61 protein-coding genes, 1 tRNA gene, 1 rRNA gene and 1 other annotated feature (1 of these 64 running past the window's edge) are annotated in these 57,671 nt (G+C 30.4%); of the genes, 8 read left to right on the top strand and 55 right to left on the bottom strand.

Annotated elements, in window-relative coordinates; genetic code table 11:
- From JK634_RS01395 to JK634_RS01310, 18 genes are all read right to left on the bottom strand, one after another.
- Positions 1-1,005: the 5' portion of a galactitol-1-phosphate 5-dehydrogenase gene (locus tag JK634_RS01395; protein ID WP_202765847.1), read on the bottom strand. 36 nt of this gene lie to the left of the window's left edge; 1,005 of the gene's 1,041 nt are visible here — the first part of the coding sequence; it begins with the start codon at positions 1,003-1,005; its stop codon lies beyond the left edge, outside the window.
- 44 nt (positions 1,006-1,049) lie between these two features.
- Positions 1,050-2,321 (bottom strand): PTS galactitol transporter subunit IIC, encoded by a 1,272-nt coding sequence (locus JK634_RS01390; RefSeq protein WP_202765846.1) that lies wholly within the window; start codon positions 2,319-2,321, stop codon positions 1,050-1,052.
- Between the two features lie 80 nt (positions 2,322-2,401).
- The gene (locus JK634_RS01385; RefSeq protein WP_207753567.1) at positions 2,402-2,680 is read right to left on the bottom strand and encodes a PTS sugar transporter subunit IIB; all 279 of its coding nucleotides are present in this window, start codon (positions 2,678-2,680) and stop codon (positions 2,402-2,404) included.
- 24 nt (positions 2,681-2,704) lie between these two features.
- Complete coding sequence (locus JK634_RS01380) at positions 2,705-3,178, bottom strand: PTS sugar transporter subunit IIA (RefSeq protein WP_202765845.1); 474 nt, start codon at positions 3,176-3,178, stop codon at positions 2,705-2,707.
- A gap of 74 nt (positions 3,179-3,252) precedes the next feature.
- Positions 3,253-6,183, bottom strand: a complete 2,931-nt coding sequence (locus JK634_RS01375; protein WP_202765844.1) for a sigma 54-interacting transcriptional regulator — start codon at positions 6,181-6,183, stop codon at positions 3,253-3,255.
- Positions 6,184-6,746: 563 nt separating this feature from the next.
- On the bottom strand, positions 6,747-8,543 hold the full coding sequence (locus JK634_RS01370; protein WP_202765855.1) for a helicase-related protein: 1,797 nt from the start codon (positions 8,541-8,543) through the stop codon (positions 6,747-6,749).
- A 493-nt stretch (positions 8,544-9,036) separates the two neighbouring features.
- On the bottom strand, positions 9,037-9,567 hold the full coding sequence (locus JK634_RS01365; RefSeq protein ID WP_202765843.1) for an ECF transporter S component: 531 nt from the start codon (positions 9,565-9,567) through the stop codon (positions 9,037-9,039).
- 120 nt (positions 9,568-9,687) lie between these two features.
- The gene (locus JK634_RS01360) at positions 9,688-10,032 is read right to left on the bottom strand and encodes a hypothetical protein (protein ID WP_202765842.1); all 345 of its coding nucleotides are present in this window, start codon (positions 10,030-10,032) and stop codon (positions 9,688-9,690) included.
- Between the two features lie 43 nt (positions 10,033-10,075).
- The gene (locus JK634_RS01355) at positions 10,076-10,870 is read right to left on the bottom strand and encodes an ElyC/SanA/YdcF family protein (RefSeq protein WP_202765841.1); all 795 of its coding nucleotides are present in this window, start codon (positions 10,868-10,870) and stop codon (positions 10,076-10,078) included.
- A 21-nt stretch (positions 10,871-10,891) separates the two neighbouring features.
- Positions 10,892-11,632 (bottom strand): MBL fold metallo-hydrolase, encoded by a 741-nt coding sequence (locus JK634_RS01350; protein WP_202765840.1) that lies wholly within the window; start codon positions 11,630-11,632, stop codon positions 10,892-10,894.
- Between the two features lie 20 nt (positions 11,633-11,652).
- Complete coding sequence (locus JK634_RS01345) at positions 11,653-12,450, bottom strand: M55 family metallopeptidase (RefSeq protein ID WP_202765839.1); 798 nt, start codon at positions 12,448-12,450, stop codon at positions 11,653-11,655.
- Between the two features lie 26 nt (positions 12,451-12,476).
- Entirely contained in the window at positions 12,477-13,031 is a 555-nt protein-coding gene (locus JK634_RS01340; RefSeq protein WP_202765838.1) for a GNAT family N-acetyltransferase, read from the bottom strand.
- A gap of 19 nt (positions 13,032-13,050) precedes the next feature.
- Positions 13,051-13,608, bottom strand: coding sequence for an NUDIX hydrolase (locus JK634_RS01335; protein ID WP_202765837.1), 558 nt, complete (start codon positions 13,606-13,608; stop codon positions 13,051-13,053).
- Positions 13,609-13,716: 108 nt separating this feature from the next.
- Positions 13,717-14,019, bottom strand: coding sequence for a Dabb family protein (locus JK634_RS01330; RefSeq protein ID WP_202765836.1), 303 nt, complete (start codon positions 14,017-14,019; stop codon positions 13,717-13,719).
- A 344-nt stretch (positions 14,020-14,363) separates the two neighbouring features.
- Positions 14,364-15,428 carry an acyltransferase family protein gene (locus tag JK634_RS01325; protein WP_202765835.1) on the bottom strand — a complete coding sequence of 355 codons (1,065 nt, stop codon included), beginning with the start codon at positions 15,426-15,428 and terminating at the stop codon, positions 14,364-14,366.
- A gap of 120 nt (positions 15,429-15,548) precedes the next feature.
- Positions 15,549-15,986 (bottom strand): hypothetical protein, encoded by a 438-nt coding sequence (locus JK634_RS01320; protein ID WP_202765834.1) that lies wholly within the window; start codon positions 15,984-15,986, stop codon positions 15,549-15,551.
- Positions 15,987-16,058: 72 nt separating this feature from the next.
- Positions 16,059-16,895, bottom strand: coding sequence for a polysaccharide deacetylase family protein (locus tag JK634_RS01315; RefSeq protein WP_202765833.1), 837 nt, complete (start codon positions 16,893-16,895; stop codon positions 16,059-16,061).
- Between the two features lie 44 nt (positions 16,896-16,939).
- The gene (locus JK634_RS01310; RefSeq protein ID WP_202765832.1) at positions 16,940-17,284 is read right to left on the bottom strand and encodes a winged helix-turn-helix transcriptional regulator; all 345 of its coding nucleotides are present in this window, start codon (positions 17,282-17,284) and stop codon (positions 16,940-16,942) included.
- 127 nt (positions 17,285-17,411) lie between these two features.
- Here JK634_RS01310 and JK634_RS01305 point away from each other — a divergent pair, with 127 nt between their 5' ends.
- On the top strand, positions 17,412-17,804 hold the full coding sequence (locus tag JK634_RS01305) for a pyridoxamine 5'-phosphate oxidase family protein (protein WP_202765831.1): 393 nt from the start codon (positions 17,412-17,414) through the stop codon (positions 17,802-17,804).
- A 76-nt stretch (positions 17,805-17,880) separates the two neighbouring features.
- Here the strand turns inward: JK634_RS01305 and JK634_RS01300 are convergent, their stop codons facing one another.
- The 3 genes from JK634_RS01300 to JK634_RS01290 form a co-directional block, all read right to left on the bottom strand.
- Entirely contained in the window at positions 17,881-18,723 is an 843-nt protein-coding gene (locus JK634_RS01300; RefSeq protein WP_202765830.1) for a nucleotidyltransferase domain-containing protein, read from the bottom strand.
- A gap of 45 nt (positions 18,724-18,768) precedes the next feature.
- Positions 18,769-19,590 (bottom strand): MerR family transcriptional regulator, encoded by an 822-nt coding sequence (locus JK634_RS01295; RefSeq protein ID WP_202765829.1) that lies wholly within the window; start codon positions 19,588-19,590, stop codon positions 18,769-18,771.
- Between the two features lie 151 nt (positions 19,591-19,741).
- Positions 19,742-20,389 (bottom strand): flavodoxin family protein, encoded by a 648-nt coding sequence (locus JK634_RS01290; protein WP_202765828.1) that lies wholly within the window; start codon positions 20,387-20,389, stop codon positions 19,742-19,744.
- A 175-nt stretch (positions 20,390-20,564) separates the two neighbouring features.
- Here JK634_RS01290 and JK634_RS01285 point away from each other — a divergent pair, with 175 nt between their 5' ends.
- Entirely contained in the window at positions 20,565-21,497 is a 933-nt protein-coding gene (locus tag JK634_RS01285; RefSeq protein WP_202765827.1) for a metallophosphoesterase, read from the top strand.
- 53 nt (positions 21,498-21,550) lie between these two features.
- Here JK634_RS01285 and JK634_RS01280 read toward each other — a convergent pair whose 3' ends face one another.
- The 17 genes from JK634_RS01280 to JK634_RS01200 all read right to left on the bottom strand — a co-directional run bounded on the left by JK634_RS01280 (position 21,551) and on the right by JK634_RS01200 (position 37,419).
- Positions 21,551-22,897: a B12-binding domain-containing radical SAM protein gene (locus JK634_RS01280; protein ID WP_202765826.1), complete on the bottom strand. Its 1,347-nt coding sequence runs from the start codon at positions 22,895-22,897 to the stop codon at positions 21,551-21,553.
- A gap of 89 nt (positions 22,898-22,986) precedes the next feature.
- Positions 22,987-23,841 (bottom strand): ABC transporter permease subunit, encoded by an 855-nt coding sequence (locus JK634_RS01275; protein WP_202765825.1) that lies wholly within the window; start codon positions 23,839-23,841, stop codon positions 22,987-22,989.
- Positions 23,838-24,746: an ABC transporter ATP-binding protein gene (locus JK634_RS01270; RefSeq protein WP_202765824.1), complete on the bottom strand. Its 909-nt coding sequence runs from the start codon at positions 24,744-24,746 to the stop codon at positions 23,838-23,840. Before JK634_RS01270 ends, JK634_RS01275 begins: the two co-directional genes overlap by 4 nt.
- A gap of 39 nt (positions 24,747-24,785) precedes the next feature.
- Positions 24,786-25,631, bottom strand: coding sequence for a DUF4367 domain-containing protein (locus tag JK634_RS01265; RefSeq protein WP_202765823.1), 846 nt, complete (start codon positions 25,629-25,631; stop codon positions 24,786-24,788).
- A 58-nt stretch (positions 25,632-25,689) separates the two neighbouring features.
- Positions 25,690-25,899 (bottom strand): helix-turn-helix domain-containing protein, encoded by a 210-nt coding sequence (locus tag JK634_RS01260; protein WP_202765822.1) that lies wholly within the window; start codon positions 25,897-25,899, stop codon positions 25,690-25,692.
- Between the two features lie 21 nt (positions 25,900-25,920).
- The gene (locus JK634_RS01255) at positions 25,921-26,373 is read right to left on the bottom strand and encodes a DUF2975 domain-containing protein (protein WP_202765821.1); all 453 of its coding nucleotides are present in this window, start codon (positions 26,371-26,373) and stop codon (positions 25,921-25,923) included.
- A gap of 277 nt (positions 26,374-26,650) precedes the next feature.
- Positions 26,651-26,983: a hypothetical protein gene (locus JK634_RS01250; protein ID WP_202765820.1), complete on the bottom strand. Its 333-nt coding sequence runs from the start codon at positions 26,981-26,983 to the stop codon at positions 26,651-26,653.
- A gap of 81 nt (positions 26,984-27,064) precedes the next feature.
- Positions 27,065-27,703, bottom strand: a complete 639-nt coding sequence (locus JK634_RS01245) for an NADPH-dependent FMN reductase family protein (RefSeq protein WP_202765819.1) — start codon at positions 27,701-27,703, stop codon at positions 27,065-27,067.
- Positions 27,700-28,203: a flavodoxin family protein gene (locus JK634_RS01240; protein ID WP_202765818.1), complete on the bottom strand. Its 504-nt coding sequence runs from the start codon at positions 28,201-28,203 to the stop codon at positions 27,700-27,702. Before JK634_RS01240 ends, JK634_RS01245 begins: the two co-directional genes overlap by 4 nt.
- Entirely contained in the window at positions 28,200-28,784 is a 585-nt protein-coding gene (locus tag JK634_RS01235) for a TetR/AcrR family transcriptional regulator (protein WP_202765817.1), read from the bottom strand. The genes JK634_RS01240 and JK634_RS01235 overlap by 4 nt, the downstream gene beginning before the upstream one ends.
- Before the next feature lie 164 nt (positions 28,785-28,948).
- On the bottom strand, positions 28,949-29,383 hold the full coding sequence (locus JK634_RS01230; protein WP_202765816.1) for a hypothetical protein: 435 nt from the start codon (positions 29,381-29,383) through the stop codon (positions 28,949-28,951).
- Positions 29,384-29,970: 587 nt separating this feature from the next.
- Complete coding sequence (locus JK634_RS01225) at positions 29,971-31,713, bottom strand: type II toxin-antitoxin system HicA family toxin (protein WP_202765815.1); 1,743 nt, start codon at positions 31,711-31,713, stop codon at positions 29,971-29,973.
- A gap of 94 nt (positions 31,714-31,807) precedes the next feature.
- Complete coding sequence (locus JK634_RS01220) at positions 31,808-32,479, bottom strand: tetratricopeptide repeat protein (RefSeq protein ID WP_202765814.1); 672 nt, start codon at positions 32,477-32,479, stop codon at positions 31,808-31,810.
- A gap of 69 nt (positions 32,480-32,548) precedes the next feature.
- Positions 32,549-33,727 carry a hypothetical protein gene (locus JK634_RS01215; protein ID WP_202765813.1) on the bottom strand — a complete coding sequence of 393 codons (1,179 nt, stop codon included), beginning with the start codon at positions 33,725-33,727 and terminating at the stop codon, positions 32,549-32,551.
- Between the two features lie 31 nt (positions 33,728-33,758).
- The gene (locus tag JK634_RS01210) at positions 33,759-34,724 is read right to left on the bottom strand and encodes a DNA-processing protein DprA (RefSeq protein ID WP_202765812.1); all 966 of its coding nucleotides are present in this window, start codon (positions 34,722-34,724) and stop codon (positions 33,759-33,761) included.
- 86 nt (positions 34,725-34,810) lie between these two features.
- Positions 34,811-36,601, bottom strand: a complete 1,791-nt coding sequence (locus tag JK634_RS01205) for a ComF family protein (protein WP_202765811.1) — start codon at positions 36,599-36,601, stop codon at positions 34,811-34,813.
- Positions 36,602-36,693: 92 nt separating this feature from the next.
- Positions 36,694-37,419: a hypothetical protein gene (locus tag JK634_RS01200; RefSeq protein ID WP_202765810.1), complete on the bottom strand. Its 726-nt coding sequence runs from the start codon at positions 37,417-37,419 to the stop codon at positions 36,694-36,696.
- 317 nt (positions 37,420-37,736) lie between these two features.
- Between JK634_RS01200 and JK634_RS01195 the strand changes: the two genes are divergently transcribed.
- Positions 37,737-38,195, top strand: a complete 459-nt coding sequence (locus tag JK634_RS01195) for a DUF3990 domain-containing protein (RefSeq protein ID WP_202765809.1) — start codon at positions 37,737-37,739, stop codon at positions 38,193-38,195.
- Between the two features lie 118 nt (positions 38,196-38,313).
- Here the strand turns inward: JK634_RS01195 and JK634_RS01190 are convergent, their stop codons facing one another.
- Entirely contained in the window at positions 38,314-39,870 is a 1,557-nt protein-coding gene (locus tag JK634_RS01190) for an ABC-F family ATP-binding cassette domain-containing protein (protein WP_202765808.1), read from the bottom strand.
- Positions 39,871-40,069: 199 nt separating this feature from the next.
- Between JK634_RS01190 and JK634_RS01185 the strand changes: the two genes are divergently transcribed.
- From JK634_RS01185 to JK634_RS01165, 5 genes are all read left to right on the top strand, one after another.
- A complete protein-coding gene (locus JK634_RS01185) occupies positions 40,070-40,219 on the top strand; it encodes a hypothetical protein (RefSeq protein ID WP_202765861.1) in 150 nt (49 codons plus the stop codon).
- Between the two features lie 148 nt (positions 40,220-40,367).
- Entirely contained in the window at positions 40,368-40,562 is a 195-nt protein-coding gene (locus JK634_RS01180; RefSeq protein WP_202765807.1) for a hypothetical protein, read from the top strand.
- 143 nt (positions 40,563-40,705) lie between these two features.
- On the top strand, positions 40,706-41,260 hold the full coding sequence (locus JK634_RS01175) for a biotin transporter BioY (RefSeq protein ID WP_202765806.1): 555 nt from the start codon (positions 40,706-40,708) through the stop codon (positions 41,258-41,260).
- Positions 41,247-41,621 (top strand): DUF1284 domain-containing protein, encoded by a 375-nt coding sequence (locus JK634_RS01170; RefSeq protein WP_202765805.1) that lies wholly within the window; start codon positions 41,247-41,249, stop codon positions 41,619-41,621. Before JK634_RS01175 ends, JK634_RS01170 begins: the two co-directional genes overlap by 14 nt.
- 78 nt (positions 41,622-41,699) lie before the next feature.
- Positions 41,700-42,887, top strand: a complete 1,188-nt coding sequence (locus JK634_RS01165) for a pyridoxal phosphate-dependent aminotransferase (RefSeq protein ID WP_202765804.1) — start codon at positions 41,700-41,702, stop codon at positions 42,885-42,887.
- 135 nt (positions 42,888-43,022) lie between these two features.
- On the opposite strand, the gene JK634_RS01160 is transcribed toward JK634_RS01165, so the two are convergent.
- The 16 genes from JK634_RS01160 to rrf all read right to left on the bottom strand — a co-directional run bounded on the left by JK634_RS01160 (position 43,023) and on the right by rrf (position 57,367).
- Positions 43,023-43,241 (bottom strand): hypothetical protein, encoded by a 219-nt coding sequence (locus tag JK634_RS01160; RefSeq protein ID WP_202765803.1) that lies wholly within the window; start codon positions 43,239-43,241, stop codon positions 43,023-43,025.
- A 161-nt stretch (positions 43,242-43,402) separates the two neighbouring features.
- Complete coding sequence (locus JK634_RS01155; protein ID WP_202765802.1) at positions 43,403-44,341, bottom strand: CPBP family intramembrane glutamic endopeptidase; 939 nt, start codon at positions 44,339-44,341, stop codon at positions 43,403-43,405.
- Between the two features lie 241 nt (positions 44,342-44,582).
- The gene (locus JK634_RS01150) at positions 44,583-45,821 is read right to left on the bottom strand and encodes a competence/damage-inducible protein A (RefSeq protein ID WP_202765801.1); all 1,239 of its coding nucleotides are present in this window, start codon (positions 45,819-45,821) and stop codon (positions 44,583-44,585) included.
- A 298-nt stretch (positions 45,822-46,119) separates the two neighbouring features.
- Positions 46,120-46,260: a hypothetical protein gene (locus JK634_RS01145; protein ID WP_202765860.1), complete on the bottom strand. Its 141-nt coding sequence runs from the start codon at positions 46,258-46,260 to the stop codon at positions 46,120-46,122.
- 89 nt (positions 46,261-46,349) lie between these two features.
- A complete protein-coding gene (locus JK634_RS01140; RefSeq protein WP_202765800.1) occupies positions 46,350-46,991 on the bottom strand; it encodes a histidine phosphatase family protein in 642 nt (213 codons plus the stop codon).
- A 203-nt stretch (positions 46,992-47,194) separates the two neighbouring features.
- On the bottom strand, positions 47,195-48,142 hold the full coding sequence (locus JK634_RS01135) for an ROK family protein (RefSeq protein ID WP_202765799.1): 948 nt from the start codon (positions 48,140-48,142) through the stop codon (positions 47,195-47,197).
- A gap of 201 nt (positions 48,143-48,343) precedes the next feature.
- Positions 48,344-48,580 (bottom strand): hypothetical protein, encoded by a 237-nt coding sequence (locus tag JK634_RS01130; protein ID WP_202765798.1) that lies wholly within the window; start codon positions 48,578-48,580, stop codon positions 48,344-48,346.
- Between the two features lie 203 nt (positions 48,581-48,783).
- Complete coding sequence (gene fusA, locus JK634_RS01125; protein ID WP_202765797.1) at positions 48,784-50,874, bottom strand: elongation factor G; 2,091 nt, start codon at positions 50,872-50,874, stop codon at positions 48,784-48,786.
- Between the two features lie 321 nt (positions 50,875-51,195).
- Positions 51,196-52,479: an aspartate--tRNA(Asn) ligase gene (gene aspS / locus JK634_RS01120; RefSeq protein ID WP_202765796.1), complete on the bottom strand. Its 1,284-nt coding sequence runs from the start codon at positions 52,477-52,479 to the stop codon at positions 51,196-51,198.
- Positions 52,480-52,675: 196 nt separating this feature from the next.
- Positions 52,676-52,893 (bottom strand) — a binding site (T-box leader).
- Positions 52,894-53,007: 114 nt separating this feature from the next.
- Positions 53,008-53,166: a zinc-ribbon domain-containing protein gene (locus JK634_RS01115; protein ID WP_202765795.1), complete on the bottom strand. Its 159-nt coding sequence runs from the start codon at positions 53,164-53,166 to the stop codon at positions 53,008-53,010.
- 175 nt (positions 53,167-53,341) lie between these two features.
- Complete coding sequence (locus JK634_RS01110) at positions 53,342-54,733, bottom strand: PTS fructose transporter subunit IIC (RefSeq protein ID WP_202765794.1); 1,392 nt, start codon at positions 54,731-54,733, stop codon at positions 53,342-53,344.
- A gap of 52 nt (positions 54,734-54,785) precedes the next feature.
- Positions 54,786-55,226 (bottom strand): PTS sugar transporter subunit IIA, encoded by a 441-nt coding sequence (locus tag JK634_RS01105; RefSeq protein WP_202765793.1) that lies wholly within the window; start codon positions 55,224-55,226, stop codon positions 54,786-54,788.
- Positions 55,216-56,163 carry a 1-phosphofructokinase gene (pfkB, locus tag JK634_RS01100; RefSeq protein ID WP_202765792.1) on the bottom strand — a complete coding sequence of 316 codons (948 nt, stop codon included), beginning with the start codon at positions 56,161-56,163 and terminating at the stop codon, positions 55,216-55,218. Before pfkB ends, JK634_RS01105 begins: the two co-directional genes overlap by 11 nt.
- Before the next feature lie 18 nt (positions 56,164-56,181).
- On the bottom strand, positions 56,182-56,949 hold the full coding sequence (locus tag JK634_RS01095) for a DeoR/GlpR family DNA-binding transcription regulator (RefSeq protein WP_338031202.1): 768 nt from the start codon (positions 56,947-56,949) through the stop codon (positions 56,182-56,184).
- A 221-nt stretch (positions 56,950-57,170) separates the two neighbouring features.
- Positions 57,171-57,245: transfer RNA gene (locus JK634_RS01090), tRNA-Asn, on the bottom strand.
- A gap of 5 nt (positions 57,246-57,250) precedes the next feature.
- Positions 57,251-57,367, bottom strand: a 5S ribosomal RNA gene (gene rrf, locus JK634_RS01085).
- Between the last annotated feature and the right edge of the window lie 304 nt (positions 57,368-57,671).

Genomic DNA, 57,671 nt, shown 5'->3' with positions numbered 1-57,671 from the left:
TTTTCTTTCTTTAATCATTTCGAAAGCTTTTGCTGTATCTTCTAAAGAGAATCTATGTGATATAAGCTCCTTAAGTTTTATTTTCTTTTGTTTTACATATTCTATACTCTTAACCCATTCTTGACCTGGGAATGGAGCTGAATATGAATTCCAGAAACCTTGTAATGTTAATTCTTTTCTAAATATTCCTTCAAAAGCCTTTTCTGATAATTCTATACCAGCATGTCCAATGCCTTGAAATCCTATTTTTCCTTTTTTCTTAGTTACTAGTAAACATTGTTCTTGAGTGATTTTGGAACCTGCACTCTCAATACAAATATCTACCCCTAAACCATTAGTTAATTCCAATATTTTATCTACAGGATTTTCTTTTAATGCATTTATTCCAATATCTGCACCTAGACTAATTGCTTCTGATATCTTTTTATCTGAAATATCTACTGCAATTATCTTTTCAACTCCTGTAACCTTAAGCCATTGTATTGTAAGTTGTCCTATTGTACCCGCCCCTAATACTGCAACTACATCACCTAGTTGAGGTTTAATATTAAGTACTCCATGTAGTGCTACTGCTAGTGGCTCTATCATAGCTGCTTCTTCATAATCAATGTCACCAATCTTTAGTACATTTGCTGCCTTAACATTTGCATATTCAGCAAAACCTCCAAAAGATTGAGCTCCTAACATACCATGATTTTCACAAAGTGAGAAGTGTCCTTTTTTACAATATTCACATTCATAACAAGGCTCGAATGGAATAGCGACTACTCTATCGCCAACTTCAACATTTGTAACATTTTTACCCTTTTCCACTACATATCCTGAGAACTCATGTCCTAAGATTGCAGGTAGAGGATATTTCCAACTCTTTAGTGCTCTTGGAGGATCTGACCCGCATATTCCTGCCGCCATAACCTTTATTTTAACTTCATCATCTCCATAAGGCTTTATGTCAATGTCTTCATACCTTATATCTCCTACTGAGTGCAATACTGCTGCCTTCATAATTTCCTCCTCCTAAATTTATATTATTTTATATATTTAAAATTCTAGAATATAGCTTTAGCTACTTCAGCAAATTTTAATATTAACCAGTTAAATAAGTTACCACCCATATCTAAACTTGATATTTGAGTTGCTCCATTTGGCATATGGAAGTTTGCATTTGCCATCATTGAAGTGTGAACATCTGCAAAGTTTGTTGCCATGAATAATGATATAGCTATCAATATAGTTCCTGTTATTACAGAGTGAACAATATTTCCTTTTCTAAATCCAACGATAAATGCCATATAGAAAGGTATAGTTGCTAAGTCTCCGAAAGGTAATACTTTATTTCCTGGTAATACTACTGCTAATAATAAAGTAATAGGAACTAGTATTAATGCTGTAGCCATAACTGATGGATGACCAACTGATACAGCTGCATCTATACCGATATATAATTCTCTACCAGCATATTTCTTTTGAAGCATATTTTTAACTGCTTCTGATATTGGAATTAAACCTTCCATTAATATCTTTACCATTCTTGGCATTAAAAGCATAACTGCTGCCATTGATATACCTGTTTTAAATATTGCTCCACCATCTTGACCTGCAAGTGCTCCAAGTATACATCCTAATATTAAACCCATCATCATAGGTTCTCCGAATATACCAAATCTCTTTTGAATTGATTCAGGATCTGCATGTAATTTGTTTATTCCAGGTATTTTTTCTACTACTTTTCCGATTAAGTATCCTAAAGGTGCAAAAGCTGCAGTAGATCCAGTTGGAAGTGATATACCTTCAAGTTCATAGAAATCTCTAACCATTGGTGCAGTTTTATCTGCTACTACTAAAACAATAACTTCATATAATACTGCACAAAGTATTGCAAACCACCAGCTACCAGTTACTATATATCCAGTTGCTCCTGCTGCAACAAAGTGCCAATAGTTCCAGATATCAATATCAAGAGTATTTGTAAGTTTAAAGAAAATCATTATTAAGTTTACTACTAAACATATTGGTATAAGAATAGCTGCAACTGGTGAAGCCCAAGCTGCCGCAGCTGCTGCTGGCCATCCAGCATCTATTACTGTTAGGTTCAAGCCAAATCTTGCAACCATGTCTTGTGCTACAGGTCCTAATGTTCCTGTTAAAAGTCCAGCTACTAAATTAATTCCTACGAAACCAATACCAATTATTATTCCTGATTTAAATGCTTTTTTGAAACCTGTTCCAAATATTAATCCGATAATTAAGATTGCGATTGGCAATATTGCCGTTGGTCCAATTCCTAAAATGTACTGAACAATTCCCATAAGTTTATCCATTATAATTTACCTCCTAAATTTTTTTATTTTTATTTAAACTGTCTTTCTACTTTTATATAAAAAGACAGATTTAAATCGTTTTACTTTAGTTGATCTAATATTTGTTGATCTAACTTTTCAGTACCAATACCAGTTATATATGCTGTTGCTTTAATAGCTGGTATTTTATAAGTTGTTGGTAAAATTGTAGTAGAAACTATTAAATCTGCCTCGTCTTGTAATGAAACTACTTCAGCTATTTTACATTGTCTTACTTCTGCATCAACTTTATTATCTTTTACCAATCTTTCTACTCTGTCACAAACTACTGTTGAAGTTGCAATACCTGCTCCACAAGCTACTAAAATACGTTTTTTCATAATTAATTCCTCCTAAAATTTTATTTATACGTTTTCTAAAGTGATGTTAGTTAATAACTCTTTTACTTGTTCCTCATCCTTTGCAGATATTATTTCCTTTACAACATCCTCCTTTTGAATTAAACTCATTAATTCTTTTAATACTTCTAGTTGACTATGCGGTTTATTTAAACCCAACATGAATATTAAACTTACTTCAGTTTCCAATGTCTCATCATCCATTTGCTTAAATCTTATTGGATTTTCTGGTACAACCACTGATATAAATTGATTTTTAACATACTCTGCTTCAGTATGAGGAATGGCTACACTGTAGTTAGATAATTTAATTCCTGTTGGGAAAACTTCTTCTCTTGACAATAATCCTTCTAAGAAATCTTCTTCAACGTATCCATACTTATAAGCTTCTTGATGCATCATCTGAAACATTTCATTTCTGCTTTTACATGGTAGATTTAGTTTTATCAATTCTTTCTTAATATAATTGCTTATTTCCATCTCTATTCTCCTTTCTAATCCAGTCACTATATTATTTAGCAATCTCCGTGCCAAGTTTTTGGCATCTTTTGATTTTATGAAAACATTTTCTTTATTTCTTTATTTGAATCCTTTGAAGCCAGCTCAATTAAAAGGTTTTCATCTCTAATCATAGAAAATAATTTTCTTATTTCATCTCTGTTATTTTCTTTAAGTGCCAACATAAAAACTAAATCTACCATTACATCCTTATCCCACTGTATTGGATTTTTTAGTTTTGCAATTGATATGGCAGGTTTTATAACATTCTCAGGCAATCCATGTGGAATAGCTACCTTATTATTAAATATTCCACTTCCCATGGCTTCTCTTTTGTAAATGCTTAATGCAAATTTCCCATTAACATATCCCTTGTTTTCTAGTGCTTGTGTCATTGTATCTATTACATCTTCCTTAGATAATGCATCTAAATCCAAGTAGATAAGTTCTTCATTAATTAACTCTCCTAAACTTTCTGCCTTCTCTTCTTCTTTTTCTTCTTCAATATATAGATCCATTAATTTTTCAATTCTACTGATTCCCTTACCACTTAATAAGCTTTCGTATGAAATAAATGGTACATTTGAAACTTTAGGATTAATGGTTCCGCAAACTGCTACTATTTCATATTCATCAGATAGTCTACTTACTTCCTCTTCTATATCGTGTTGATCTATAAAGCCTATTGGGAATATTTTTATTCCTGTATTTTTTCTATCAAGATGATTCTCAATAAACTTTTTAATATTCAATGCATTTCCTTGCCCAGTTAAGCAAACTGTCACCAATGCTTTTTTCTTATTCTTTAAGAACTCTTTATTTGCAATCTCATTTTTGAAGGTTCCTTTATATATTTTTGCTTCATTTAATTCTTTAACTATATTATCTAAATTGTCTCCTTCAATTGATGCCTTTCTTACTGCTTCTAATGCTATAAGTGTATCCACTCTTCCAATAGTTTTTGTTCTTATTCCTGTCACTTCTTGTACTACAGATGCAAACCCCCCAAGTGAACCCATATCAACAAGCAATAAACATCCTTTTCCTTCATCCACCTGCTTTACTACCTTTATAGTTCTTTCTAAAGCATCCTCTGGTGATTCATCTAGTTCAATCTCAATACCAATAGCATCATCTACACCTAGTAACTGGTTTGCAACTTCAGCCATACCTTCAGCCACATGTCCATGAGTAATTATTATGACCCTAACCTTAGGTTCTAAAATTAGTTCATCTGAGCAGAATTTCTTAATATATAATGCAATGTATCCGCATTCATCCTCTGGAATTTTAAGTTTTGTTGCTTTTTCTATCATTCTTCTAATTTTTTCTGCTATCTCAAATTCCTGAACCAATTCATTTCTACTTTTATTGATGTTTGATTTAATAATTTTTTTACCAGTTAGAATTCTTTCAATGGTGAAATTAATGTGTATTGCGAGTGCGATAAAGAAACTCTTGTTTATTACCTGATACTTTTCCCTTACTATCTTAAGTATCCCTTCAGTTATATCTATAACTTCTGGTCTAACAATTGTCTTTAACTCATTTATATTTAAAAGTTTTGCTATATTTTTATTATTCATTATCTTTCCAAGCTTATTTTCAACTTTCTCATGGAGTATCTCATCAATTTCCTCCACCTTAAGCCCCTGCTTTTCAAGTGTCTGATATTCATTTTCTATATATTGATAGATTTCATTTTCATTTATATATTGATTTATTTCATTTCTATAACCTTCCATGTTTTTTATATCAATATATAAATCATCTGTAACCAAATTCATTACTGTCTTATTCGCAGTTCCACCTTTTAAGAATGAGCTTTTAATGAAATTACTTAAATCCTCTAAATCTATAACTACCTCATCAGTATTTTTGGACATATACTTAACATAACTTTTAGCACATATTACTTGTACATCACTTTTTAATTGTCCAATATTTCCTTGACAGTTATATAACATAAGACTCATTAAAACATCTCTACAAACTAAAAGATTCTTATTAATTCTATTTGCCTCTCTTACTAAAAACATTATTAATATTTCTAATCTTTCTGATAAAGGCCTATCTATTAATTTAGGCAATTCTATAAGCATTGGAATTCTACGTCTAAATGTTAATAATAGATTTGATTCAGGGTTTTCTGTTGTTGCTCCTAATATAAGAACGTTTACTTTTCTTTCTGTATTAGTTTCTCCTAATCTTCTATACTTGCCCTTATCTATTAAATAGAATAGTATTTCCTGCCCTTCTGGTGGAAGTCTATGAATTTCATCTAAGAATAATATTCCACCGTTAGCCTTTTCAACCAATCCATCTCTATCAGCATTAGCACCTGTATACGCACCTTTAACTACACCAAACAATTGAGAAATTAATAGGTTAGGATTTTCAGCATAATCTGCACAGTTAAATATTATAAATGGTGCATCTTTTGACTTTACATTATTACTGACTGCAAACTCATACATACATTCAGCTAATTCACTCTTACCTACTCCTGTTCCTCCATAAATTAATGTATGAAGTCCATTTGGTGGATATAGTATAGCCGCCTTAGCTAAATCTATTTTGTTTTTTAAACTTCCATTAGATCCAATTAATTTATTGAAACCTGTATCTTGCGTATGCATTTTAGGTAGTAAACTTTCTTCAAGCTGATAAATTTCTTTTTCCTTTGGAAAAAAGTCTCCCTCAAATTCCTTTAATACTCTAGAAATAATATTCCTAGAAATTTTATATCCTCTATCTATCATTAATTCTGTTAATTTTCTTTCTGACACATTGGGATTTAATGATAGTATCTCTTTCAAGTCTTTTAGTAAGATATCTTTTCTTCTATCCCTTGAGTCTGGAATATTTAGTTTATTTCTTTCATTTATAACCTTTATCCTAGGCATTGATAACATATCAGCAAGTTCTTGATCTGTATAAGGATTTTTCTTGTCCTCGCTGCTAATGATCTCACTTATTTCCCTCATTTATTACCCCTCCTCTATTCTTAATCTATAGGGAACTTAAAATTAACCCTCCTCTAACTTATAATATTCGACCGATTACGACATTTTTCTGGCGTACTATAATTTTATCAGTTTTTACGATTTTTGCATTAACTTTTTGTTCATTTCTTGTTCATATTTTTACCATGTACTATGATTCGCATAACAATTTATGCCACACTAAAAAATCAAGCAACATTTATGCCAATGTTATACAAGTTATTAATTTATCAATAATTTCTTTTGAACACTTTATTCCACTATCGCTCTTTTATACTTATTTTAATATATCCATGGTTTGTTTTTCCAATATATTGAAAATATTCGAGGGGGGTTCTCATAATGTTAGTTATATTACTAACATAAGTGTTAAATCTTAAAGAATGCTCATATTAAAGGGGACATATCAATGAAGGTAACTATTAATATAGGTGCTTTGAAAGGAATAATTGGCTTATTAAGTTAATACTCTTTAAATAAAAGAACCAGCATAACAATTAAAAACTGTTATGCTGGTTCCCTGATTTATGAATGAATCTCTTAGTTTACAGACCCTCTTCAATCTTAATTATATAATTATCTTTATTTATATCACCTAAAAGTTTATTTATTCTATTACCTACTTTTATTCTTTCTTCTTTTATCCATTCATTATCAATTTCTATGTTGAAATTCTTACCAAAGGAATAATATATGCCAATTTTTTGATAATATATTTCCCAATCTGTTAGTTCATTTATAAAATTTCTAGGCTTACTTAGTTCTTTCTTTTTCCCTATAAATATTTCATCTATATAGTTTAAAAAGGTTACCATAAGCTCTCTTTCACTAACATCAAATGGAATCTTCATCAATTTCCACTCATCCATTTGAGATAACTTATAATATTTTATATTTTCTAGCTTAATAATATACTCGCTAATATCCATCTTTCTGTAGATCTTACCTTCTACATCTCTGATGCTCCAAAGTGCAAGTTTATCTTTAAGTGGAATATTTTTAATATTGATTATAGCTTCACTTGGACCTAAAACCACTTCCCAAATATCTTCATCTTTAGTTTCAATATTATATCTAATAAAATCTATGTTATCACCATATGCTGATACATACCCTTCATTATATATTCCCTTTCTTCCTGCTCTCCCTGCAATTTGCTTTATTTCCTGAGAAGTCAGATTTCTAACTTGATTACCATCAAATTTCCTTATATCCATAAATACAATTCTTTTTAACGGCAAGTTTACTCCCATTCCTATGGCATCAGTAGTTACAAGCACTTTATTATCTCCATCTATAAATGCCTTATATTGCTTTTTTCTAACTTCTGGAGGCAAATCTCCATAAATAACGCTAGCATTTACCCTATTATCTACTAAATACTTAGCTAACTCTAAAACCTTCTTCTTAGAAAATACTACTAAACCATCTCCAGCTTTAACGTTCTTAAGCTTAAATGATTTGTCTTCTACAATTAGTGGTATATCTCTTTTATATTCATAAAGTTCATATTCATCTCCACAGGATTTAATTATTTTTATTAATATATCTTTTGCATTTAATGCCCCACAAACATGAACCTCTCTGGCCTTTACTCCTAATATAGCTCTAGTCCAAGCAAATCCCCTAAAATCATCAGCAATCATTTGAATTTCATCTATCACTGCCAAATCATATTCTTCATCTATATTAAGTTTCTCAATAGTACAAGATAGATGGGTAGCTTCATCAATTATTTCTTCTTCCTCTCCAGTAACTAGATTAGTTTTGACTCCTTCAATATTTAATCTTGTGAAATTTTCCAAGGCTAAAATTCTAAGTGGCGAAAGATATACTCCTTTTGTAGAACTTTTCAACGATTGTAATGCATTATAGGTTTTACCAGTATTAGTTTCACCCAAATGCAAATAAAACTTTCTCTTTAATTTCCTAGTTTCTTTATATTCATCTTTAGGATCCTTAGGGAAAGCTTTATCAAATTCTCTTTCTAATATCCTCGGGATATGTTTAGTTAAAAGAACACTTAATATTCCTGACTTTATAAATCCATCATAATCTTCACTTACAGTCTTTTCAAAGCTAAAATCCGTTCCATTTTTCCTATTATAATCTTCTATTATCCTTTTTGACACATATTTATATATTTCCATGTAATCATAATATACATCTTTATAACCTCTAAAGCCGTTATCTTTCATTGATTTTAATTGCTTAATTTTTTTCCTTAAAGTAACTTCTTGTTCCATTAGACTATTATTATTTGAGTTTTTTACTAGTTCTTCTATATGAACAATTTGGTCTTTTAACCTTCTGAATTCCCTATCCTTACTTTTTTTCAAAATTAAGCCCCCTTTTACGCAAAATTAGTACTCTTCTTTAGTTATAGATGTACATCAAATTAATCAGATTCCTTTCAATAGTTTAGTTAGGTAGTTTACAATTGATGCTATACTCGTATTTCCTATAATATTACTATACACATTATAAGCCAATATAATTATGAATAGTGTTAAAAGAATATATATTATAATTAAGTATATTAACTCTCTCATGCTATTATATCTATTTTTAGCTTTATAGCTCCCCATAATAATCCCCCATAGATCTTTATTAATCATTACAATAAACCTATTATAAGTTTATTTATAACTCTTAACAAATTTGTATTTAATCTATTATGGGTTATCGTTAACCATTTATTGTCTGTTTGTACTTATTTCCTATAAAATCCTTTGTTTTTCTTTCATTATTAGTAATTATTAAGCAATAACAAAAAAGTCCAACTATAATATTGGACTTTTTTGTTATATTATTCTTAATATTAATTTGTGTACATTATAAATCATTTAATAAATTAATGCTACTTTTCTTTATTAATGGTCTTAGTACTATTGATACCGGTATAGTTATTATAATCGCAATTGATGTAGTAATTAATGAACTACCTAATCTCATAATTGCTCCGCCATATCCGTATAGAAATAGATTTAATATAAAATATCCACCTAATGATACCGCTCCTCCTAAAATAAATCCAACTACATTTATTAAATGATTGTTACCTTTTCTCCCCCCTGAAAAAGCAATAGCTCCTGCTAATAATCCTGTTAATCCTTTAATAATAAACGTAAATATTGATATGCTTGCATATGCTGGATCTAATAAATCAAAAAGTCCTGAGCCAATTCCTCCTGCGAGTCCCGCACCCTTCCCTAAAAAGATTGCTCCGATAAAAATAGCGGTGGTTCCTAAATGTATCATGGTCTTTCCACCTGGATAATAAATTGGAATATTAATATATGTGCCAACAAATACTAATGCTGCAAACATTCCTACTAAAACGATTCTTCTTGTTTTGCTTTTCATTAAAATACCCCCTTTTTATTAATATACATTATATTCCAATCAAGTATAAACGCAAATGTATGGATACAATTTTAGTAGTCTCTTATATTATAAAAAAAGATGAATCTTTCGATTCATCTTCTATCTTGTATGATCATATTCTGTATCAATACTTATGTCAAAGCTACCATCTTCATTGAAATTGTTAATCTTGACCAATATTTCTCTATTTTCCCCAGCGAATAATCTTTCATATATTTTGTATTCATGTTTATTTCCACTTTCATCTACGTGATACATTACTAAAGCAGTCTTCTCTTCTATACCTGAAGTATTTATACCTGTACTATTTCCAAACCCTGCAACAATTTTTTTAATTCTAGGATCTTTCCACTTATATCCCGCATATGTGAAATATAAATCCTTCACAACACTTTTTGTATTATTATCTACAAATACTCTGATTTCTCCAACCTTCAAAAACACTTTAACCCCTCCATCTTTACACCTTTGTATACTTAATTATATATCATCTAATATATTCTGCATATAAATCAGTTAACATTTCATATGCCCTATTAACTTCTTCTGGTATATCTACATGACCTATAAAGCCACTTCCTTTCGGGCCATATCCTTTTTCATCATCTCTTAACCTTGGTATTTCTCCCATAATAAGAGATATGAATCTCTCCATATCCCAAATCCCATAAATATTATTATCTACAAATTCAAGATTTCCTTGAGTTTCCCTTAATTGAGGTACAAAAGCTGCATAATTTATTAAAACTACCTCTTCACCTTTCCATGTTTCTTTAAAACATTCACAGGTTCTTAACTGCATTGTTGGGTCTTGCATTAGCAAAATAGTTTTAGGATTCAATCTCTTTCTTTTTAAAACTTCATAAGCTTCATCAGCATTAGCCCCGCAATTAGTTGATCTATTTTCAATAATTATCTTTTCTTCTTCAACTTCTTCATATTTAATAATTATATCCTTTAATATGTCTGCCTCTGCCCTATTTTCGCTGTGTATATCTTTATATTTTTCGCTGTTTTTTATATTGTTTACTAAATACTTAGTAGAATGCCCCACTCCCCCTACTATCATTATTTCATCTGCTAAATTATTTTTAAATGCTCTTGCACCCTCTTCTGCTATAAATGGAATCGCATTTCCTAAAATAATTAGTAAATCAACTTTTTTAATCCCATACTTTTTTATCAGTTCGTCAGCTGATAATTCCTCTATGTCTTTCGCAGCTAAAAACTTTATTATGGTATTAAATGCTTCGGCTATTTCTCTAACATCTTTACTGGACATACTTTCACCTTCCATTATTATTTAAGCTTCTAGAGATAATTCACTAATTCGTTCATTAACATTTTTTTCATAAAGCCCTCCATGATAGCATATCACTTTTTCAATATCATACTTTTTAAGTTTCTCCAATGATTTATCACTTAGATTTGTATCATAATTTATATTTGGAGATGCCTTAGATAAAACCCCATCATTCACAGTCAGCAAATCTCCTGCAATAAGAACCTTACTTTTTTTGATATATAAACAAATATGTCCTGGTGTATGACCTGGTGTATAGATTACTTCAGTACCTCCTGCAAATGTAAGTTCTTCTCCATCTTTTAACATTTCGTCTATCTTTACTTTACTTAATCCAAATCCTACCTTAAGTTTTTCATACATATCTTTCATCTCATTTGGTAATGAATTTAAATTTTTCTCTAATTTAGCTAATTTAACTGGAGTTTCATCTCCCTGAATATACTTTTTCTCTTCTTCATGGCATAAAACCTTTATTTCATTTTCCGAACTTTTAACAAAGCTTAAAGCATTTCCAACATGATCAATATCTTGGTGAGTAAGTATTATCGTATCTAATTTATTAACATCAATTCCTGCTGCTTCAATGGCTTCATTTATTTCCTTCATCTGACCTGGAAATCCAGTATCAACTAATATAACATTTTTTTCATCCCATAGTATTACTGGATTAATACTACTTTCTCTTCCCATAACATTTGCTTTTATTTCTAGCATCTCAATTCCATTTGCTATTTTCATTTAATTACCTCCATTTTCTCTTAAGCTACAAAGTGAAATAATCTTAATACTTCATAGTAATCATTTGTAGTAAATTCAATAGCCTTTGGGCTAATTAATTTTACTCCTGGGTAAAAAGAGTTTCTATATGCTGTTTCATGCTTCTGATATTCTATTTCGACCTTAAAGTCATTTGGTAAACTTACTTTACAAGAATTATAATCCTCTTTTAATGCTTTATTAACTAATGATTTAGTATCTTCTATTGACTTCTTCGGATGAATACTTATGGTACTTCCTCCTATACCTTCTTTAACAGCTAAAGTTTTAATATTTCCATTAGTTAAAATTACTTCTTCAATTAATCCTTTATCTCCACTGACAAAAACTACTGGAACATTATATAATGCAGCTGCATATGCATTAATTAAAAATTCACTTACATAATTATCATTTATTTTTATATGTGATATTGAAGTATTTAATGTATGTGCTAGGGGACTAGTCCCACTGCCTGCTTTTGAATGATATCCAATAAATAAAGCTGCATCGAAACTTCTATCTATTCCACTCACCATGCACATAGGATCCCCAGTCCAACCACTAGAAAGCTTTACATACTCGGGGAGTTCATTAATATCAATATTTCTAGCACTATCATGTGCATCCTTTACATATATTTCACTAGCTCCAGCTTCAAAAGCTCCTTCACATGCTGCCTTAACTTCTTTAGTCATTTGATTTGCAAATCTATCAAAATCACTATGATTTTTTTCTGTTTCACTCCAGCTTGTAACTCCTGTTATACCTTCGATATCTACACTTATATAAACTTTCATATTTTACCTTCCTTATGAAATCAAATTTATAATTCCTCTTTCAAAATAGAGTAGTATTTGCAGTCTACGAGTTCTCCCTTGCTGTTTTTATTTATCTTTCTTAAAACACCTTCATATTGCAAGCCGCATTTCTCCATAACTTTTCCCGATGCTATATTTTCTATTGCATGTCTTCCGGTTATTCTTTCAAAACCTACTTCATTAAATGCAAAATTAATTATTGCTTTAAAGGCTTCTGTCGCTATTCCCTGTCCCCATAATTTTCTACTTATACAATAACCAACTTCACAATTTTCATTGCGATTATCTATATTCATAAGACTCATAGATCCTATTACCTTACAAGTTTCCTTTAATTCTATTGCCCAGTTATAATTTTGATTATTACTATATTCATTTACCCAATTCTCTATAGTCCTTTTCGTAGTTTCTATAGTTTTATGAGTTGGCCAAGTTAAATACCTAGTAACCTCCTCATCAGATGCCCAATTATTATGCATATCTTCAGCATCCCATACCTTAAAAGGCCTAAGTCTCAACCTTTCAGTTTCTATTACCTTGGTCCCTACGTGATTTAACAAAACACACATCCCCCACTTTTTAAAGTAACTTAATCTTTGAAATTATTTTTGAATATACTTTTTTCATATGTGGTTCATTACTAGCATCCACTACCTCATCAAGTGGAATCCACTTAACGCCACTATTTTCATCTTCCTTAATTACTAGTTCCTCTTCTTCATCTGCTTCAAGTAGGAATGTTACTGATAAGTGCAGATGGGCAGACACATAATTACCATTTTTCACATGGCCTACTACAGGTAATATATCTATAGAAAATATTTCAGTAGTTATAGGATTAGCTATCCTTATTCCGGTTTCCTCTCTTGCTTCCCTTATAGCTACTGCTAATAGATCCTTCTCACCATCTGAATGTCCTCCTGTCCATCCCCAAGAATCATATATATTATGATAAATCATAAGAACCTTATCTCTTTCCTTATTTAATACAAAAGCTGAACTAGTCATATGGGCAATTTCATTCTCTCTTGTTAGGACATTTTCAAATGCATTTATATAATATAGCATCATTTCCTTGTCTTTTTTTTCTTGCTCATTATAAGGATTATATCTTTCGATATCATTTACCCAACTCATATTTTCCCCTTCTTTCTGGCTAGGTTAATAATTATTATAAATTCCTAAAGAGTAAAAAAACACTTATCGTTATATATTAAACGTAAGTGCTTTCTTGTAATATGTTTATTATACTTCGTAATCTGCCACAACTCTTTCACTTACAACACTTCTTACAAATCCAGCAACTTTTAAGTGTTCAGGATGATTTTGATAAACATCTAGTCCTTCTACTGTATCAAATTCTGAATAAAGCACTATATCAAAAGCTTGTGCAGTTTCATTTATGTTTATGCCTACTTCTATGGCTTTTAATGTATCTATTTTATTTATTAAGCTTTCTAATCCTTCTTTAATCACTTTAGCATTTTCTTCTTTACTTTTTCCTTCTGCAAACTCTTGTAGCTTCCACATTACTATATGTTTAATCATAAACTCACCTCTATATAAGATTATTTTATTGAATATTTTACCACACTTTAAACATTTTATATATATTCTTTATGTTAAATTAAAAGAGAAGGTAATAAAATATAACTATTCCCTTCTCTTTACTAACTTAAATATTATTTTACTTATAAAACTAATCTTTTTTATGTGTTTTCTTGCTATGTTTAGTACCCTTATTATTAGCCTTCTTTTCTTTTTGTTGTTGACTAGAGACAGATGCATCCTTTTTTTCTCCCATAACATTTTTTCCTCCTAGATAGTAAGTTTATATTATTATTTTCTTCAAAATAGGAATTATAATGTTATGAAATTTATAGTAAAATTTTTTATTTCTTTATTCCAAACAAAAATCTTGTAACAGATATTCTTTTTAAAATTTCATAAGCTAATATTGTTAGTAAAAAACTCCCTCCTATTATAGTAACCACTTGTACACTAATTGAAGATATATTCTTTAATGCATAATACCCTACTAATACTACAAATGATTGGTGGAAAACATAAAAAGGAAATGATGCCTTAGTGAAATAACTTGTAATTCCATTTGTAAAGTTTAAATAATGTTTTCCCATACCAAGAATTGCTAGAATGCCAATCCAAGATAAAAATCCTTCAAAAATATCGTATATAGTTCCATAAGAGCACTTTAATACATTATGAAATATCAAGTTCAAAGCTGTTAAGAGTATTAATGCTATAAATAACATCCATCTATTTTTTTCAAGTTTCTCTTGAACCCTATCTTCTGAAAGAATGAAATACCCGAGCATAAACAAAGCAAAATATTCACCTAAGCTCTTTCCACTTATATCTAAAACAAGTTTCATAATTAGAAAGATTATAAACATTGGAAGTATCTTTACTAAAGAAAACTTGTCTATCGGTATCTTTTTATTACTTTTTCGATATCTTATTATAATTGGTAGTGATATTAAAGAAATAACATACAAATACAAAATAAACCATAGATGTGCTGGTGTTAAACCTCCTGTATACCCGGTTAAATCATTTATTTTTGTTAAAAATAATATATATTGATGAAAATAGCCTCCACTATATCCGTTATGAAACTTTTCGGCATAAAAAGTTTGTATCGGAACTAATACTAAAATTCCGGATATTAATGGAATTAATAATTTTGATTTTCTTTCATCAATGTATTCCTTCGGAGATCTTTTGGTGAGTGCATAACAAGAACTCATTCCTGCTATAACGAATAATATAGGCATAAACCATGGAGATGTTATTTGTATAAATCCAGTAAGTAAAGGGATACCATCACTTTTCACATAGAAGTTCTCTCCAAAGTTATTATAAATCATACAAGTATGGAAAGGTATGAGAAGCAAGATGCTCATCCATCTAATATTATCTAAAAAATATTTTCTCATCGATTAATTCCTTTCATGCCATTATTATTTCAATTATATACCAAATTCCATTATTTTGAAACGTTCTTGAACCAAGCTATCTATATAAAAAGAAGATGCATTTACTTTGCATCTTCATAATTATTCCTTTAAGTTCCTTAATATTAATTCATCCTCATTTATATTATCAAGGCCCTTAGGTATCTTAGTATTAGGATCATCTGTAGTTCCTTCCATACTAGTGATTATTTTCTTTGCATCCTCTATATTTTTATCACTTACTTCTGCAACTACCTTGCAATTTATACTAGCTATCTCATCAAAGCCGCCCATTCCACTTGCCATAGGACTTGCTGCTGCAAGAGGAGAATTTGCCCCCTCCTCTCTATTACCTATTCCACCAGAAACAGCCTGTGATAAACTTGGTGTCTCATCTGAACCTACAAGACCACTTTGTGAATATGCATCATTCCTATGTTCATTTATATCTACGAATGCACCTTTAAACCCTGCATTTCTTAGCTTTTGAGCCGCTTCATTTGCTTTTTTTATGCTTTCAAAGTAACCTTCTATTTTCATTAGCCCACTTCCTTTATTAATTTATAAGCTTATCGCTTATTTTATTATCCCAAAGGAAGTAGAAATTTATCCTTAAATCTCTATAGTTGCGCCTGCTTCTATTTTAATAAATTTCTCTGAGTATTCAAACCAAACTGTTATACTTGATGGATTTTTTACTCTTTTACCATCAACGCTAAATTGTAATCTGTTATAAGCATCAATATAGTCATAAATCTCTATATTGGTTGCATACCAAATATCATTTCTATTTCCTACATACTTAGCAAAATCCTCGATTAAGTCCCAATTGTCATTAGCTTCAAATTCATAACTATGACCCCATAAATAAAATAAATATGGCCCTTGAGTTACTTTATCCTCAATAAACTTCTTTGTAATCACTTCAAAATCAGGTGCTGTATGATGACAGGTTGCAGATAACCTAAGCCAATCCCTAGGAATCTTGAAGTCTTTTGATGGAATTACAGTTCTTGCATATGCTAAACCACATAGTCTAAGTGCTTCTACCACATCATCACTAAAAGTACCATATGGATATGCCATTCCGCGTACAATTGTTCCAAATTGCTTTTCTAGATTCTCTCTATCTTTTATTATTTCATTTACAGCCATATGAACAGGTAATTGTTCAAGGAATGGATGTGTTAAAGAATGTACTGCAATCTCATGACCTGAATTCATAAAAGTTTCTTTAATTTGTTTTTCTGTCATCCTACGATGAACTTGTCCTTCTGGATAAACTGTTCCTTCTTCAGCATATATTCCGCTATTTAAGTTAAATGTTCCTTTTAACCCATACTTATTCATAATCTCAACTAGCTTTATATCTTGCTCAACTCCATCATCATAACTTAAGGTAAGTGCCTTTTTTCTACCTTCTGGAAACCTTAAAAAAATATTTGCCATAATACCTCTCCTTTACACACTCTTAATTAATTGCATAAGACATGTCACTCAATTTCTTTATTTTCAATGGATTTAATATACTTATCTCCCCAGATTCTAAACTGTTCTAGTACAGGCTTAAATTCATGTCCTAAATCTGTAAGTGAATACTCTACCTTCGGTGGTATTTCAGAATAAATATATCGGCTGACTAGTCCAAAGTCTTCAAGCATTCTCAATTGCTTTGTTAATGTAGCTTGTGTGATATCTCCAATTTTTCTTTGTAATTCTCCATAGCGAATGGCTCCTTCACTCAAATGATACATAATAAGAATCGACCATTTCCCTGAAAATACTTTCTGAGCTGTAGTATATGGGCACTTTCCAAAAAGACATTTTGAGTTTTCCATCTTCTCTCCCCTTCTAGTATCTTTTAGATACTAACATTATATAAAAATCGTACTTGTTATTTCGTTTGTACATGCTATTATTATTCCATAACTAATTTTAACACATATAAATAGGGGGAACAATAATATGGAAAAAGCATTAGAATTTTTAAAGGAATGTGGTACTTTTTACATCGCCACAACTGAAGGAGACCAACCAAGAGTTAGACCTTTTGGTGCTGTATTTGAACATGAAGGAAAGTTATACATTGTTACAAACAATACAAAAAAATGTTTTAATCAAATGTTAGAAAATCCTAAGGTTGAAATATCAGGTATGAGTAAAGGTAAATGGATTCGTTTGGCTGGAGAAGTTAAGCATGATGATAGACGTGAAGTTAAAGAGCTTGCGCTTGAAACTATCCCATCTTTAAAAAATATGTACAGCGTTGATGATGGAGTTTTTGCAGTTTTATACTTCACTAAAGGAACTGCTACTATTTACTCATTTAAAGGTGAACCTGAAACTTTTTCACTATAATATAGTTTTATTTTAGAATTTTTCTTATAGTAAAAAGGGATAGAAAAACCTATCCCTTTTCATATTTGAAAGAATGCTATATATTTTTCTTACATAGTTCTTCTACTTCTTTTATAATTCCTGATAATTGATCTATCAGGATTTCTATATCTTCTGGTTCAGATGTTAATGAGCAAAATATTTTTTCAACTCTACTCTCAAAGTTTTTAGGTATAATCTTAAAGGCACATACATTTGCTATTGCACCTTTTTCATTCATAATGTAAGTTTCATTTAGTGCATATATAACCTGAGTAAGGCATGAAATTGCACGATAAAAGCATCCAGAAGCATATACTATATCTTTTTTTGCTATACTTTTGCTAGCTATAGCACATGAAAAACCAGCTTCCCATAAAAACTTCTCCACTATTCCTCTTTTTATAGCTTGAGGGTATGGAGTAATCTTATCTTTTAGTTTAGCTATATTATTACTTTCATCTAAAAGTATTTTACAGTAGAAAACTTCTGCTACATAAATAGTGTTTACAAATCCATGAGGGTGACCAGCTTGATAATCAATTGTAATCTTACCATTTAAACATTCATCTATAACAGATGATACCTTGTTTAAATCTCTTAATAAAAAATCTACTGCTATTCCATCAACATTTAGCCATCCTCCACCATTTATCCACGGTCCCCATTCCCCAATTTTTGTTATGATATTTGAACGATTAGTATCATCTAATTCCGTAGCTATTCTACTTAAGCTCTCCAAATCTAATTTTGAGCTATCAGAATAATATATTCCAATATCTATATCTGATTTTTCTGAAAAACTCCCCTTTGCTCTTGATCCTCCAAGAACAATGCTCTCAATACCTCTCACGTTCTTTAGAGCATTCTTTATCTTATCAAGAATCATTTCATTTTCCAAAACAAAAACCTCCTGTTCATATTCATAGCTATTTAAATTTATAACTTATTTTTCAGCCACCCTATTCTTATAAAAAATTGTCATTACACTCTTAATATATTCTCTCTCTTCCTCAGATATCTTATAAACCTCTGGTTTTCTATCATCAGGTATAGAATTAAAGTTTTCCCATGACTTCTTCATTCCTTCTCGTATATCGGAATCATCTTGAATATAGCTATTATTTATGTCATATAATAATTGACCTACAGCTTGTGCTTCTTGACTTGCTGGATCTACTCCGCGTTCAACTATTCTTTTAAGCTCTGAACGAAAATGAGTATATTTGTCATTAAAGTTTTTCTGATTTTCTTCAGTCCATCCCCTCACTGCTAGTTTTTGTAATGCCTCTTTACTATAAGATTTCTTTGCTAAATCTCTCATATATTCACGTTGTTCAGTAGTTAAGTATTGGTTCATCCATATTGGTTTTAATTCCATTTGTACGGCTTCAATAACCTTTGTAATAGATTTATAGTCATACTTATTTACGTTAATTAATTTCTCTGTTTCTTCAATGGCACTAATCACTTTCTCTATCTGCATTTTTTTATCTTGCATCATCAGTTTCTGCTTTAAGAGTACTTTTTCAAACGCCTCTGGACTCTCTTTAATGAATAGTTTAACTTCTATTAATGAAAACCCTAGAAACTTCAATGCTAAAATATACTGTAGTCTTTCCAAATCTTTGTTTGTATACATTCGATAACCTAACTTATTATATTTCGATGGTTTTAATAATCCTATCTTGTCATAGTATCGCAATGTTCTAGTAGACACAGATGCCTCACTTGCAAATTCAGTAATACTATATTCACTCTGGTTCAAGCCATCCCCTCCTCTCTAACCACAATTATAACGGTTGACCTAATGTCAATCTGAATCTATAAATATTGTCATATTTAATCAATATATTAATATACATCCCAGATTTATTTATTTTCTATTTATTACTAAATAATTCTCCAGATTGCTACACTTAAGCATTTTCTGCAAGTCTTACTCCCATTTCAAAAGCTTCCTTACAATCAATAGGGAATTGTTCTGTTTTTTGCTTTGCCTTTGCTTCTTTTGAGAAAATTGAAGATTCATACTTATCATAATCAGTAAATTGATATGTGTCATAGCAGTATAAGAGTTCTAGTTGTCTTCCTAGCATTCTTTCAATATGCTTCTGGTGTGTCCTTAAGACTCCTTTAATTCCAGACTCATCACTTAGTTTTTCGTTTATATTCATAGTATAAATAAAACCTGCTTGAATTTTTCTTGGATAAACTGTTGGTATCTCAGCACTATATATACTATGAGAAAATAAAAAGCGTTCTAAAAGAGCTAGCATTGATGATGTAATATTCATATAGTAAATTGGAGAACCCAAAATAATAGCATCAGCTGTTTCTAACTTTTCAAGAACAGGTGTTAAATCATCTTTCATCGCGCATTTACCATGCACTCCATCTTTTCTTTTACATTCAAAACAACTAATACATCCCTTGTATTCTAAATCATATAAATTTATAAGTTCAGTTTCTGCTCCTTGAGACTCTGCTCCCTCAAGTGCTTTATTTAGCAAAGTCGCTGTATTCCAGTTTCTTCGTGGACTTCCGTTAATCGCAATAATTTTCATAATTATCCTACTCCTTTTCATTTTAGCCACAATGTACTAATATAATTATATAACTAACTATTATAAGTTTTAAAATATAACTTTAAATATATTATTATTTAAAAGGGTAGATTACTTATATAGTCAAATTGTTTTTATGTTAATACTAAATTATTAGTCATAAAAGAGGTGTGCTATGATATCAGAAAAGAAGCTTGCAAGAAAAAGGTTAACGGAAGCTTATAATAATGCTAAAATTGAATACTTTGATAACAGTTCTAAATATATATTTTTTAGTGACTGCCATAGAGGAGATTGTACACCATCTGATGAATTTGCAAAGAATCAAAATATCTTTCTATTCGCATTGGAATACTATTACAATAACGGATATACTTACGTAGAAGTTGGGGATGGAGATGAACTTTGGGAGCACTCTAATTTTAAACATATAAGACTTGCACATGATGAAGTATATAGCCAATTAAAAAAATTCTTTGATTCTGATAGATTTATTATGTTATATGGTAATCACAATATACAATTGCAATATAAAGATTTTGTGGAGAAGAATTTTTATAAATTCTACGACGATTATAATGAGGAAGATATAGAATTATTTCCTGGGATTACTCCACATGAAGCAGTAGTGTTTAAGCATAAAGATACTGGTCAAGAAATATTAACTGTTCATGGTCATCAAGGAGACAGAATGAATGATGAATTCTGGAAATTCACTTTGCTTACTGTTAGATATTTTTGGAGGTTTCTTCACTCCATTGGGTTTATAAATCCTGCGAGTCCTGTAAAAAGCGCTGAAAAGATTCATAAAATTGAACGTATTTATAGTAGTTGGATTGAAATGAACAAAATTATGATCATCTGTGGACATACTCATAGACCGCATTTCCCTAAAATTAATGAATTACCATATTTCAATGACGGGTCATGTGTTAGAGCAAGCGGAATACAGGGAATTGAAATATCTGATGGTAAAATAGCACTTATTGAATGGAGAATACGAACTGATTCATCAGGAGATCTCCATATTAAAAGAAGAATCTTAAGAGGTCCTGAACCAATCGAAACATTTGATTTAAGAGAAAATAAAACAAATGATTTAATATAAATGTAATCAAAAAACAGCAGTAATATTTATCCATATTACTGCTGTTTTTTAGCTTACTTTATTCTATAAGATAACCATCTAAAAAATCTTCCTATATTCCTAAATGAAACTACATCACAAATTAGTTCTGTAAACTTTCCAAACTTTCTATAAAATAAGTTAAATGCTAGAAAAGGAATCCATTGCTTTTTTGATTTTGGTAATCTTTTTATTATATTTTTAAAGGTGTACACCTCTTTATATATCCATAAATAGCCCTCATACAATTCTTCTGCAGTCATATTTTTAGGTTTGTACACTACATGTGCAGTATTATACTTAGATAAGTTAAAGTCTGTAATTCTATTCTGCTCTAACAATGTTGAGTATAACTTTGTACCAGGATATGGTGTAAGTATGTGTGAGGTCACTGTTTCAATCTTATTTTTAACTATCCATTCTAATGTATTCTTAAATACGGAAGTATCATCTTCATCTAATCCAAAAACAAAACTTGCATTTATCATTATTCCTCTTTTATGAATTTCATCCACAAGCTTCTCATATTTCTTCACACTATTTTGCACCTTGTGCACACTATCTATTGATTTACTATTTATACTTTCAAATCCTATAAATAAACTTTGACAACCAGATGCCTTCATTTCATCTAGCAGATCAGGCATGTCCACTATATTAGATGTAATAGCTGCATTCCACTTTAGTTTAAGTGGCTTTATTTTCACTAATAATTCTTTTGTCCATCTAGGATTTCCAATGAAATTATCATCAATAAACATTATGTGCCTTGTTTTTAATGCATTTATATCTCTAGTTACATCTTCTACTGGTCTATTAATATATGTTTTAAGAGACTTTGCGCAGCTATTATAACAGAAATCGCATTGAAATGGGCACCCTCTACTTGTACTGATTATATTAGTATATAAATATTTATTATTATCGATCATATCATATTTAGGTGATACTATTTCTTCTCCTGTGATATTCTCCATGTTGTAATATATCTTCTTAAGTGAATTATTTTCTTTATCCTTGAGGATTTTCTCCCAAACTCTCTCTGCCATTCCTACAGATATTGCATCAAAACTATTAATAGCACTCTCAGGATCTGCTGTAATATGTATACCTCCTGCAATTACAGTTACTCCACGCTTTCTAAACTCCTTTGATATCTCCACTGCTCTATTCATAACATCAACAGTTACAGTTATTGCTACCAAATCTACAGGTTCATCAAAGTTTATTCTTTCAACATTTTCATTTTCAATAATAACTTCATGCTCCTCAGGAGTTAGATTTGCTATTGTTAACAAAGCTAGTGAAGGTGACATTCTTGTTTTTAATTTTGTATCCATAGGTCTTGGTAACATTGCTGGTTGAATTAATTTAATCTTCATAACTTACCTCATAAAATAAATGCTGCTTATTCTTAACCCTTAGCAACAAACTCAAATTCGTCATTCACTACATTCATGTCCACTTCAAGTTAAGAAATATCTTTTAAGCTGAATTTTCTTATTGCCAGAAGAACTAATCCTGGAATGTATGCAAGTATATATATAATCATCCATATGCTTGGAGTTGTACTTGTCATTCCACCTACTGCCATAAAAGGATTCCTAATACTAATACCCTCAAACATTGATGAAAGCATTTGCCTGTATATTATATCAAATGGAGAAATCAAGCTTGAAATGATTCCTAAGTTCACAAGGCTTTGATTTTGTAACATCGATCCGATTACTTCCATGACTCCACCTATAAGTCCCAAGATATATATTGAAATAATAAATATTCCATTGCTTAACGTTTTAAATAAAGCGCTTCCAAGAATAGATAAGGATAGAATTGCTATTGGTTCAAGCGTAAAGAATAAAAGGCCCTTTATTATATTGAGAGGTTCTATTGTATTGACTATCGGAAGCTTAAACATTGTACTGATTAAAATTATGGCTACGAAGAGAAAAATCCCATATACTACTGCCAGAACTCCCAGCCCAATGTATTTTCCAAGTACATAACTAGAACGTTTAATTGGACGGGTTATTATGGAATGTATAACACCACTTTCAACTTCAGAAGAGATTGAACCTACAGAAACCATAATAGTGAGAAACGCTACAAGCATACTTGAAAAGTAGAAACCCAGGAAGGATATTATATTCGAAGCTACATCAATAGCATTTACTGTGTTTAATGTCCCAGATTTGGTAAGGTCTTCTACAGCAAAATGGGTGATTAGTCCGAATAAAGTAAGATAAACAAAAGTAAGGGCTGCTACAAGTATTAATATTTTTTTTCTTAAAGCTTCCTTGAAGGTCGCCGCTGCTATTGCAATCACTTCTTCTCACCGCCTTCTATTAAACTTATAAACACGTCTTCCAACGAGCCCTTCTTTGGTGAAAGCTCAAATAATTTTCCGCCGCCGTTAATGATTATTGATGCTATATGGGGTATGGCTGTATTGTCCTTAATCTCCATTTGTATTCTGTTATTTGAATAGTTAAGGCCACTGTCGAGATCTCTAAGTATATTTAAGACTTCTCTATTTAAGTCTTCCGCATGTATCTCAAGAATTAACTTACTTTGGAGTATATTATCCATTTTTCCATACTTAATTATAGAACCTTTTTTAATTATTGCTGCACTATCACAGACCGTCTCAACCTCACTGAGCAGATGGCTGTTAAGTAAAACTGTTTTACCGCTTGACTTTAAACTAGTCATTATTTCTCTTACTTCTTTCCTGCCTACAGGGTCAAGGGCAGAAGTAGGTTCATCTAAAAAAAGAAGATCAGGGTCTGGTAGAAGGGCACAAGCTAAGCCTATACGCTGTTGCATGCCCTTACTGTATGTGCCCACGCGATACTTCTCATGTCCTTTGAGCTTGACTAATTCTAGCACCTCTTCCATCCTCAATTCAGCATTCTTTTTGTCCAATTTATACAAGGAAGCATGAAAGGACAGTAGGTCTTTTCCTGTCATCCAATACTGGTATTTAAAGTTCTCTGGCAGATATCCTATTTTCTTTCTTACGTCTATATCTCCAACTGGCTTACCTAATACTAATGCCTTGCCACTGGTAGGGAACAAGAGCCCTACTAGCATTTTTATAAATGTGCTTTTACCTGCCCCATTAGGGCCGAGGAATCCAAAAATCTCACCTTGGTCTACAGATACTGTAATATCCTTGCAGCCAATTTTATCTCCATAATTCTTAGTCAGATTTTCAGTCTCTATTACCATTATTACACCTCATCTTTACAGTATTATTATTAATTGTCCTTACCTCATGGACCTTGCAATATTTAAAATTTCTCCATTTTCTATTTCTCCTGATACAACATAAATAACACCTTTACCATACCAGATGACTGCAGATTTATGAGCACCTTCTGAATTAGCAAAATCCTTAGTCATGTATCCCTTTGCACCATTTATATCAACCTGTGTCATTTTCGACTCTACTACAGGGATGTAAAGTGAATTTCTCCAGTCCTTTATGGACTTTAACTGCGACTGTAGATCCTGCGGAATTATAGGCATGTCTACAATAGCATTATATATCTCATCAACATTAACATCCTCAGGAACTGTTATCTCTGGTGACTTTGTCTGTGTAATATTTATGAGCTTATCATTTATTCTGTAGTTCATGGTTACCTGTGAAGTAAAACTTACCTTGAAGGTTTTACCGTCTATATTTTCTGGAAGAAGCTTTGTAGCTCCATATGACTTCATTATTTGATTTACATTCTTCACATTAAGTGTAAAATCGACGGATCTAGGTCCAACTATATTAATGCTTGGAATTACACTGCCAAGAGCAGATGGAAGCGCTACATCAATATCAGGAAGATTCTTTACCTCCTCCTGTGATGCATATCTATTATCGCCTCCCTGCATCTTTATGCTTCCTATTTTGTCAAGGCTTATATCCCCTTGGCCACTTGAAAGCTTCTGTTGTATCTGCTGTATATCTTCAAGCGTTACATTTATTCCTTTTACATTCTCAACTCTAAAAATAGACAACGTACTTGAAATTGCTGCTTTTACGGGTTGGACGGTTATACATGCTGTGACTAACAATGCTGCACAGACTGCAATCACAAGCTTTTTTGTTCTTAACATATTATTAAACACTCCTTTTTTCCATAATAAAATATCTCTATTATTTAACACTATTTGTTTATGTATCACTTCTATATTCTAAAATATCACCAGGTTGGCAGTCCAAAACCTTGCATATAGCTTCTAAAGTTGAAAATCTAATGGCTTTTGCTTTTCCGTTCTTTAGTATAGAGAGGTTCGCCATGGTTATTCCAACTTTCTCCGAAAGTTCAGTTACACTCATTTTTCTTTTAGCCAGCATTACATCAATATTAACTATAATCGCCATGTTATTTCCCTCCTGTATTCCTTACACTGTTAAATCATTTTCTTCTTTTAAGTCTATGGCCTCTTTTAAAAGTCTTTGAAGAACAGCTGCAAAGACCCCAATCACCGCCGAAGCAAAGATAATGATTAGTGGGAAGGCTACAAGTCCTGGTGCATCATCTGCATCTGCTATGGGATATAAGAATGGTACTATTATTGCAAATATAAGACTTATAGTAACTGCACAATATTTTATATTTTTTAAAGCATTTACTGATAGTTCCGAGAAGGCTTTGTTCTTATCAATATAGCTTAAAAGTTTTAAAGCTTGATATAGTGCAATGAAATAAGTTATTGCTGTTACATACACTCCCATTATAATTGCTAAGTTGATATAATTTATAAATCCAGGCACCCAAAATATACAAAGTGCAAGAACTGGAATTCCAATAAGGATAACTGCTATCTTTAAGAAAATTGTTGAATATCGTTTCATCAAAAAAAACCTCCTGTATTCCTTATACTGTACGTAAAAAGTATTAATCCTTGTATATATAATATCACTATATTTATCGTTTATCAATAAATTTTTATTGAATTTAGTTATATTTTTATTGCTTTAGGTTGATTTAAAGGCGAGAATGGGTTAATTGAAGCATGAGATGCCACTTTGTAAAATGAAAAGCTATATTTACTAATGAAGTTGAGACAATGAGCAAGCAAAAAAGACGCCAATGAAAACATATAGCGCCTTTTTATAGCATGAACACTTGTTATTTAATAAGCTTGCTTAATCTATCTCTTAAAGTTATATCCTTCTCTATAAGCCATCCTTCTTCTTCACAGATATTTCCCCATTGAACTATATTGTCTACCTCTTCTTTCGTAAGTTCAACGGATATTTTATCAATAACTTCTAAGTCTTCTTCATAATATCCATTGTACATTTTCAATGCATTAGTTTCACCTTTTAATCCTAAGGAATAAATAGGTTTATCATTTGCATCCTTGTGATGTGCCACTACATAGAGTCTTACACCATGATTCTTTTTGTCAGCTTGCTTTACCTTCACTAGAGTTCCTAACGATATATTATATTTGACCATAAAACCCACATCCTCTCAAATATATGAATTCTACTTAAAAACTTTATATCCTTCTATTTCCATAATATTTAGAATCATTCACTAAAGTTTTCGTAAAACATCTTTTTTCTTCAAACCATTTCTTTTCGCTGCTACATTCCAAAAGAAATGTGTCCCTACAAATTTCCATCCAGCTCTAGGAAAGTTAGGACTAAATAGTATTGTCTCTCCAACACTTTTGGAATTAATACTCATTGCAAGACTTTCCATTGCTTTGCCAAGATTTTTTAGTGGCCCATGCCCTAGTGGAACCTCTTCTATAAAATTCATCATTTCTCCAGCACCTTGTCCGATTCCCTGTCCAAATTTAAGCCCAGAACGCAAGCACCAATTCTTAAGAATTTCAAAGGCTATACGATTTTGCTTCCCCTCATAAAATCCATTATTTATTATTGCATAAACATATATTTCTTTTTCACGTTCTTTTTTCATGTATTCTTCAAGACTAATTAACATCTTAAATAAATGTGATGGTATTGCATCAATATATAATGGGAACGCCAATATCAATACATCCATATGACAAAGTTCTCTATATTGATCATTAGTAAGAGGTTTTTTATTTATATTGTAGTATGATATTTCATTTCCTTCACTTATTATTTTTTCAAACTTCTCTAAAAAGAATGCTGAATTGCTTCTTCCAAGCTTAGGACTTCCATTTATCATTGCAATTCTCATTGTACCCCCCCTTTAATAGCTTGTAGACTTTCATGAAAATACACCTTGCTTACTAGGCTATGAAAGTTTATCCCGTTCGCAGTCACTAAAGCCTTTGCAGTTTCCTGTTCATTCTTTGTTATGTCATTGCCATAAAAATGCACTATCATCTTAATTTTATTATTATATCGTTTTTGATGATTGGTCTCATTGTTTCTAACTTCGAAATATGGAAGCAAATATGAGATACTTCGATCAAATACATTTCGTATAAATGAACTGTAACTACCATAGACACATTTGCTGATTATTATAAGCTCATCACATTTAGAAAGTAATTCTCCCATATTATTATAAGCATCCTTTAAAACACACTTACCAGGTGTTTTAATCCAACATCCAAAACAACCTATACAATTATGAATTTCCCCATTATCTGATATAACAATAGTACTATCTTCCTGCTCCTGATATATTGAAGTAAAGTCCTGATGCATTAAGTCATGAATAATTATTTTCATGATTTTACCCCCTTATACTTAATACTGTTCTTAAAAATCGCCTGCCAATCCCCAGAATACTTAATGCTACTATTAGTAAGCAGCGATGCTATGCCGTGAACAATTGACCATAATGTAATCAAGTTATTTGCAAACTCTTCTTCTGGTATATTAATCTGTTGGAACATCTTATATGCTGTTGTTCGAAATAGAGCAAACGGAGGATAATCATTGGCGCTCTCTTTATTTAAATCAATAGTTATACCTGCGTGATAGAAAATAAACAAAAAATACTGTGGATTTTCAGTAAAAAAATAAATATATGACTGTCCAAGTAGAGAAACAGCTTCAATGTTACTTTCTTTTCCCTCAATAGATCTGCGTAGTTTATCCATAAACTGTTCAGTAACATGTTCTCCCATAGCATGAATCAATGCATCTATATCTTTAAAATGACCGTAGGGTGCTGTATGACTCACATTACATTTGGCTGCCACCTTGCGAAGGGAAAAGCCCTCAAGTCCAGCCTCATTAATAAGTTCAATACCTGCCTCAATAAGTTGATTTCTCAAATTGCCATGATGATATGGTTTTTCATTCAATTTTATACACCTCTTTCCAAAATATTTACACTGTAAAGATTTTAACATATAATCTTACCACTGTAAATATTTGGGTTGAATTTATTTCAAAAAAATAGCAATAATATTTTCTAAATATTATTGCTCTCTTACATCCTTTACTTGGCTTATGCTTAAATTATCTTTTATAAGACTGTTACTATAAACTTACAACATGGTGCACCAGAAAGTATTGATTGAACTAATTCAACCTTTACATTGCCTTCACCTAATATTGTCTCCCAATTATATAACAAACTATTTCGTGAGCATTCACAAATATAAGGTGTGTCTATATACTTTTTATTAACTAAATCGCAAGCACAGAATTTATATTTTATATGATATACTTTTTCTTTCTCTATTACATCAATAATAATTTCAGGAAATGCCTTCTTTAACTTTTCAATAAATTCTTCCTCATTATTTGAATTCTTTTTTGCATCGAAATAAATCTGCTTTGTATATGAATTTGAACAAGCTTTTCCACACTCTTTAAATATTCTATTTCTGCTGATCTCATCAATACCATTCAATGATTTTTGAAATCCGTTAAACCAATGCGTTAAAAAATCATCCATTTACTATACCTCAATTATTTAAATAATATTTCCTCACATTATATTCAAACTGTTAAATATTATCATACTGTAATTTTATTTCATATGTAAGCTCATTTAAACAACCTTCATAGTGACTTTTCCCTAACATATTATGTCTCTTTCGGTTAAGTTAACTAATAATGTATAAAGTTTGGTATCTATGCCTTCATTCAACTGGATTCTTTAAGTTCTTTCCGCCAGGCTGCACTCACGTGTGTAACTAAATTCTATTAATAAAAATAGACCCAGTTATACAGCCTTATAACTAACAATATTCTGTGCTTTTACGATTTCCTCTATGATATTGTTGAATATCGAATTAGAAAATTGAAAAATATCATAGCAATACTTTTTTGTTAATTATAGTCTTTTAGCCATTTTAACACCTCAAATAAAAAAGATTACAGGTATCGAACACAGAAGAATTTCTTCCGAATCGAACTTGTAATCTTAATATTCAAAATGTTATAAACCATTGATAACACTATACATTTGGTGGATGTGAAACTTGACCTTCAAAATTCACTATTTAGCAATTATCATCCTAATTTATATTCGTCATTCAACTATACATTCATTATATCCATTACCATAATTAATTGCTTTGCTTCAGCCTTATCAGAATATATTTGCAATGATTTATTACTATATTCACGAGCTAATTTATAATTCCTAACTTTAAAATAACTTTGTCCAATTTCCATAAAATCGTCTGCTGAAAGATTTGAAAAATCTTCATTTTCAAATTCCTCAATTAAAACATCTGCAGCATCAAATTCCTCTTTTTCTATTTTATCCTTAATATTTTCTAACATAGAAATTTTTCCAGAAAACTTTCCTGATCTTATTATTTCATAATGTTCTGATTCCTCATATTGTCCATTATTTTTAAGTAATTCAATAATTCTTGTATATGCATCATACATTTCTCCATTCCTATCAATGTACTTTTTATAATACTCTATAGCTTTTGTAGAATTACCACTTGCTTCATAAATTCCTGCAATCAACGCAAACACCTTAACAGCTCCTGGAAAATTATCACTAAACTTTAACAATATTTTCAGTGCTGACTCAAAATCTTCATTTTCAAAGTACGGATTAATATCAGATATTAGTTGCATTTCTCTTAACTCTAATACTTTTTTACTACTTTCACTATCTATAGTAAATAAATCTGATTGTTCATCTATAATATTTATTAAATCTTTAGCATTACTTCTACCTAATATCTGCTTCTGAATTACAATACTCAATCCCTTACCTATTGATCTGCCTTGTGGAATTACTACTGTATTTTTAGTTTTATTATTTGTAAAAATTGCATGTCTACCATTATCCCTAACGTGAATATATCCATACTTTTCTGCCATTTTTCTTAGTTCTTTATTGTTTTGATATTCAAGTAATTTATTTTTTCTCTCTAATTGATTATTTGTTCTTTCGTCAGGAGTCTTTTTAGCATTACTTCTACCTAATATCTGCTTCTGAATTGCAAAACTCAATCCCTTACCTATTGATCTTCCTTGTGGAATTACTACTATATTTTTAGTTTCATTATTTGTAAAAATTCCATGTCCACCATTATCCCTAACGTGAATATATCCATATTCTTCTGCCATTTTACTTAGTTCTTTATATTTATCTATATATATTAACTGGTTTACATTCCAATTATTAAATATCTTACTTTCATATTTATAATCCACACTTTTTTCTTTCAAACACTTTCTAATCGTGTTAGTTATAATATGACTCTTAGCTATTAATAGCTGTCTTGAAAAAGCATCAAATTCTTCAATGTAAATATCAGAATATCCTTGCATATTTATCCCAGTTTCTTCCATGACCTTTTTTAATGCTTCCCTTGCATAATCTTCATCACCACACTGGTAATATAAATCATAAAATACAGTTTCAACGCCTTCATTTAATGTCATTTTCACATAGCTTATTGTCTTAATTAGAAAACTCTCACCAAATCTATTTATTTCAGACAACCAAGTTTCAGCATGACCTTTAACCAAACGGTCTAACTCATCTTCGCTTATATCTATTAATTTATTAATTGACTCTATTAGTGAATTATTATGAGCATCAAAAGTATCATGAAAATATTCTTCTGATTTTAGTTGTACTTCCATATATACACTATCCATATACTCTAATGCTTTAGTTATGCTTTCTATTTTAAAATTATCTATAATTTCTTTTATGTTGCTGTTTGTATTAAAATTCATAATTCTTCTTGCTTTATCTGCTGTTCTTTTAGGTTTGCTCTTTTTTTTCCTCTTTTTAGATACTGCCATTCTTTCTAGCTCCTTAATAAATTTATTAACTGTGCATTATAAATTGTTATTTTTTCAATTAAAAATGAAGAATTATTTGATTAACTAAATTCATTTACTTAAATAGCTCTATAAAATCCGAAAATGATGATATCTTTTTTCTTAACTCAACTAATTTACCAAACTGAATTCCATCACCATTTTTAACTTGTTCTTCAACAGATTGATACAAATCAATGGATTCCTTAAGGCAAAGTTCTATATTTTTCATGTCATATTTATATCCATCCCCAAGAGCTTTACCATAAAAATCAAGAGCCATCAAAAGGTCCTTTTCTACACCAATTCCTTTAAAATAGCAATCCCCAAGATAGTATGTACCTATAGTTTCACCCATATCATGTACTTTTTTAAAACATTCATAAGCTTTATTATAATCTTTACTTTCCACACCTTTTCCATGCATATATGCAGTCCCCAAACATATACATGCGATAGGGTTTCCATTTTCAGTAGACATCTTAAACAACCTTACTGCCTTATCAAAATCTCGTTCTACCATATTTCCATTGTAATAATACATTCCTAATTCACTTTGAGCATCCATATCTCCATTTTCAGCTGACTTCTCAAGCCACTTTATACCTTTTTCTACATTAACTTCAATACCATCACCATTAAGATACATTTTTGCAATAAAGTATTGTGTTTCTGCATCCTCTTTTTCAATTGCTTCTTCATCATTTTCAAGATCTATTCTTCTTTTAAACTCTATAACATCTGCCATAACTTTTCCTCTCTAACTTCTCAGAATACATAATAAATAATTCTAATTTTATTTTTCTATAGATATCTATTAGGTTTTTTCATTTAGCATATAATCAATATTAGAAAGCGCTCTAATTAAACTTTCAAACTCAAATTCACTCTCAGAAGTTCTATCAATTCCATGTACCTTTGTATTATCATACATAAACCTAATGATTTTCTCATCATTTTCCACTAAATAATTAGCAATATTTAGCTGCATTATATATTCAGTTACCCCACTTATTATATTAAATATGTAATAGTTTGTATTATCCTCAATAACTCCTAACCCCTTGTCCTCATTTGTCATTACTAAAAATTCAGTAACCATTAATCTAATCCATGTTATTTTAAAAGCGGAGGATTCTTGCTTTGGATAGTTATTGACTTCATTTAACATCGTGTTATACATATATAATAAAAAGTTGTTACCTCTGTTGTAATTAGCATCATTGGCTAACTTCATTTTAAATGCTTCTAAATTTTCACCTGTACTCAAGTTATTATTTACATCAAAGTTAAAGTAGGATTTCTTCCAACTACTTAACTCCTGTTCTGAATACAGCGGAATATATGACTCCAATACTTCTTTAAGTTTACCTTCTGGCTCATCTCTAAACTCTCTAACTCCATTTCTAAATTTTTCTCTTTGAATGTCGCTAAAATATTCAATGAAATTCTTCTTATCTAACATCTCTAATCTATCTCTAGATATCCTATGAGTATATAACTTTGTATTTAAGTGTAAGGTTTCAAATTCAAGATGCACTAAATCTAAACCATAATTATCAGTCACTATATAATCACACTTTGTTTTTTCCTTTATATATTTTACAACATGATTAATTCTTAAATATATATCATTTCTACCTGTATCATACAATCCCAAAGCAATATTAGAAACTACTATAAAAAAACCATCAATTCCATTAAAATATATCCTAATATATTCTACTTTTACTTTAAATTCATTTGCTATAAAATCAACAACCCGTATTGTTTCTTCTTTAATATCTAAGAAATCAATAAAGAAATTATCAGTTTTTCCCTTTATTTCAAGAAAAAACTGCATCTTTAAAGTCTTATCCTCTTCTGTAAAACAATTAGTTGTGTATATATAATGATTAGCATACTTAAGCTTTAAAAACTTCTCATTAATTATATTAGTAGATACAAACTCATCGACCATTTTCTGTTCATTGTCATAAATTTTAAACTTTCTCATTTTATCACCTTTCTAAACCAATTAAAAAATTTCATAACCAACTTACTTGAATCATTCTTTCTTCATTTGCGCTTATACACTCTTTATTATCTAAAGCATTAAGCTCAATACGCTTCATCAAAGAACTAATATCATTAGTATCTGAGATAGAAATGGCAACTCCTTCCTCAATCAACTTAATATTACCACTCATACCTGCTTCATTACTAAAATTATCTTTAGGCTCATAGCAAGCTACAATCTTCCCCTGCTTGCATGCAAAATCAACTGTGTGCATTGTCCCACCAACAACCCCCGTAGAAACAACTAAAATTGCTGAACTTAATGCACTTTGTATTCTATCCCTTTCAACAAAGGTATTTTTAGATGGTTTAACCCCCACAGGATACTCACTAACCAAACATCCACCATTTTTAATAATGTCCCGAGCTAAATTCTTGTTGGATTCAGGATAAACATTATCGATTCCTCCTGGTAATACAGCAATACTTCTACCACAAACCTCAATACACCCCTTATGTGCAAATTCATCACAACCCTTTGCTAATCCACTTATAACAATAAAGTTTTCTTTACCAAATACACTACCTAATCTATTAGCGATTCTAATACTATGTGAAGTTACATTCCTAGTTCCAACTATTGCTATCGATTTATTTTCATAAATACATTTGATATCACCTTTGTAGTATAATATATTGGGTGAATGCTCTATTTCCTTAAGTTTTAATGGGAATCCTTTATCTAGCATTGTTATAATACCTATACCCTGCTCTTTTGATTCATTTAATATTTTATCTGCCTTCTTCAATGCAGTATTAATACTTTCTAAAGTTGGCACTATAATTCTCTTATTAACCTTTCTTACATTTACAAATGTTCGTAAAATTTCTTGTTCATCTAATGAATAAATCTTTGTTGTTTTTAATAGACTATTAACTGTTTTTCTACTTACCTTTGGGATATTTAATAATGTAATAATTAATTTATCATTCATCTATTTATCTCCATATCTTCTTACTCTGTTATTTTCTTATTTTTTATTACATAAATGTTTATTTATCCTTTAATCCCTCGGTTATATTAATGTTCCCAAAATTCTTCTTCTGACTCAAACCCTCCTAACCAATCTGGTTCACTTGGCTTGGTATAATAAATATCTTCGTCACCTATTTTACTTTCCAATTGATTCCATTCGTCAATTAAGTTCTTTTTAAATTTATATATATCTCTTCCCTTTTTATCTTTTAAACTACCAGAATGCATATATTGATAATTTTCTTCTGATTTGTTAACTAAATCTTGTTCTGTTTTACTTTTAAATAAATTATCACTTTTTGTACTTGCAAGATGTAAGTATTTTAATATCTCATTTTCAATAGCCGTAAGCTTAATATTATCTTTCTTATTATTTTTGTAATCAAATCTTTTCCTACGTTCAGACCAATATTCAATACCTGTTTCTAATGAATATTCATACATAAACATACCCAAATAATGATTAGTTTCTGCTGAGTTTACTAATTCATTAATTTCTTTTAGCCAACTTATAATTTTATCCTTTCCACCTTGAAACCATAAAGAATTCTCATGTTTTTTCACCATACATAAATTAGCATCTTTTATTGAACTCAATGCATTTTTTAATTCACCCATTTTGATATATATCAACGCTTTATTATAATGTAAAACCCCACAATCAGCTTTTTTTAATATAGCTATATTTATGTATTCTAACGCTTTCTTTAATGAACTTTCTGTGTTCACCACATAAAATGCATTTGCGATATCATTATATCCTCTACTATTGATACCTCTAGCGATTAGCTTATCAAAAGAATAACAGTCTATTGTATATGATCCTATTTCAAAAGATTGACTAAAATCATACTTGTACATTATTTCTGTATAATCATAACAAGTTCCCTTGTAAGTTCTTACATTTATCATTAATTTAAAGAAGTCCACAATATACTGCGTCTGATAGGTTTCAAAAATTAAACTCCTATATAACATTAATTTTAAAATATCTAACTCTTCAGAATCTTGATAATCACAAAAATACTCCAGTCTACTTAAAATATTAACTTGACTAAGTAAGTATCTATATACCTCCACCATTCTTTGTTCCATCAAATTTTTTCTTTCAATTATTCTCCAAAAATGAATAAAACCCCTTCTTGCCCTATTGTATTTAGAGATCAATCCTTCAATCACATTTTTTCCATCAAATTCCTCATTTATTATCACTTTAATACATTTATCAAGTTCAAAAAAATTCCTTGCATCTTCTAATGCCTTCTCATCATGTATCACATCTACCGTTTTACCTAATGAATAGCATTGAATAAGATTTACACCTGCGTTCTTTAAAATTTCTTTACATGCCTGCAGGGAATTACCAGTAGTAGTGACGTCGTCAAAAACAAGTATATTTTTTCCTTTTAAATAGTCTTCATTTTTCACACTTATTGAATCAAAATGAACACTTTTACTTCTATCTCCGCCATGTGCCAATTTTTTAATCTCTTGTGTTCTTGATAGACATTCAATAAATTCTATTTTATTATTAAAGTGCTTACATACAGTGTTTAATACGCTTTCCATCCCTTTACTTTGTGTATCTTTTTTACTTGATGGGACATATGTAATAACTTCTATTTTATCCTTATCATTTACATGTTCAATAAATTCTATAATTTTATCACTATAAAATTTAATGCCATCTATTCTATTGTTTTTTATATCAAGAACTTGTTTCCCTAGTCCTTTAGAAAAATCTGGATTTTCATATTTATTCCCTTGATCATCAAATATCCAATAATTATAATAATCTCCAAAATAGTATATATCTTTATATTTATAAAGTTCCATATTACCCCTCCGCTCTATATTTTATTAATGCCTTAATACATTTGTTTTCATAGAGCTTTTATTTCTCATAAGTTTTAATGTTAAAGTATGTCTTATTTAAAAGGATCTTCAATCTCAATATCATAGTTAGACTTCTCAGAAGTTGATTGCAATTTAGTTACTAGTTTACTTATTTCTTCTCTTACATAATTTAAAATTAAACTGTATTGATATTGATTTTTCAACCTTAATCCCTGGAAGAATTCAAAGTATTCGCTTTCCATTAGCACATCTTCAATTGATGATTCTAGTTTACTAGAATCATCAATGTTAATTTTAACTTTTTGACATATATCATTGATATTATTAATAGCAACTTCTATATCAATATTCTTAATATCACTACTCCAACTTGCCAAAAGCCCACTAATATACTCTAGATACTTATCTCCTTGATAATTCTTATCATCTATTTTTGACAAATGTACATCATATTGAATTTCTTTTAATTCATCTATTAAGCAATTTTTAAAGGATAACAATATTAAAGGTAAAACTTCATCCTTATAATTATCAGAATAAAACCTAGCTAATTCTTCATCGATTAGTTCATTTATATGAAACTCCTTATTTAGAATATTTATTGAATTTTTCCCTGTAGAAAGTGCTTCAATAGACAATTTCATAACATCGGTAACATTATAAAAATCTGTACTTCCTATAGCTTTAATTTTTTCATTAATTACAATTGTAATAATATCGATCATATTTAAGTACTCACTAGGCGCTCTAAACTGAATCATTTTTGCATTTTCTTTTCTCTCAGCTCCTTTAATCATATATACCTCCTTTTAACTTAATCCTCATGATAAATGTATTACATTTTTAATGATTTGTAAATATATTTTCTATTTTTGTAATACATAACTCAAGTCACCCTTGAACACAGTTATATCTTTATTCAAGAATTCATAACACATTCTACATAAATGATAGATAATACTCTAGTACATTCGAACATTAGTTATATTTACTTTTTCATTCAGCAAATATTTTACCAAAAACTTCATACTTTAACTTAACAGCCATTGCACAGTGATTATAATACTGTGTTAATTTTGATATAATGAGAGGAGAAATAATCATGGAGGTAATTATGAACAAAATAATATATTATGGTAGCTACATAGAAAAAGAATTTCCAGCGATTCGTAAGCATAAGTTTACTAAAGATTTTTCCTGGGGCTTCTATTGCACTGAAATTAAAGAACAAGCAGAAAAACGGGCTAGTAAATTTAAGACTCCGATAGTTAATGTTTATGAAATTAAAAATACTGAAACCTTAAATGTAAGAATCTTTGAAGATTATACAAGTGAATGGTTAGAATTTGTAGTCGGCTGTAGAAGTGGTAATACTCATAAATACGATGTAGTTATTGGCCCCATGGCTGATGACACTATATATGATTATATAGACGCATATACTCATGGACAAATGGAAGAACAACAATTTTTTGACTTAATGAAATTTGAATATCCTACCCACCAAATAAGCTTTCATACAATAGATGCATTAGATAACATTGATTTTATTGAAAGCTATGAATTAAAATAACAATTAAGGATTTAGTTAACACTAGGTTCTTTTATTTTTAGTGTATAAAAAGCTCAAGCCCCTGTAAATTAAAGGCTTGAGCTATCTTTGTTCCTAGTAATCTTATTTTGTGAGACTATTATACTATTTTAGTTGTCCAATCTTCACAATTCCATATTTCTGTTACCACATCTCTATAGAATTCTGGTTCATGGGATACTAGTAATATTGAACCTTTATATTCTTTTAAGGCTCTTTTTAATTCCTCTTTAGCTTCTACATCTAAATGGTTTGTAGGCTCGTCTAAGATTAATATATTTGTTTCTGTATTTAAAATCTTACATAGTCTTACTTTTGCAGCTTCTCCTCCAGATAAAACCATGATCTTTGATTCTAACTGTTTTGTTGTTAAGCCACATTTAGCTAAGGCTGCTCTAATTTCATATTGAGTCTTGCTTGGGAACTCCTGCCACACTTCTTCTATACAAGTGTTAGTATTTCCTGATCTATCTTCTTGCTCAAAGTAACCTATATATTGATAATCACCAAGTTCTACTTCTCCACTTAAAGGCTTAACTTTTCCAAGTAAGCTCTTTAGGAGTGTAGATTTACCTAATCCATTTGCTCCAACTAAAGCAATCTTTTGTCCTCTTTCCATATAAAGATTTAATGGTTTAGTTAATGGTGAATCATATCCTATTACTAAATCTCTAGTTTCAAATATTGCTTTTCCTGAAGCTCTAGCTGCTTTGAAGTTAAATTCTGGCTTTGGTTTTTCTTTTGAAAGTTCTATTACTTCCATTTTATCAAGCTTCTTTTGTCTTGATTTAGCCATATTAGCAGTAGCAACATTTGCTTTATTTCTTGCAACAAAGTCTTCTAATCTAGCTATTTCCTTTTGTTGCTTCTCATATGCTGCTTCTAATCTCTTTTTACTTTCTTCATATAATCTTCTAAACTCATCATAGTCTCCTACATATCTAGTTAACTTTCTTTCTTCTACATGATAAATAAGATTAACTACTGAATTTAAAAACGGAATATCATGGGATATTAATATAAACGCATTTTCGTAATTATTTAAATATCTCTTAAGCCACTCTATATGCTCTTCATCTAAGTAGTTAGTAGGCTCGTCTAGAAGTAATATTTCTGAATTTTGTAATAATAGCTTTCCAAGTAAAATTTTTGTCCTTTGTCCACCTGATAAATCATCTACATCTCTATCTAAGCCTAAATCTAAAAGTCCAAGACCTTTAGCAACTTCTTCTACCTTTGCATCTATTACATAAAATCCATTATGATCTAATAAATCTTGAATAGTTGCAGTTCTTTCAAGCATTTTTTCTAATTCTTCTGGTTCAACTTCTCCCATTTTTCCATAAAGAGAATTCATTTCTTCTTCTAAATCAAATAAATATTTAAATGCATCTCTAAGTGCATCTCTTATGGAAATTCCTTTTTCTAATACTGCATGCTGGTCCATGTATCCAACTCTAACATTATTTGACCAAATTACTTTACCTTCATCTGGCATAAGTTTATTGGTAACTATATTCATAAATGTAGATTTTCCTTCTCCATTAGCTCCAATTAAACCTACGTGTTCTCCTTTTAATAATCTAAAAGAAACATCTTCAAATATAGCTCTATCACCAAATCCATGGCTCATATCTTTAACTGTTAAAACACTCATTTTCTTCTCTCCTTAGTAATACTTCGCTAGGATAATTTTAATAGATGGTACGACTTATTACAAGAGTATTTATTCTTATAATTTTATCCAACACTTCAATTCTTTTTATAGAATTTTAAAATTTAATTAGTTAAAAATATAATAGTAGAGTTTTAAAATATTTAATTATATTTTTAGTGCTCTATAAAGAAGGGAGGTTTTGAAGATGAATAAAAAAGAAAAAACAGCTACAGATAACCAATGGGCTTCTACAGCTGGAGACCCTACTCAAAACAGCTGTACTTGCAATGGTGAAAAAAAACAAAAATCTGCAACTGACAATCAATGGACCTCTACCTTAAAAAAATAATTTAGTAAAAAGTGTGCTATCAATTTATTGATGGCACACTTTTTGTTTAATTAACCTACTTTTAATAATTCTTAACAGCTCAAGGCATTAACCTTAATCCTATTACTGCTATGATTTAAATATAAATATTTAGCTAGGAGGCTTTATTATGAAAAAAAATTATAGCATTAAAACTAAGATTGAAGTTGAAGTAGAAACCATATTAGGACATGACTTTATTCCTACTGAAAATATCCTTATGAATTTAATAAATTCCGATCTTTCAAACGCTGAATATGCAGTAAAGAATATAAAGATATTAAACTTCAATGTAGAAAATCATAAAGAAAGAATCTCTGATTAATATTTATTTAGGACTTCCTTTTGAGGTTCTTTTTTTTATTTTAATTGTAAACCAAATTATAAGCTTATAGGTTGACAATTGTATTTTATCTTATTATACTATGGTATATATTTACTATATACATATTTAAAAAGGAGATTAACATGAAAAATACTTTATCAATTAGAGATATAACATTTATAGGTATGGGAGCTGCCATTTTGGCTATTCTTTCTCAATTCTCTATTCCACTACCGTTTTCAGCTGTTCCACTAACTTTACAAGTACCTGCCGTTATATTAATTTCACTTATTTTTAAACCTAAGCAATCATTTTTATCTGTTTTAGTTTTTATTTTATTAGGAGCAGTAGGACTACCTGTTTTCGCAAGTTTCCATGGTGGTTTTAATGTTATTGTTGGTCCTACAGGAGGATACCTTCTTGGATTCCTAATAATGCCACTAATTATTTCTAATGCTTCCTCAAAATGTGGCACTGTTATTATATTTGTATTAACTTATGTAGCTCTTGCATTTGATTATCTAGTAGGAGTTCTTCAATTATCAATAGTTGCTCATTTATCTATTACAAGTGCATTAGCTGCTGGACTTTACCCATTTATATTTAAAGATATTATTGTTGTATTTATTACTATATTTTTAGGTTTAAATATAAAAAGAAGACTTAACATAGGTGCAAGTTCCAATGCTATATCTTAGGCCACATCATTTATTATGCCTAAAATGGTTTGTTGGAGAAGGCTATAGTTCTGATTTTACTAGGAATATGCATGAAATACTTTTTAAGCTTAATAATACTAATCAAGAATTTACACTTACCCTTGAAAATGATAATATTTGTTCAAAATGTCCTAACTTGAATTCATCCCATATCTGCACTAGTGCTGCTAAGGTTTCTATAATGGATGCAAAAGTAATTAAATATTTCTCATTAACTCCAAGTAAAACATATAATTATATTGATATTAAGAAAAAATTTGAAGATTCTATTCCAACAGAAGCAATTAATGATATTTGTGGGAATTGTGAATGGTTTTCCTTAAATCTATGTTGGAGATAGCTTTAGGAAAATTTAATTCTTTACTAAAGTGTGATAAAATAATTAGTATTACTTAGTAAATGAATGGGGGCATGTAGTATGATTTCAGATAAAATGCAGGAACTTGTTTCAACTAGCTCTTTAATACGTGCTATGTTTGAAGAAGGAAAAAGACTATCTGCAATCTATGGAGAAGATAATGTTTTTGATTTCAGCTTAGGAAATCCAAACCTTGAACCTCCTGAAAATATTAAAAATTCCATAATCGAAATATTAAATGATGAGTCGCCAAACTATGTTCACGGCTATATGAACAATTCTGGTTATGAAGATGTTAGAGAAGCTATTGCAAGCTTTCTTAATAAAAAGCACTCATTAAATTTATCTCATGATAATATAGTAATGACTTGTGGGGCAGCAGGCGGACTTAATATCATTTTTAAAACATTATTAAATCCTTGTGATGAAGTTATAGTCTTTGCTCCATACTTTGGGGAATATAATAACTATGTAGAAAACTTTCAAGGAAATCTGGTAGTTGTTTCACCTGACTTGACTACCTTTGAGCCTGATTTGACTGAATTAGAAAAGAAAATAACTCAAAAAACAAAAGCTATTATAATTAATACTCCTAATAATCCAACTGGAGTTGTTTATTCTGAAGACTTAATAAAAAGACTCTCTGATCTTCTAGAAAAAAAGCAGCAGGAATTTAATACAAGCATATACTTAATTTCAGATGAACCTTATAGAGAAATCGTATATGATGGAGTCAATGTACCGTGTATTCTAAATTATTATAAGAATTCTCTTATAGGCTATTCTTATAGTAAATCCCTATCCCTTCCTGGAGAGAGAATAGGATATATAGTAGCAAATAGTGATATGGATGATTTCTCTGATTTTATGGCAGCTCTAAATGTTGCTAACAGAATACTTGGGTTTGTAAATGCTCCTTCTCTTTTCCAAAGAGTTGTTGCTAAAGCACTAGATTCAGAGGTAGATATAAACTTATATAAGAAAAATAGAGACTTATTATACAATCATCTTGTTAAAATAGGTTTTGAATGTATAAAGCCTCAAGGAGCGTTCTATTTATTCCCTAAAGCTTTAATTGAAGATGATGTTAAATTTGCAGATGAAGCTAAAAAATTCAATTTGCTTATAGTACCTGGTTCTTCCTTTGGCTGTCCAGGATACTTTAGACTTTCATATTGTATTTCCTATGATAAAATTGAAAAATCTTTGGATGCATTTACTAAATTAGCTAATATGTATTTAAAATAAATCAAAGAGATCTTTTAAATTATAAAGAGTAACTTTTGAAAAATAATATTTGTAACATAGTATGTTAAGTTAAAAAGTCCAGCAAAATTTGCTGGACTTTATTTTGTATCATATTAAAGTTATGAAATATATATTCTATTTATACTTTTTCTCTATAAACATATTTATTAATCCTATAGAAAATATTAAAGCACCAATTATCTCTATTGATTGTATAAAACCATTTAATAAAGTAGTATACTCACCTACTAAATTTTTATTTGCGTAGATTGTGTTAATCATAAAATAACCCATAGGTGAACTAAATAATATTATTATAATCCCTAATAAAAAGTATTTAAGCTGATTTTTCATAAAATTCCCCCTAATAATTCATAGATTGATACAATTATAAGTTAGTTTCTATGTTCAATTATACCACCACATCCAATATTTTGTAATTCATTGTAAATTTGAGTATAATTGATTTTAATCGCTTTATCTACTTTTTCTTGAGCGATAATATTATATTTGCTTTATTTAATTATTACTATCATTGCAAATAAATAAAATACTATTATTCCAATCATCGGAAGATTTATTACTCTCTCTTTAATAAGCTCAGTCCTTAAAGCCATCTCTGTTTCCATAGAAAGACTTTCATAACAATCGTAAATACCTTTACTCTTGCAATTCTTCTCAATCTTTCTAATTATAATTATTGAAAGTGCACCAAATATTACTGCTAAAGTTCCATAAGATATAAGTGCAGTTATTTTAGCATCTATTCCTAAGGATGCAATGTCTGGAGTTGAGTTATTCTTCACAAATGGTGCAAGTATCTTTTGCAAAGAAACCTGTATTCCATTAATCATAAAATGTAATAGTGAAGAAGCAAATATGCTATTAGTTACTCTAACTAAATATGCTAATACCATTCCAAGTACGGCTGCATAAAGGAATTGCTGTGCATTTAAATGAAAAATTCCAAATAAAATTCCAGTAGTAATCGCTGCTATCCATTTATTTTTAAAATTATAACCTGAAAGTACCACTCCCCTTAATGTAACCTCTTCTGTTATAGCTGGTGTTACGGCTATTAATAGTAGCATTACTGGATATGGAGTGTCACTTATAGAGTTTATAAAATTTGAAATATCATTATTAAAAAAGAAACTTGTTATAAGAGAAAAAAGCATCATAACAGGTTGGATTGCAAAACCTAGACCAATGATTAATAAAACATTCTTAAAACTTATTGGGTTAAGCCTAAAAGTCTTTTTAAAAGATGATTTAGTTACAAATATATATATTGTTGCAGGTACTAAAAATAATAAAATATGATTTGTCTCTAATACAATCCTAACATCTCTAACTCCTATTGATACTAAAAATGGATTTATTACTTCAGGGCCAAAAACACTAAGAACTAATATGATTAAGAAATATAAATTTGCTCTAAAAACTTTTTTCATAAAATTCCCACTTTCTACATGTCATTAAAAAATTACCAATCTATTATTAAAATATTTTTCTTATCTCTAAATATTATGCTGTATAAAAATTTATAAATATGTCTACACTATTATTGAAGCAAAATTGCTTTATACAATTTAGCCTCTCCCCCATTTAAATATAACAATTAACTGCCCTCTAGATCTTGCTACTGCATTCTAGAGGGTATGTTATTTTAATCATAGACAATGTCTCTGTTATTTATTCTTCACTTATAGTTTTTCTAATTATATTTAATGCATTCATTGTAGTTCTTATTCTAACCTTATTTCTATCTCCTTGAAACTCAAATCTTTTTACTATTGTATTTCCCTTATAACTTATACCTACATAAACAAGCCCCACTGGTTTCTCCTTAGTTCCTCCTGTAGGTCCTGCAATACCAGTAGTAGAGACTCCAACATCAGTTCCAGAAGTTTTTGCTATACCTTCAGCCATTTCTTTTGCTGTTTCTTCACTAACTGCTCCATATTTATCTAAGGTTTCCTTTTTAACTCCTAATCTATTTGCTTTTGCATCATTTGAATAAGTTACAGCCCCTTCAAGAAAACATTCACTTATTCCTCCATAATTTATTAGCTTTGAAGCTATCATTCCACCAGTGCAGCTTTCTGCAGTAGAAATAGTTATCTTTTTATCCACCAGCATCTTCGCAACTACTTCTTCTAAAGTGGTCTCACCTTCCCCATAAATAAACTCTCCAAGTTTTTCTCTAACCTTTTTCTCCATAGGGATTATAAGTTTTCTTGCTTCCTCTTCATTTTTCCCTTTTGCTGTAATTCTTAATGTTACATCCACATCTTTTGCATATGGCGCAATAGTTGGATTGGTTTGAGTGTCTATAATATCTTTTATTTCTTCAGCCATATGACTTTCGCCTATTCCAAATAATCTTAGTGTTTTTGAAACTAAGACATTATCAGTTAATTTTTTTAAATATGGAACAACACGCTCATCAAACATAGGCTTCATTTCCTTAGGTGGTCCTGGCAAAATAATTATTTTCTTACCATTCTCACTTTCTAATATTGCTCCTGGAGCAGTTCCATGATTATTCTCTAGAATAATAGCTTCTTTGGGGAAATATGCCTGCTTCTTATTGCTCTCAGTAACACCTCTACCATTATTCTTAAAATAACTTTCTAATTTTTTATAAGATTCTTCATGAAGTACTAATTCTTGCTTAAAATATTTTGCTGCAACTTCCTTTGTTAAATCATCCGGAGTTGGTCCAAGCCCACCAGTTGTAACAATAATATCACTATTTTCAAAAGCTCTCTCAAAGCTTTCTAATATTCTTTCCTCATTATCTCCAACAACAGTCTGCCTATATACATTAATACCTAGACTAGCTAATTCTTTTGATAAGTACTGAGCGTTAGTATTGACTATATCTCCGAGCAATAGTTCTGTACCTACTGATATAATTTCTGCATTCATTTTCTTCACCTTCTTAGAAATAAATTAATTAACTATAATAATAACACTAAATTTTGGTATTTTCTATATGGACTTCATTTCTAAAAATTCAAACTTATAATTTGTCTATAATATTAAAATTTCATAAATCTCTAAAGAGTAAAAAAATCTGTACCAAAGCAAAATATTGCCTTGGACAGATTCTTTATTTAAAAAACTCCTTTACCTCAAAACCTGAACATCTAAAAATAAGTATTCATAAAATTTAGCTTTAAGGTGGGGTAAAAGCTAGATGTGGTTATGTATGAAGCAAAAGAATTTATTGCCCTGATCTCTCTATTGACTGTTTCTTTGCAGTTCTATTTTTATTTTTTTCTTCCTCTGAAGTAATCCTATGATCCCAGTTTGATTTTAATTCTCTAGAAAGCTTATTATCTACTTGGCTATCCTTTGTCATCATTAATTCACTCCCGTCCATTAATTCTTGTCCTTACATTATTTAATCTATGCAGAAACATAATTTTTATGTATGGAAATTTATTTTAATGATTACCAACCTTTTCTTTCATAATCCTCTTCATAATGTTCCGTATCATTCTTTAATTCTATTGAATATTCCCCATCTTCTATAACTATTTTAGTTAAGGATGTTTGCCCCATTATTATACCCTTAATAGCTTCTTCTGGTGATATTCCTTCAAAAAACCCCAAAACTAATTTTAATGTCATTCCATGAGTTAATATTAATATATCCTTACCAACGCTTTCATCAATTATCTCATTTATTGTTTCCATAGTTCTTTCACTAAATTCAGCAAATGATTCTCCACCAAAGGATTTGTATTTAAGGGGTTCATTATAAAGATTATATAATTCCTCAGAATATTCGTCTGACTTTTCTATATCCTCCCATATTAAACCTTCCCATTCACCAAATCCCATTTCTCTTAATCCATCCTTAGGAATAATAGGAATATCCTTATTGCCTCTTATTATTTCAGATGTTTTTATTGCTCTTTTGGATGAGCTTGAATATATCACATCTATATTTACATCTTTAATTCTTTTATTTAAATTTTTTGCATTTTTTATTCCATTCTCTGTTAATTCAGAGTCACCCCATCCTTGTAACCTTTTTTCTAAGTTCCAAATTGTCTCTCCATGCCTCGTTAGATATATTATGCTTTTCATTTTTCCTCCTAGTATAGGTTTTTTATAGAAAACTTAATTTATTCTTGTTTGAATAAGTTATTAGTTGAGCTTAAAACCCTTGTATTTTATTTACTAAACAATATTATAAAATATGAATAGTAAAAAATCATTATTCTTTATATTAATTTAAAATAAAAAGAGGCTACTCATTTAATTATGAGATAGCCTATAATATCTATATTTTATTCACTTTCCATTATTGCTAAAGCTAAAGCACCTATTACCCCTGCTTCTGTTCCTAAGCCTGCTGGTTCAATCTTACAGTTATCTGACATAACCTTAAAACATCTTTCATTAACTACTTCTTGAACCTTTTTAAATACTATGTCTCCACCTTTTGAAACTCCACCACCTATAATAACTTTTTCTGGATCGAAACTTGCTATTATATTTGCTACACCTATTCCTAAATAAGTTAAAGCTTCATCTAAGATCTTTTGAGACACTGCATCTCCTTTTTCAGCTTCCTTAAATACTTCATATGAAGTAACTTTTTCATAATTTCTTAATGAAGTTTCTACTTTAGAGTTTACTGCTTCATTTGCTCTTCTTCCAATTGCAGTTCCAGATGATACAGCCTCTAAACATCCTATATTTCCACAGCCACATCTTGGGCCTCCTGGGAATACTGTAGTATGTCCAACTTCTAAAGCATTGCAAGTGCTTCCTCTAAATATCTTACCATTTAGTATAGCTCCTCCACCAACTCCAGTACTTACAGTAATGTATATCATGTTTTCTGTGCCTTTTCCTGCACCAAACATAAACTCTCCAATTGCTGCAACATTTGCATCATTATCAAGATATACTGGTATTGAGAAATAATCTACTATAGGCTTAACTAAATCAAAATCTTTAAAAGGAAGATTTGGTGTTGTAATTATTATTCCTTTTTTAGAATCTAATGGTCCTGGAGACCCTATACCTATAGCTTTCACCTCATTTGTCTTAACCTTAGCTTCAGTTATTACAGTATCAATAGACTTAATTATTCTATCTAATACTGCATTTTCTCCTTCTTCAGCTAATGTTGGGATTGTAGACTGAGCTATAACTCTACCCTTTAAATCAGAAATAGCACAACTGATTTTTGTTCCTCCTAGGTCTACACCTACAACATAATCCTTCATTTTTTACCTCCTCATCAATAACTTGTCCAACTAAAATATTATAGATAACCATTACACTAATTTTATTCACACTTGTTGATTTTTTAACACTTAAACCCAAAATCAGCCAGTATAAATCCTTAGTGAAGTTGGTTATCTTCAGCTAGTTAATACTAGCTAAACGATATCATCTTTATTATATCATAGAACTACTTATTTTGTTTATTTCTTTTTAAGCGCATTTATATAATAATTTCCTAATGCATCTTGCCCTTGTTCATTTATCATAAAATTGCTTCCTTCAAGCATTGAACAAATTATATCTATATTTTCTTTGCTTGCAGCATTTAATGTTATAGTAAAATTATCTTTGGAATCAACGACTCCTATGTAATCATATATATTACTATAGTCACTCAATCCTATGCTTCCCCTTATTTCCATCTTATAATCTGACATATAAATCCTCCTATTAAGGTTTCTTTTATATATAATTAAGTAATTTTAATATTATTACTTCTAATTCCTAAAAAAATTTTGTAATTATAATCTTCCCTATAGAGCTTGTCTTTATACTCAAATGTACTTATGTAAAAGTTTTAAAATATTTAATTATAAAAAGAGATACTGAATCTTCAGTATCTCTTAAATAAACATATTTTTTATGCATGAACCAATTCATTTTTTAAGTTTTTAGTTTCTTCTATAATAGAATCCACTTCATTTGGAGGAACTTCCTCATATCTCTCAAACTTCATAGAGAAGTTTCCTCTCGCACTAGTTATGCTTCTTAAATCAGTAGCATACTTAAACATTTCTGCTAATGGAACTTCCGCTATAAGTTTTTGAATATTACCATCTGGTTCCATTCCTAAAACTCTACCTCTTCTTTTATTTAAATCTCCAATAACATCTCCCATATTTTCTTCAGGCACTAGAACTTCCACATGCATTATTGGTTCTAATAATATTGCTTTGGCTTGCTCTAATCCTTTTTTAAATGCTAAAGATGCTGCCACTTTAAATGCCATTTCTGATGAGTCTACTGAATGATATGAACCATCATGAAGTGTGGCTCTTAAGCCTATTACTGGATACCCTGCTAGAACTCCATGTTGAATACACTCTTTCAATCCCTTTTCTACAGCTGGGATAAAGTTTCTAGGTACTACACCACCTACAACCTTATCAACAAATTCTAATTCAGTCTCACCATCTGTTCTAGGTTCAAACTTAATCCATACATCTCCATATTGTCCATGTCCACCAGATTGCTTTTTATGCTTTCCTTGAACATCAGCTACCCCTTTTATAGTTTCTCTATATGGAATCTTTGGTGGTTGAAGTAATACATCTACTCCAAACTTATTTTTAATTTTAGATGCAATTACATCTAAATGTGTTTCTCCTATACCAGAAATAATTGTTTCAGCATTTTCTGTATCCCTGTTTATATTAAATGTAGGGTCTTCTTCTAATAATTTATTTAATGCTAATGATATCTTTTCTTCATCACCTTTGCTTTTAGGCACAACTGACATAGACATTATAGGTTCAGGGAAATTCATATTATCATACCTTATCTTAAAAGATTCCTCACATAAGGTATCTCCAGTGCCAGTATACTGTAATTTTGCTACTGCTCCAATATCCCCTGCTATTATCTCCTTAACTGGAGTTTGTTGCTTTCCTCTCATAAAATATAAATTACTTAACTTTTCTGTTTTATCTTTTGACGAATTATATATATTTAAATCGCCCCTAGCTTTACCAGTTATAACTCTAAACAACGATAGCTTTCCAACAAACGGATCAGCTATGCTTTTGAATACAAATGCTGAGAATGGTTTATCTTCATTATACTCCTCAAAAACTTCTTCTCCAGTATCTAATTTAACAGCCTTTTGTGGTACAGCATATTTAGGTGATGGGAAACAATCACATATATCATCTAATAATACTTCCATTCCTATATTTTTTAATGCACTTCCACACATTACAGGTGCTATATCCCCTGAGGTGCATCCAATAATTAATCCTGCATATATCTCCTCATCTGTTAGTTCCCCTTCTGCAAAATACTTATTTAATAATTCCTCATCTGTTTCAGCCACTGATTCCATAACCATGCTTCTACATTCTTCTATTCTCTCTTCCAATTCTGCTGGAACTCCTGTTTCTTGTAATTTACCTTTATCGTATATATACGCTTTTCTTGAAATAACGTTTACTACCCCTTTAAAATCAGCTTCTTTTCCAATTGGATATTGTATTGGAACTACAGGCATACCGAAGGATTCCTTTAATGAAGCAAGCACTTTATCATAATCTGAATTTTCCCTATCTAACTTGTTAATAAAGAAACTTCTGGGCAACTTAATTTTATTACAATAATCCCATGCTTTTTCTGTACCTACCTTAACCCCAGATACACCTGATACTACTATTAAAGCTACATCTGAGGCTCTCATTCCTTCTATTTGCTCACCTAAAAAGTCGAAGTAACCAGGGGTATCTAAAAAGTTAATTTTCTTTTCTTTATATTCTAATGGTAGTATGGATGTTGACAAGGAAATTTTTCTTTTCTTTTCCTCGGGATCATAATCACTAATAGTAGTTCCTTCTTCTATTTTCCCTAGTCTATCAGTTAACTTTGTAGTAAATAATAACGCCTCAACTAATGATGTTTTTCCTGAGGAACCATGACCGACAATTCCTACATTTCTTAAATTAGCTAATTTGTATTCTTTCATACTCTTCATCAAGGTACTTATTTTCCCTTGATTTCACCCACCTTTCCTATAGTTTAGGTATATATATAATGCTGATAATTCAGCTTTATCTATCTATATAAAAAATATTAAAAATTTATATATTTTATTCCTAACCTTATTAAAGTAAGCTATTATATAAATATATATTCTACTATTTAACTGTATTTCCTTTATCTTTTCTAAATATTCTGAATATTCTTTTTTATTATGGTTAGTTTTATCCTATACTACATATTTTTTCCTAAAATATTAAATAAATTCTACTCTTGTTAAATTATTTTTATATGTGATATATATTTTTTATGGCACTAATCTATGTCTATCTCTTGGAAATAAGGATGTTTTCCTTACATTTTCAATACCTAGTAATAACGCCATAAACCTTTCAAGTCCTATTGCAAAACCTCCATGTGGTGGCATACCATATTTAAAGGTTTCGATATAGCTACTAAAGTCTTCTGGGTTTAATCCCTTGTCTTTAAAATTCTGAACTAGCATATTATACTCATGAATTCTCTGGGCACCAGATGTTATCTCAACCCCTCTAAATATAAGGTCAAATGCTTTTGTTCCATTTTCACCTTTAGGCATTGTATACATTGGTCTACACTCTCTGCCATAATCAGTAATAAACACGAAATCAGAATTAAATTTTTCTCTAACATATTTACTAATTAGTCTTTCTCCTTCAGGATCAAGATCATTTTCGTCTATAACTTTTCCATAGTTATTTTTAAGAATTTCTTTTACTTCTCGTAATTCAAATCTAGGAATCTCTTCAACTATAGGAATTTCTATTTTTAGAGCTTCTATATACTTTTCTCCTTTTTCATTTAGTTCTTTCATCATAAATTTTAGTAATTCTTGCTCTAAATCCATTATTGTTGACTCATCTTCTATAAATGCCATCTCAACATCCATACTTGTAAATTGATTTAAATGTCTACTTGTATCATGCTCTTCTGCCCTGAAAAAATTTGCTATTTCAAATACCTTTTCATACCCTGCACCAATCATCATTTGTTTATAAAATTGAGGGCTCTGAGAAAGATATGCTTTTTCTCCAAAATAATCTACTTTAAATAATGCAGTCCCGCCTTCTGCTCCTTCAGCCACTATCTTAGGAGTGAATATTTCAGTAAATCCTTCACTAGATAGAAAACTTCTAAATGCTTGAACTAAAATATGCTGAACTCTAAAAATCGAGTTCTCCTTTTCATTTCTTAAACTAAGAACCCTGTTATTCAAAAGTGTATCTAATGAAACTTGAAGCTCACTTTTATTAATTTCAATAGGCAGCTCCCCTATTACCCCATTTAATACAGATATACTTTCTACAAAAATTTCATAAGGGTTTAATGAATTTTTTCCTTCTTTAACTATTCCTATGACTTCTACAACTGCTTCATTTGAAATTCCATCTAGTGATATTTCCTTTCCAGCTACACATTGTACTAGTCCGCTTTCATCTCTTAATACTATAAATGTTATATTTTTTAGTGTTCTAATTCTATGAATCCACCCTTTTAGCATTATCCTTTCTTCAATCTTCTCACTTAATTCTTTGGCCATTTCCCTTTTCATAATACTTCTCCTTTCTAATGTAAAGAATAATCAATACCATAAACCATGGCATTTTCCTAAAAAACAAAAAAAATCTTCACCCCTTTTAGGAGCGAAGATTAAATTTCACGATACCATCCTAATTAACCTTACTAATAAATCAATAAGTAATAATGCTACTCATAGTTTTGATAAATAAAAAAACCTCTCTCCCTTTGCAAGGAGTGAGGTTATACCCACGGTGCCATCCTTATTAATCTCATTAAATAAGATTATCTCTAAAGCCATATAACGGTGGCTCCCGATTTATCCTACTAAAATTAAAATAAACTTCTCTGAGATGTCTTTCATTAGTATAATCTTATGAAGCTTCCACCACCCTTCACTCGCTAAGAAAATTAATTACCAACTACTTTTTCTCTTCATAGAATTCTATATTTTTTAAAATTATATCTCTACTTTATATCTATGTCAATATAGAATTATAAATTTCTAAAGAGTAAAAAAAACAAAGCTATGAAAGTTTCCTTTCATAGCCTAACATTCAGATTAGTATCTTCTGTTATTTTGTTGTTTCTTTGCTCTTCTGCAATCTACGCATCTTGTTGGTTCGTTATCGAATCCTTTTTCTTTGTAGAACGCTTGTTCTCCTTCTGTGAATACGAATTCTTTACCACAATCTCTGCATACTAATGTTTTATCTGCCATTTCAATTCCTCCATTTTAAAGATCTTCACTGGATTAACAAATTCTCTAAACTGGAGAAAATCATTATCTCATTCAATCTTTATCTTATTTTATTTGTACTATCGTACTTTTTTATAATATCATACTAATATCAAATGTGCAACTCTTATTTTAATTATATCTTACTTTTATTTTGCTATGCCACAGGCTTTTTAATTATTGAAAGAATAATTGCAGTTACTACTGTTCCTGCAACAAGTGCTACAACATATGGTAATAGGTTAGAAACTACATTAGGAATAGCTAACACCCAGATACCACCATGCGGAACTGCTAATCCACAACCAAATGCCATTGACAATCCACCTGCTACTGCTCCTCCTGCCATTACTGAAGGTATAACTCTTAACGGATCAGCTGCTGCAAAAGGTATTGCTCCTTCAGATATGAATGATAATCCTAACGCCCAAGCTGCTTTTCCTGATTCTCTCTCAGCATCTGTAAACTTCTTCTTTGCAATTACAGTTGCTAATGCTATTCCTAATGGAGGAACCATTCCTGCAACCATAGTTGCTGCCATTATAGTTGAAAGTTTTCCTGCTACAAGAGTCGCTGTAGCAAATGTATAGGCTGCTTTGTTTACAGGTCCACCTAAGTCAAATGCCATCATTAATCCTAATATAATTCCTAGTAAAGCTGCATTTGTACCTTTTAATCCGTTTAACCACCATGCAAGTGAATCATTTACATATGCTACCGGCCCACCAACTATAAATAACATTATAAGTCCTACTATAAGGGTTGATAATAAAGGTAAAACAAGTATTGGTATTAGACCTTCCATTGACTTTGGAAGTTTAATGTATTTCTTTAAAAATAACACTATATACCCTGCAATGAATCCTGCTATAATAGCTCCTAAGAAGCTTGAAACTTTTGTGTTTAAGAACTCATAACCAGCAACATTCTGTGCTAAGAATCCACCGACCATACCTGGAACTAATCCTGGTCTGTCTGCTATAGAATATGCTATATACCCAGCTAATGCTGGAATCATTAGTGCAAAAGATGCTTTGCCTGTCCAAAATATAGCTCCTCCGATGCTATTTGGAGAATTATAAACATAAATTCCTCCAAAAGCGAAACCTAATGCAATAAGAAGACCCCCTGCTACAACGAATGGAAGCATAAATGATACACCAGTCATTAAATGTTTATATATTCCTGTTCTTGATTCCTTCTCTTCAGCTTTTATTTTATTAACTTTGCTTGATAAGTTTTCGCTAACCTTTGTATCTAGTGCTCTTTTTATTAAAGCCTTTGAATCTTTAATGGCATCCTTTACAGGAACCTCGATTAATGGGAGACCTACAAATCTACTTTTATCAACATTTGTATCTGCTGCAATAATTACAGCTCTTGCTTCTCTTAAGTCATCATTAGTAATTACATTTTCAGCCCCTACTGACCCTTGAGTTTCAACCTTTATTTCATATCCTAACTCTTTTGCTGCCATTTGAAGTGCTTCTGCTGCCATATAAGTATGGGCAATCCCAGTTGGACATGAAGTGATTGCTACTAGTTTCATTATAATTCCTCCTTTTTTTATTCAATAGTTTACATATAAGTTCGTTATATAGTTAGAAGACCTCTAGAAAATCTTCAAAGCTACCACAATTCATTAGTTGTTCTCTAACTTCTGAATGCATTAATTTTCTTGATATTTCACTTAATACTTTTAAATGAATATTATTAGCTTCTTCTGGTACAGCTATTAAGAAAAATAAATGTGCTGGTTTTCCATCCATTGAATCATACTCAACCCCATCTACACTCTTCCCGAATACAATTGAAGCTTCTATAACAGAGTTACTCTTTCCATGAGGAATTGCTATTCCCATTCCAATCCCAGTTGAATATTCTTCTTCTCTATCTAATACTGCTTTTTTAAATACTGCAGCGTCTTTTACCTTATTATCTTTTATTAACAACTCAATAAGCTCATCTAATGCTTCAGTCTTTGTCTTTGATTTCATGTCAAAACTTACTCTTTCCTTTGAAAACATATCTCTAATTTCCATAATCTACACGCCTCACATTTCTTTCAGATATTTCTAAAAAGCTCTTTACTTCATCTAATGTACAAGCTTCTGTCCCTTCAAGCTGTACAGTCGAAGCTCCACAAGCTTGTGCAAAAGTTAAGGTATCTTTATTGCTTAAATTATTTAAAAGAGAATACACTATTGCTGCTACCATAGAATCACCTGCTCCTACAGTACTATTTACTTCTACCTTCAAGCCTTTTGCTGAATAAATTTCATCATCTGTAACATATATTGCTCCTTTAGAGCCTAATGAAACTAAAATCTTTGATACGCCATTTTTTTGGATTCCAATAGCTTTTTCAATTATTTTACTTTCATCTTCTAGTGTTTCATTAAACAGTAATGATAATTCATGATTATTGGGCTTTATCGCATAAGGTTTTTCCATTATCGCTTTCCTAAACAGTTCTCCTTCTGCATCTAATATTGTATAAGCCCCTCTCTCCTTAGCTATCTTTATTAGTCTTGCATATATGTCATCTGAAATACCCTTAGGTATCCCACCTGATATGACTATAATATTTTCTTTTTTGCAATTTTCTTTATATATCTCTATAAATTTTTGTAACTCTTCTTCTTTTATTGCTGGACCCGCCTCATTAATATCAGTATTAGTAGAATTTTTATTGTCTACTACTTTTATATTAGTTCTTGTTTGAGCCCCTATTTCAACAAATTGATGCTCTATCCCTCTATTATCTAACTCTTCTAGAAAAACACTTTTAACCATACCACCTAAAAAACCAATAGCTTTTGATTCTATCCCTAAGTTTTTTAGCACTTTTGATACATTAATTCCTTTTCCTCCAATATCAAATCTCTCTTTAGATGCCCTATTTACAGTACCTAAAGTAAAATTTTCAATAATCAGTGTTCTATCTAGGGCTGGATTTAAGGTTACGGTAATTACCATAATATCATCCCCTTCGTTCTAAGTAGTTATAACTTCAACGCCTACTTCGTTATATTCTTGCACTTCTTGTTCAGTTATTTCATCACTAGTTATAATCATACTTACAGCTTTTACCGGACAAATTACTGAAAATGATACATTTCTAAATTTACTTCCATCAGCTACTACTATAACTTCTCTAGCATTATTCATCATTACTTTTTTTGTTTGCGCTTCGGTTACATTTGGAGTTGTAACACCATCATCTATGGATATACCATTTGCGCCTATAAATGCTTTATCAACTCTAAAATTTTTTAACATTCTTTCAGTTATAGTTCCAACCATTGCTCTTGTACTAACTCTAATAGATCCTCCCGTAACTATGACTTCTATCTGATCATTTGATGATAATTCACCTGCTATATCTATTGAATTAGTTACTATTGTTACATCTTTAGCTGTTATTCTTTTTGCAATTTCTAGCGTAGTTGTTCCAGAATCTAATATTACAGTGTCTCCATCATTTATCATTTTACTTGCATATTCTGCAATCTTTATTTTTTTATCTTTTCTTTCATCTTTTTTATCTAAAAATGATGGTTCATAGTTGGTTCTATTATCTACTCCTACAGCTCCTCCATGAGTTCTCATCAAAAGACTTTTCTCTTCCATCTCTTGAAGATCTCTTCTAATAGTAGATTCTGAAACCTCTAATGCTTCTGCAATTTCTATAACTTTAATACTACTTTTCTCTTTTAACATATTTGATATTATTTGTTGTCTCTCTTGCGCAAACATGATCATTCAAACTCCTTCATTGAATTTATTTGATTAATTATGATTGTTTTTGATTGCTTAATTGTATTTTAAATGATTACATTTCAATTGTCAATAACATTTCACTCAAAAATAAGAAGTCTTAATCACAAACGTTCAAAAACCTTCAAAAGCATCCACTCTTAATCATAATTTTTATTGAAAAACAAAAAAACTCAGCTTCTGCTGAGTTACTTGTCATAATAAAATGGCTCCGCGAAGAGGGCTCGAACCTCCAACCTATCGGTTAACAGCCGAGTGCTCCACCATTGAGCTATCGCGGAACAACAATTGGCGATTCCCTACTCTCCCACACAGTCTCCCGTGCAGTACCATCGGCATCTCAAAGCTTAACCGTCCTGTTCGAAATGGGAAGGGGTGTTACCTTTGTATCATCATCACCAATTTTTCTCTAAATTTGCTATCTCCTTCGCATTGCGTTGTCGTCTGCATCGCTTTGGTGCTCACGTAACTTGAAGTACGTTCCGCTCCGCGCTCTTTGACTCCTAGCACTGCTCGAATCTATCAAATTTAATGTGAATTTACTATTATGTAAATAAATTCTTTTTTGAAAAAACATATTTTATTAATACTGTTCTTTCAAAATTGCACACAATATCCAGTTGTTTTTATTTGGTCAAGCCCTCGATCTATTAGTATGAGTCAGCTAAATATGTTACCACACTTACACCCCTCACCTATCAACCTTG

It is taken from the genome of Clostridium paridis (assembly GCF_016765615.1).
GTDB classification, from domain to species: domain Bacteria; phylum Bacillota; class Clostridia; order Clostridiales; family Clostridiaceae; genus Clostridium_T; species Clostridium_T paridis.
The sequence above is the reverse complement of the archived record's forward strand: the minus strand, read 5'-3'. Positions and strand labels throughout refer to the sequence as shown.

Bases quoted from the DNA above. Each gene is read 5' to 3' on its own strand.
- JK634_RS01175 (WP_202765806.1), top strand. From the start codon at position 40,706: ATGAAAAATACTTTATCAATTAGAGATATAACATTTATAGGTATGGGA.
- JK634_RS01190 (WP_202765808.1), bottom strand. From the start codon at position 39,870: ATGAGTGTTTTAACAGTTAAAGATATGAGCCATGGATTTGGTGATAGA.
- JK634_RS01335 (WP_202765837.1), bottom strand. From the start codon at position 13,608: ATGAGTTGGGTAAATGATATCGAAAGATATAATCCTTATAATGAGCAA.
- JK634_RS01310 (WP_202765832.1), bottom strand. From the start codon at position 17,284: ATGGAAAACTCAAAATGTCTTTTTGGAAAGTGCCCATATACTACAGCT.
- JK634_RS01210 (WP_202765812.1), bottom strand. From the start codon at position 34,724: ATGAATGATAAATTAATTATTACATTATTAAATATCCCAAAGGTAAGT.
- JK634_RS01150 (WP_202765801.1), bottom strand. From the start codon at position 45,821: ATGAATGCAGAAATTATATCAGTAGGTACAGAACTATTGCTCGGAGAT.
- aspS (WP_202765796.1), bottom strand. From the start codon at position 52,479: ATGAAAAGGGAAATGGCCAAAGAATTAAGTGAGAAGATTGAAGAAAGG.
- JK634_RS01205 (WP_202765811.1), bottom strand. From the start codon at position 36,601: ATGGAACTTTATAAATATAAAGATATATACTATTTTGGAGATTATTAT.
- JK634_RS01315 (WP_202765833.1), bottom strand. From the start codon at position 16,895: ATGGCAAATATTTTTTTAAGGTTTCCAGAAGGTAGAAAAAAGGCACTT.
- JK634_RS01160 (WP_202765803.1), bottom strand. From the start codon at position 43,241: ATGAAAAATCAGCTTAAATACTTTTTATTAGGGATTATAATAATATTA.
- JK634_RS01290 (WP_202765828.1), bottom strand. From the start codon at position 20,389: ATGAAAATTATTGCGATTAACGGAAGTCCACGAAGAAACTGGAATACA.
- JK634_RS01255 (WP_202765821.1), bottom strand. From the start codon at position 26,373: ATGAAACGATATTCAACAATTTTCTTAAAGATAGCAGTTATCCTTATT.
- JK634_RS01130 (WP_202765798.1), bottom strand. From the start codon at position 48,580: ATGTCAGATTATAAGATGGAAATAAGGGGAAGCATAGGATTGAGTGAC.
- fusA (WP_202765797.1), bottom strand. From the start codon at position 50,874: ATGAAAGAATACAAATTAGCTAATTTAAGAAATGTAGGAATTGTCGGT.
- JK634_RS01285 (WP_202765827.1), top strand. From the start codon at position 20,565: ATGATATCAGAAAAGAAGCTTGCAAGAAAAAGGTTAACGGAAGCTTAT.
- JK634_RS01380 (WP_202765845.1), bottom strand. From the start codon at position 3,178: ATGGAAATAAGCAATTATATTAAGAAAGAATTGATAAAACTAAATCTA.
- JK634_RS01345 (WP_202765839.1), bottom strand. From the start codon at position 12,450: ATGAAAGTTTATATAAGTGTAGATATCGAAGGTATAACAGGAGTTACA.
- JK634_RS01305 (WP_202765831.1), top strand. From the start codon at position 17,412: ATGGAAAAAGCATTAGAATTTTTAAAGGAATGTGGTACTTTTTACATC.
- JK634_RS01280 (WP_202765826.1), bottom strand. From the start codon at position 22,897: ATGAAGATTAAATTAATTCAACCAGCAATGTTACCAAGACCTATGGAT.
- JK634_RS01390 (WP_202765846.1), bottom strand. From the start codon at position 2,321: ATGGATAAACTTATGGGAATTGTTCAGTACATTTTAGGAATTGGACCA.
- JK634_RS01225 (WP_202765815.1), bottom strand. From the start codon at position 31,713: ATGGCAGTATCTAAAAAGAGGAAAAAAAAGAGCAAACCTAAAAGAACA.
- JK634_RS01245 (WP_202765819.1), bottom strand. From the start codon at position 27,703: ATGAGAATTGCAATGATAAATGGAAGTCCTAAGCTTGGAAGAAGCAAT.
- JK634_RS01140 (WP_202765800.1), bottom strand. From the start codon at position 46,991: ATGAAAAGCATAATATATCTAACGAGGCATGGAGAGACAATTTGGAAC.
- JK634_RS01170 (WP_202765805.1), top strand. From the start codon at position 41,247: ATGCTATATCTTAGGCCACATCATTTATTATGCCTAAAATGGTTTGTT.
- JK634_RS01200 (WP_202765810.1), bottom strand. From the start codon at position 37,419: ATGATTAAAGGAGCTGAGAGAAAAGAAAATGCAAAAATGATTCAGTTT.
- JK634_RS01265 (WP_202765823.1), bottom strand. From the start codon at position 25,631: ATGTTAAGAACAAAAAAGCTTGTGATTGCAGTCTGTGCAGCATTGTTA.
- JK634_RS01355 (WP_202765841.1), bottom strand. From the start codon at position 10,870: ATGTCCAGTAAAGATGTTAGAGAAATAGCCGAAGCATTTAATACCATA.
- JK634_RS01220 (WP_202765814.1), bottom strand. From the start codon at position 32,479: ATGGCAGATGTTATAGAGTTTAAAAGAAGAATAGATCTTGAAAATGAT.
- JK634_RS01165 (WP_202765804.1), top strand. From the start codon at position 41,700: ATGATTTCAGATAAAATGCAGGAACTTGTTTCAACTAGCTCTTTAATA.
- JK634_RS01095 (WP_338031202.1), bottom strand. From the start codon at position 56,949: ATGATCATGTTTGCGCAAGAGAGACAACAAATAATATCAAATATGTTA.
- JK634_RS01145 (WP_202765860.1), bottom strand. From the start codon at position 46,260: ATGATGACAAAGGATAGCCAAGTAGATAATAAGCTTTCTAGAGAATTA.
- JK634_RS01385 (WP_207753567.1), bottom strand. From the start codon at position 2,680: ATGAAAAAACGTATTTTAGTAGCTTGTGGAGCAGGTATTGCAACTTCA.
- JK634_RS01330 (WP_202765836.1), bottom strand. From the start codon at position 14,019: ATGATTAAACATATAGTAATGTGGAAGCTACAAGAGTTTGCAGAAGGA.
- JK634_RS01215 (WP_202765813.1), bottom strand. From the start codon at position 33,727: ATGAGAAAGTTTAAAATTTATGACAATGAACAGAAAATGGTCGATGAG.
- JK634_RS01115 (WP_202765795.1), bottom strand. From the start codon at position 53,166: ATGGCAGATAAAACATTAGTATGCAGAGATTGTGGTAAAGAATTCGTA.
- JK634_RS01365 (WP_202765843.1), bottom strand. From the start codon at position 9,567: ATGAAAAGCAAAACAAGAAGAATCGTTTTAGTAGGAATGTTTGCAGCA.
- JK634_RS01180 (WP_202765807.1), top strand. From the start codon at position 40,368: ATGAAAAAAAATTATAGCATTAAAACTAAGATTGAAGTTGAAGTAGAA.
- JK634_RS01325 (WP_202765835.1), bottom strand. From the start codon at position 15,428: ATGAGAAAATATTTTTTAGATAATATTAGATGGATGAGCATCTTGCTT.
- JK634_RS01105 (WP_202765793.1), bottom strand. From the start codon at position 55,226: ATGGAAATTAGAGATATGTTTTCAAAGGAAAGAGTAAGTTTTGACATG.
- JK634_RS01260 (WP_202765822.1), bottom strand. From the start codon at position 25,899: ATGGCGATTATAGTTAATATTGATGTAATGCTGGCTAAAAGAAAAATG.
- pfkB (WP_202765792.1), bottom strand. From the start codon at position 56,163: ATGGTAATTACCGTAACCTTAAATCCAGCCCTAGATAGAACACTGATT.
- JK634_RS01320 (WP_202765834.1), bottom strand. From the start codon at position 15,986: ATGAAAATAGAAGGTTACTTTGAAAGCATAAAAAAAGCAAATGAAGCG.
- JK634_RS01155 (WP_202765802.1), bottom strand. From the start codon at position 44,341: ATGAAAAAAGTTTTTAGAGCAAATTTATATTTCTTAATCATATTAGTT.
- JK634_RS01375 (WP_202765844.1), bottom strand. From the start codon at position 6,183: ATGAGGGAAATAAGTGAGATCATTAGCAGCGAGGACAAGAAAAATCCT.
- JK634_RS01270 (WP_202765824.1), bottom strand. From the start codon at position 24,746: ATGGTAATAGAGACTGAAAATCTGACTAAGAATTATGGAGATAAAATT.
- JK634_RS01110 (WP_202765794.1), bottom strand. From the start codon at position 54,733: ATGAAACTAGTAGCAATCACTTCATGTCCAACTGGGATTGCCCATACT.
- JK634_RS01240 (WP_202765818.1), bottom strand. From the start codon at position 28,203: ATGAAAATAATTATTCATGACTTAATGCATCAGGACTTTACTTCAATA.
- JK634_RS01195 (WP_202765809.1), top strand. From the start codon at position 37,737: ATGAACAAAATAATATATTATGGTAGCTACATAGAAAAAGAATTTCCA.
- JK634_RS01350 (WP_202765840.1), bottom strand. From the start codon at position 11,632: ATGAAAATAGCAAATGGAATTGAGATGCTAGAAATAAAAGCAAATGTT.
- JK634_RS01250 (WP_202765820.1), bottom strand. From the start codon at position 26,983: ATGGTCAAATATAATATATCGTTAGGAACTCTAGTGAAGGTAAAGCAA.
- JK634_RS01135 (WP_202765799.1), bottom strand. From the start codon at position 48,142: ATGAAGGATTATGTTGTAGGTGTAGACCTAGGAGGAACAAAAATCAGT.
- JK634_RS01230 (WP_202765816.1), bottom strand. From the start codon at position 29,383: ATGGATGATTTTTTAACGCATTGGTTTAACGGATTTCAAAAATCATTG.